Raw genomic sequence first — 54532 nt, forward strand, 5'->3', positions numbered from 1 at the left:
TGGTGCCGCCCACTTGTTTCAATTTCACCGCTGGCCCCCCCCCCCCCCCCCGCGGGGGCCCCGGGGGGGGGGGCGGGGGGGGGGGGGCGGCCGCCCCCCCCCCCCCCCCCCCCGCCGGGTCAGCTGACCCGGCCGTACCAGACGCTCTTGGTCCAGATCTTCTCCAGCCGTACGACGGAGCCGGTCTTTGGGGAGTGCCAGATCTTTCCCTTCCCGGCGTAGATGCCCACGTGGTAGATGCTCCGGCCGGAGTGGAAGAACACCAGGTCACCGGCCTTGCGGTGGGAGGCGGAAATATGGTGTGTCTTGTTGTACTGCCCCGCTGCCGTGCGGGGCAGGGTCTTGCCGGCCTTCTTGTAGGCGTAGAGGGTGAGCCCGGAGCAGTCGAAGCGGCGCGGTCCGGTGGCCCCCCACTTGTAGGGGGCGCCCTTCTTGGACGCCGCGACCTGGAGCGCCTTGGTCGCCGGTGTCGCGGCCGCGGCGTCGCTTGCGACGCCGGGTACCGCGATGCTGCCGCCGACGGCGGCGAGGGTGAGGGCCGAGGCGGTGCCGGCCCGGGTCAGCAGCGACGGGACACGATTGAGCGCAGTCATGCGCAACCCTTCGTCAGCCGCCTGTGAAGGATGACCTGTCGGATTCGGGCTGGCGAAGTAGCCCGGCCGCTCGCGCGGCTTCACCCCAAGGACCTCCGGATCTCTCCGGCGGCCCGCCTTGCTGGGTCCTCCACTCCTGCCGATCCACTTCTGTCGACCGGTCATCCGGGCGGCGGCAGGATTCGGCGTCCGCCCGGACCGCCCCGCCGCGGTGGCGGGGGCTTGTCGTCAGGAAGGGATCTTCACCCAGGGATGTCGGAAAATCACAATGGAACCGGGTCTTTGTGGCATTACTCACCACTCACCCGTTCGGCTGGACACCCTTGTGAGCGCGGGCCGTTGAGGGGATCGACGAGGCCCGGACCTGCGGCGGAGCAACTCCATGACGCCCTGGACGCCCTGCACTTGGCCCACGTTCTCCCGGATCCCGGGTGGAGCAGTCGCTACACCGACCAGGGGTACGCCATTCGGTCCGTTTGTGTCGCGGGTCCAGGGGCAGGGCCGGCGGCGCGGGCCGTGTGCGGGGGCCGACCGGACCGTAATCAACTCCGCACGCGCGTCCCGTACATCACTGCCCGTCAGTCGGGTACCGTCGGCCCCCGCACACTGTCGTCACTGCGGTCCCGGTGGCACCGCGACGCGGGCGGTGCGGCGTTCGCCGTCGAGGACGCGCAAGGCCCGGGCCAGCGTGGGGCCGTGCAGTTCGTGCTCCCCGCGCTGGTGCATGAGCGTCAGGGCGTCACGCAGAGCAGCGGCCTTGCTCGCCAGGGCCTGGGCGGCGCGCAGTCCCCGGTAGGTGTCCCCGGAGTGTCCGGGGTTGATGCGTCCGAGCAGGTCGACGACGTCGAGATAACGGTCGATCAGCTCGGCCTCGGCCCGGGTCAGCGCGGGCAGCGGCGGCAGTTCGGGCGGCAGCATCGGCGGGTCACCTCGCGTCGGTGGCGGTGTGTGACGCCTTGCGGCTCGGGATGATGCGGTCGACCAGTCCGTACTCCACCGCGGCCGGTGCGTCGAGGATCGTGTCCCGCTCGATGTCGGCGGCGATCCGCTCCGGACTCTGCCCCGTATGACGTACGAGCATCTCCTCCAGTCGCCTGCGTACGCGCATCAACTCCTCGGCCTGGATCACCAGATCACTGGCCTGTCCCTGCACGGGTTCGGGCAGGGACGGCTGGTGGATCAGCACCCGTGCGCCGGGCAGTGCGGCCCGCTTGCCGGGCGTTCCCGCGGCCAGCAGCACGGCGGCGGCGGAGGCCGCCTGGCCGAGGCAGACCGTCTCCACGTCGCAGCCGACGTACTGCATCGTGTCGTAGACGGCGGTCATCGCGCTGAACGAGCCGCCGGGGGAGTTGATGTACAGCGAGATGTCGCGGTCCGGGTCCAGGTACTCGAGGTGCATGAACTGCGCCATCACGTCGTTCGCCGCGATGTCGTCGATCGGCGTCCCCAGGAACACGATCCGCTCGTCCAGCAGCTTCGCGTAGGGATCGAGAGTGCGCTGCCCATAGCCGGTGCGCTCGGTGAACTCGGGCAGGACATGACGTGCGGACGGACGGTTCATGGCACGGGCCTCCTCGGCAGCGATCCTGTAAAAAATGTACAGGACGTACGTTCCATGGGCGGCGAAGAACGCTGAGAGCGAAGTCGGCACGCTGAGAGCGAAATCGGGGACGGTCCCCGGTCCAGCCGGTCCCCGGCCCGGGCGGTTCTCGGCCCCGGGGACTGTTCGGGACCTCGGTCTAAGCTGGACCACATGGCCTACGAGATTCCGGTGACGCAAGCCAGGGCTGAACTCGCCGATCTGATCAACCGCGTGGTGTACGGCGGCGAGCGTGTCGTCGTGACGCGGCACGGAAAGCCTCTCGTCGCCCTTGTCTCCGCCGCCGACCTGGAGCGTCTCGCCGCCCTGGACGCCGCGGAGGAGCAGGTGGTCAGCTCGGTCTCCAGCGTCCGCGAGGTCTCCTCGGCCCCGCGCGAGCGCCGTCGCTTCGGTATCGCCGCGGAGCACCGGGGGCCCAACGCCTCCTGACGCCCGGCCGCCCGGCCGAACGGCTGAGTGCCCCTGCCGTCGGCGGCGCGGATCACCGTCCGGTTAACGCGTGCGAAACGCGGTCCAACTAGCCTGCCCCTCCACGCCGCCAGGGATGTTGCCCGGTGGCTGCGGCAACCGGGCCCCGCACGGCCCGGGCGAGGACGGTGAGGTGGGACGTGCAACTGACCCCGCACGAGCAGGAGCGGCTGCTGATCCATGTGGCGGCCGACGTCGCCGAGAAGCGCCGGGCCCGTGGCCTCAGGCTGAACCATCCGGAGGCGGTCGCCTTCATCACCTCGCACATCCTCGAAGGCGCCCGTGACGGCCGTACGGTCGCCGAACTCATGGCCTCCGGACGCAAGCTGCTCACCCGGGACGACGTCATGGAGGGCATCCCGGAGATGATCCACGACGTCCAGGTCGAGGCCACCTTCCCGGACGGCACCAAGCTCGTCACCGTCCACGACCCGATCGTCTGACGGGGAGCGGCCGCCATGATCCCCGGAGAGATCCTGTTCGCGGACGAACCCGTCGTCTACAACGAGGGCCGCGAGGCCACCCGGCTGACCGTGCTCAACGCCGCCGACCGGCCCGTCCAGGTCGGCTCCCACTACCACTTCGCCGAGGCCAACCCGGGGCTGGACTTCGACCGCGCGGCCGCCCGCGGCAAGCGGCTGAACATCGCCGCCGGCACCGCCGTCCGCTTCGAGCCCGGCATTCCCGTCGACGTGGAACTCGTCCCGCTCACCGGTGCCCGGATCGTGCCCGGTCTGCGCGGGGAGACCGGAGGTGCTCTCGATGCCTGAGATCTCGCGCGCCGCGTACGCCGACCTGTTCGGGCCGACCACCGGCGACCGTATCCGGCTCGCCGACACCGATCTGCTCGTGGAGATCGAGGAGGACCGCTCCGGCGGGCCGGGGCGCGCCGGGGACGAGGCCGTGTTCGGCGGTGGCAAGGTCATCCGCGAGTCCATGGGACAGTCGCGGGCCACCCGCGCCGAGGGCACCCCCGACACCGTTGTCACCGGCGTCGTCGTCATCGACCACTGGGGCGTCGTCAAGGCTGACGTAGGCATCCGCGACGGCCGGATCACGGCCCTCGGCAAGGCCGGCAACCCCGACACGATGGACGGCGTCCACCCGGACCTGGTGATCGGACCGGAGACGGAGATCATCGCGGGCAACGGCCGGATCATGACCGCCGGGGCCATCGACGCCCATGTCCACTTCATCTGCCCCCAGATCGCCGACGAGGCCCTCGCCTCCGGTATCACCACCCTGGTGGGCGGCGGCACCGGACCGGCCGAGGGCTCGAAGGCCACCACCGTCACCCCCGGGCCCTGGCACCTGGCCAGGATGCTGGAGGCGATGGAGGCCTACCCGCTGAACTTCGGGCTGCTCGGCAAGGGCAACACCGTCTCGCACGACGCGATGCTCTCCCAGATCCGCGGCGGCGCCCTCGGCCTCAAGCTCCATGAGGACTGGGGCTCCACGCCCGCCGTCATCGACGCCGCGCTGACCGTCGCCGACCGCACCGGCATCCAGGTCGCGATCCACACGGACACCCTGAACGAAGCCGGGTTCGTGGGGGACACGCTCGCCGCCGTGGCGGGCCGGGGCATCCACGCGTACCACACCGAGGGCGCGGGCGGGGGACACGCGCCGGACATCATGACCGTGGTGTCCGAGCCGCACGTCCTGCCCAGCTCCACCAACCCGACCCGGCCGTTCACCGTCAACACCGCCGAGGAACACCTCGACATGCTGATGGTGTGCCACCATCTCAACCCGGCGGTGCCCGAGGACCTCGCGTTCGCGGAGTCCCGGATCCGGCCGTCCACGATCGGCGCGGAGGACATCCTGCACGATCTGGGCGCCATTTCCATCATCTCCTCCGACTCCCAGGCCATGGGGCGCGTCGGCGAGGTCGTCCTGCGCACCTGGCAGACCGCCCATGTGATGAAGCGGCGACGCGGAGCCCTGCCGGGCGACGGTCGCGCGGACAACCACCGCGTACGTCGCTATGTCGCCAAGTACACGATCAACCCGGCGCTCGCCCAGGGCCTCGCCCACACGATCGGCTCCGTCGAGCCCGGCAAGCTCGCCGACCTGGTGCTGTGGGAGCCCGCGTTCTTCGGCGTCAAACCGCATCTCGTCATCAAGGGCGGCCAGATCGCGTACGCGCAGATGGGCGACGCCAACGCCTCCATCCCGACCCCGCAGCCGATCCTGCCGCGCCCGATGTACGGGGCGATCGGCCGGGCCCCCGCCTCGAACTCGGTCAACTTCGTGGCGCCCCTCGCGATCGAGGACGGGCTGCCGGAGCGGCTCGCGCTCGGGAAGAGGTTCGTGGCCATCGAGTCCACGCGCGGTGTCACCAAGGCGGACATGCGCCAGAACGACGCCCGGCCCCGGGTGCGGGTCGACCCCGACAGCTTCGCCGTCCATATCGACGGGGAACTGGTCGAGGCCGCCCCGGCCGCGGAACTGCCCATGGCTCAGCGGTACTTCCTCTTCTGATGTCCAGGGCAGCGCTTCTCGTCCTGGCCGACGGCCGCTTCCCCGCCGGAGGGCATGCCCACTCCGGCGGGGCCGAGGAGGCGGTCCGCGCCGGGCGGATCACCGGGGCCGCGAGCCTGGAGGACTTCTGCCGGGGACGGCTGCACACCGCCGGGCTGGTGTCGGCGTCCCTCGCCGCGGCGGCCGCGCTCGGTGTGGACCCGGCCACCCTGGACGCCGCCGCCGACGCCCGTACGCCGTCGGCCGCGCTCCGGGCCGCCGCGCGCCGGCTGGGACGGCAGCTGATGCGGGCGGCGCGCGCCACCTGGCCCTCCGGCGAACTCGACGCCCTGGCAGGCGCGTTCCCCAGGGGCGCGCACCAGCCGGTGGTCCTGGGAGTCGCGGCCCGGGCCGCGGGTCTCGGCGCGCAGGATGCCGCGTACTGCGCCGTCCACGAGAGCGTGAGCGGGCCCGCGACCGCGGTCGTACGGCTGTTGAGCCTGGACCCCTTCGACGCGTCGGCCGTGCTCGCGCGGCTGGCGCCCGAGATGGATCTCGTGGCCGACCGCGCACGGGAAGCGGCCCGGCGCGTGCTCGACGACGGGTCCGAGGCGCTGCCCGCCGCCTCGGCGCCCCTGCTGGAGATCGGCGCGGAGGCGCATGCCGCGCGGCCAGTCCGGCTGTTCGCCTCGTAGCAGCGGCCCGTCCGCGGACCCCTACCCTCCAGCCCCACCTAAGCGACAGGAGCCGCCCCATGCACCTCGACCACACCCACGAAGGCCCCGCGGCCGTCGGCGCCGACGCCCGCCGGCCCGACGGTTCCCGGCGCGCCCTGCGGATCGGGCTCGGCGGTCCCGTCGGATCCGGCAAGACCGCCACCGTCGCCGCGCTCTGCCGGACCCTGCGGGACGAACTGTCCCTCGCCGTCGTGACCAACGACATCTACACCCGTGAGGACGCCGAGTTCCTGCTGCGGGAGGCCGTGCTGCCGCCCGAGCGGATCGCCGCCGTGGAGACCGGAGCCTGTCCGCACACCGCCATCCGGGACGACATCTCCGCCAACCTCGAAGCGGTGGAGGACCTGGAGGACGAGGTAGGGCCGCTCGATCTGATCCTCGTCGAGTCCGGGGGGGACAACCTCACCGCCACCTTCTCCAAGGGACTTGTCGACGCGCAGATCTTCGTCATCGACGTCGCGGGCGGCGACGACATCCCCCGCAAGGGCGGCCCCGGGGTCACCACCGCGGATCTGCTCGTCGTCAACAAGACCGATCTCGCGCCGTACGTCGGGTCCGATCTCTCCCGGATGGCGGCCGACGCGAAGGCACAGCGGGCCGAACTGCCCGTCGTCTTCCAGTCCCTGCGGACCGAGGCCGGCGTCGGCGAGGTGGCCGGCTGGGTGCGGGCGCGGCTCGCCGCGTGGACGGCGTGACGACGGGGGTACGGGCCACCGCGCGGATCGTGGCCCGGGACGACGGCCGGGGCGGCACGTCCCTGCCGGTGCTGGCGGGCGAGGGGCCGCTCGCGCTGCGCCGGACCCGGGCGCGCGGTACGGAGGCCCGGGTCATGCTCGTCGGCGCGATGAGCGGGCCGCTCGGCGGGGACCACTTCACCGTCGAGGCGACCGTGGGCAGCGGCGCGCTGCTCCGTACGGGATCGGCCGCCGCAACCCTCGCCCTGCCCGGGCAGGCGAAGGGCGAGGCCCGCTACGACGTCCGGCTCGATGTGGCGGCCGGCGGCGAACTGCACTGGCTGCCGGAGCAGCTGATCTCGGCCAAGGGCAGCGAGCTGTCCGTCTCCACGCGGATCGACCTCGCGCCCGGCGCCCGTCTGGTGTACCGCGAGGAGCAGGTCCTCGGCCGTTTCGGAGAGCAACCGGGACGGCTCACCAGCCGTCTCACAGTACGGCTGGCCGGTCGCCCCCTGCTCGACCAGGAGGTGGCCTGTGGACCGGGCGCCCCCGGCGGATGGGACGGCCCCGCCGTTCTGGCGGGACATCGCGCGATGGGCCAACTCCTCGTCGTGGGGCCGGAGTTCGATACACGCCCGGCTGAGGCGCGGATGCTGGGGGAGGGTGCCGCGCTGACCCCGCTCGCCGGGCCCGGTGTGCTCGTCACCGCGGTCGCGCCGGACGCGCTGCGGCTACGCCGAGTGCTCAACGAGGCATTGGAAAAGCTGACTTGACCGGTCCGCTCCGCTGGGCGGAGCGCCGTGTACCGGTTATCGGATTGGTAAAGATGCCAAGTCCCCTCTGTTCTCAGGGTTCTCACAGCAGCAAGGATCCCCGTACCTATAGCAACCTTGTACGGGGAGGTCACACTTGAGGGGAATCAGACCGACGAGACGAGCCGCCGCGCTCGGCTCCGCGGGGGCGCTTGTCACGGCGACGCTGATAGCCGGCGCCATGGCCGCGCCGTCGGCCGCCGCCGACTCGCGCCACGGTCAGGACCGGGAGGCCCGTGGCGCGGCGATCGCCGCCGCGCGCGCGGCCAAGGCCGGGATCGACTGGAAGGACTGCCCGGCGGACTGGGGGTTCGCGAAGCCCGTCCAGTGCGGCTGGGTCACCGTCCCGGTCGACTACGCCCACCCGGACGGCAAGCAGATCAAGCTCGCTGTCGACCGCGTCGGGAACACCGGCACCAAGCAGGAGCGCCAAGGCTCCCTGGTGTACAACCCCGGCGGCCCCGGCGGCTCCGGGATGCGCTTCCCGCTGCGGATCACCACCAAGAACCCGCTCTGGGTCAACGTCGCGAAGGCGTACGACTTCGTCGGCTTCGACCCGCGCGGTGTCGGCCACTCGGCGCCCATCTCCTGCGAGGACCCGCAGGAGTTCGTGAAGGCGCCCAAGGCGGACCCGGTTCCCGACTCCGAGGCGGACAAGAGCGCCCAGCGCAAGCTCGCCCGTGAGTACGCGCAGGGGTGCCTCGACCGTACCGGCCGCGCGATGCTCCAGCAGATGACCACCCCCAACACCGCGCGCGACCTGGACGTCATCCGGGCCGCCCTGGGGGAGAAGAAGCTCAACTACCTGGGCGTCTCGTACGGCACCTACCTCGGCGCCGTCTACGGCACTCTCTTCCCGAGCCACGTCCGTCGCATGATCGTCGACAGCGTGGTGAACCCGTCGCGGGAGAAGATCTGGTACCAGGCCAACCTGGACCAGGACGTCGCCTTCGAGGGCCGCTGGAAGGACTGGGAGAACTGGGTCGCCGCGAACGACGCCAGCTTCCACCTGGGCACCACCCGTGACGCGGTGCAGGCCAAGTGGCTCGAGCTGCGCGCCACGGCGAAGAAGAACCCGATCGGCGGAGTGGTCGGCCCGGCCGAGCTGATCTCCTTCTTCCAGAGCGCCCCGTACTACGACTCCTCGTGGGTGCCAGTCGCCACCGTCTTCAGCAAGTACGTGGCCGGTGACACCCAGGCCCTCGTGGACGCGGCCGCGCCGGACCTGTCGAACACGGCGGGCAACATCACCGCCGAGAACGGCAACGCCGTCTACACGGCCGTCGAGTGCACCGACGCCAAGTGGCCGACGAGCTGGCAGAAGTGGGACCGGGACAACACCCGGCTCAACAAGGGCTACCCGTTCATGACGTGGGCCAACGCCTGGATGAACCTGCCGTGCGCCACGTGGCCGGTCAAGCAGCAGTCCCCGCTGAACGTGAGGACGGGCAAGGGCCTGCCGACCGTCATGATCGTGCAGTCCACGCGTGACGCCGCCACGCCGTTCGACGGCGCGGTCGAGCTGCACAAGCGCTTCCAGGGCTCCCGCCTGATCATCGAGAAGGACGCGGGTTCCCACGGTGTGACCGGTCTGGTCAACCCGTGCATCAACAGCCGGGTGGACACCTACCTGCTCACCGGCAAGACGGACAAGGCGGACGTGACCTGCACGCCGCACGCGACGCCGAAGCCGTAGGCGCGGACACGTAGGGCGGAGCCCTGCGCACGTCTCGCGACACACGCGCGAAAGGGGCGGCCGGACATCCGGCCGCCCCTGTTCGTGTCCGGGCTGTCCGGGCTCACCCCAGCGGCATCCGCGGAAACCTCGGCGACCGCTCGCCCGTCCGCCCGGCCTCCTCGGCCTTGGCGTCCGCCGCGTACCGGTCGACGTACTCCTGCTCGGAGAGGGCCAGGATGGCGTACATGATCTCGTCGGTGACGGCGCGCAGCACCGCCTTCTCGCTCTCCAGGCCGATGTAGCGGGAGAAGTCCAGGGGCTCGCCGAAGCGGATGGTCACGGGGTGGACGCGGGGGATGGTCCGGCCGGGCGGCTGGGCCTCGAACGTGCCGATCATCGCGCAGGGGATCACGGGGCACCGGGCCTTGAGGGCCATCACGGCGACCCCGACCTTGCCCTTGTACAGACGCCCGTCGTGGGAGCGGGTGCCCTCCGGGTAGATGCCCAGCAGCTCGTCCTTGGCCAGCACACCGAGGCCCTCGCGGATCGCGGCCTGCCCGGCCTCCTTCCCCGAGCGGTCCACCGGGATCTGGCCCACGCTGCGGAAGAACGCGGCGGTCAGACGGCCCTTGATGCCGGGACCGGTGAAGTACTCGGCCTTCGCGAGGAAGGTGATGCGGCGTCTGAGGATCGCGGGCATCAGAAAGTGGTCGGAGAACGAGAGATGGTTGCCGGCGACGATGGCCGGCCCGTCCGCCGGCACATGGTCGAGGCCCTCGATCCGCGGCCGGAAGACCAGTCTGAGCAGGGGGCCGAGAAGGACGTATTTGAGCACGTAGTAGAACAAGGGCCTGCTCCTCACTCCGGCGGATCGGCTCGACCGCCGTGTTCCAGCAGCTCAACCGCATGTGACGGGGTGCCAGTGTAGGGTCGCGCGCGACCGGCGGGAACCGGGCGGACCCCACGCGTACGACACCCCGGACCGGGGGCCGGGCCGGGGTGGGGGAAAGACTCCGCGAAGCGCACGGCTGACGTGAGCGCTGCCCCGCGGTTACGGGTCACAGATAGTAGTCGTCCTCCTGCTGAGGGCGTGCGGACGGCGACTCGTCGTCCCTGCGCCGGCTCTGCTGCTCCTCCAGCCGGTGCTGGCGTTCCTGGCGCGCCTGCTCCTGGGCGCCCAGGGTCTCCTCGGTCATGTCCCTGAGGTGGCCCGAGTCGTCCTCGAACGGGTGGCGTTCCCGGTCGGTCATGGCGGCTCACTCCTCGACGAGGCGAGACAGGGGGCGCGACTCCGCCCCCGATCAGCGTGGCACGACTCGTACGGCCCTGCATATCGGCCATCGGCGGCGGGTCCCACGGCGGATCGGGTACAGCAGCGGGGAGCCGGACTTCGCAGGTCAGGGCTTACCTGAAAGCCCTTTCGCCCTTTTGTGTTCCGGTACCCGGGCTTCTACGCTCGGCTGTATGGCTGGAGTGCCTGAGCCGCACATCGGGTGGACGTTCCTCACCAACCACGCACGCGTCCTGGCCGCGATCGCCGATGACCGGACCACCCGGATCCGTGACATCGCGGCCCGCTGCCTGCTGACGGAACGCGCCGTCCAGAAGATCATCACGGATCTGGAAGAGGGCGGCTACCTCACCCACAGCCGCGAGGGGCGCTCCAACATCTACCGCATCCAGCCCGGCACCCTCCTGAGGCACCCGGCGGAGTCGAGCCTGAGCGTCGCCGACCTGCTCTCGCTGCTCGCCCGGCACGAGCGCCGGCACGGGTGAGGGCACTCGGCACCGGTCCGCGGCGGCCACCGGGGTGTGCAGCTCCCGCGCGCACCGGGTACTCGCCCGTCCCGGTCATGAGAGGAGCAGCCAGTGAGCACCACAACGGGTAAGAAGATCGTGGTCACGGGTGCCACCGGCAATGTGGGCACCAGTCTCGTACGCCTGCTCGCCGAGGACCCGGAGGTGGCCGGCGTGCGGGGCCTCGCGCGCCGGGTCCCCGACCTCGGCCCCGATCGGGTGCGATGGTCGGCGGTCGACCTCACGTCGGCGGGGGCCGACATCGTGCAGGAGTTCGAGGGCGCGGACGCGGTCGTCCACCTGGCGTGGGCGTTCCAGCCGACGCACGATCCGGTCGCCACCTGGGAGACCAACGTCCTCGGCAGCGTCCGGGTCTTCGAGGCCGTCGCCGCCGCCGAGGTGCCCACGCTGGTGCACGCCTCGTCCGTCGGCGCCTACTCCCCGGGCCCCAAGGAAGACGCCGTCGACGAGTCATGGCCGACGCACGGCTGGCCGGACGCCGCCTACACCCGGGAGAAGGCCTATCTGGAGCGGACCCTCGACGCCTTCGAGTACGAGCACCCCGAGATCCGGGTGGTCAGGATGCGGCCCGCCTTCCTGTTCAAACGGGAGTCGGCGAGCGAACAGCGGCGGATCTTCGCCGGGCGGTTCCTGCCCGGACCGCTGGTCCGCCCGGAACTGCTGCCGTTCCTGCCGGACGTCTCCGGGCTGCGAGTCCAGGCCCTGCACACCGACGACGCGGCCCGCGCGTATCAGCTCGCCCTCCACCGTGATGTGCGCGGCGCGTTCAACCTGGCCGCCGACCCGCCCCTCGACGCGGCCGCCCTGGGCGAGGTCATGGGGTCCCGCCCGGTACGGCTGCCCCGCACCGCCGCCCGGTCGGCGATCGCCGCCGCGTGGGGCCTGCGTCTGCTCCCCGCCTCCCCGCATCTCTTCGACGCCGTGCTGCGCCTGCCGCTCATGGACTGCACCCGTGCGCACACCGAACTGGACTGGCGGCCGCGGCTTACGGCGACGGAGGTCCTGGAGGAGTTCCTCAAGGGGCTGCGGGAGGGCGCCGGAGCCGCGACCGCGCCCCTGCACGGCCATAAGGTCGGCTGAGGTCGCCGTCGGGCGCCCGGAGGAGGCTCGGCATGGCGGTGCAGGTGGCGGTGTGCGGGCCCGCGCGGTGCGGGGAGCACGAGTGGGACCTCGCCCATGAACTGGGGCGGCTGCTCGCGGAGCGGCAGGCCGTGGTGATCTGCGGCGGGCACGGCGGGGTGATGGCCGCCGTCGCGGCGGGCGCCCGGTCCAGCGACGGGCTGGTCGTCGGGGTCCTGCCGGGGGCCGACCGAGCCGGGGCCGGGCCGGATCTGAGCGTCGCGATCGCCACCGGCATGGGGCAGGCACGCAACAGTGTGATCGTCCACAGCGGGGACGCCGTCATCGTGGTCGGCGGCTCCTGGGGCACGCTCTCGGAGCTGGCCCTGGCCATGCGCCGGGGCGGTGTGCCCGTGGTCCAACTCGGTGACGGCTGGCGTCCCGTCGAGGCCGGCGGACACGAGGTACCGGGCGTACGGCACGCCCGGACACCGGCCGAGGCGCTCGACCTCACGGGACTGTGGCCCTGACCGGCGCGTCGACGCCGCGGGACCCGGCGGCGGACAGCGGCACCCGGGATCCGTGGTGCTCGGAGTCCCGGGTGCCGTCGGTCGCCGGTCCTCAGGCGGTCAGGACGCGCTCCAGCGCCTGAAGGGCCGATTCCAGCTCCTCGGCCGTGATGGTCAGCGGCGGGGCCAGACGGATCGTCGAGCCATGGGTGTCCTTGGCCAGGATCCCCTCCCGCATCAGGCGCTCGCTGATCTCACGGCCGGTGCCGATCGCGGGGTCGACGTCGACGCCCGCCCACAGGCCGCGCGAGCGGAAGCCCACGACGCCCTTGCCGAGCAGCGCGGTCAGACCGTCCCGCAGCACCACGCCCAACTCAGCCGCCCGGCGCTGGAACTCGCCCGTCTCCAGGATCCCGACGACCGCCGAGCCGACCGCCGCGGCCAGCGGGTTGCCGCCGAACGTGGAGCCGTGCTCGCCCGGCTTGAGCACCCCGAGCACCTCACGGCGCGCGACCACCGCGGACACCGGCACGATGCCGCCGCCGAGCGCCTTGCCGAGCAGCACCGCGTCCGGCACGACCCCCTCGTGGTCCACGGCCAGGGTGCTGCCCGTGCGGCCGAGGCCCGACTGGATCTCGTCGGCGATGAACAGGCACCCGGCGCGGCGGGTCAGCTCGCGGACCCCGGCGAGATAGCCGTCGTCGGGGATGATCACGCCCGCCTCGCCCTGGATGGGCTCGATCAGCACAGCCGCCGTCGTCTCGTCGACGGCCGCCTCCAGCGCGGCCAGGTCGTTGTACGGGACGATCCGGAAGCCCGGGGTGAACGGGCCGAAGCCCGACCGTGCCGTCTCGTCCGTGGAGAAGCTGACGATCGTCGTCGTACGGCCGTGGAAGTTGCCGGAGGCCACGACGACGGTCGCCTGGTCGGCGGGCACGCCCTTGACCTCGTACGCCCACTTGCGGGCCACCTTGACGGCGCTCTCCACGGCCTCGGCGCCCGTGTTCATCGGCAGGACCATGTCCAGGCCGGTCAGCGCGGCCAGGGACTCGGCGAACTCGGCGAGCTGGTCGTTGTGGAACGCACGGGAGGTGAGGGTCAGACGGTCCAGCTGGCGGTGGGCCGCCTCGATCAGCACCGGATTGCGGTGCCCGAAGTTGAGGGCCGAGTACCCGGCGAGCATGTCGAGGTAGCGGCGGCCCTCGACGTCCTCCACCCAGGTGCCCTCGGCGCGCGCCACCACCACGGGCAGCGGGTGGTAGTTGTGCGCGAGAACCGGCTGCTCGGCGCTGATCAGTTCGTCGGAGGAACGCGTGCGGGCAGGTGCGGTCATGAACGGATCTCCTGAGTGCAGCACTTGATGCCACCGCCGGCCTTGTGGAACTCCGAGAGGTCGACGGGGACGGGGTCGTAACCGTGGTCGGCGAGCCGGGCGGCGAGCACCTCGGCCCGGGGAGCGATGAAGACGTGGCGCCCGTCGGAGACGGAATTGAGCCCGAACACCATGGCGTCCTCGCGGGTCGCGAGCACCGCGTCCGGGTACAGCCGGGCGAGCACCTCGCGGCTGCCGGGCGAGAACGCCTCGGGGTAGTAGACGATGTTGTGGTCGTCGAGGACGAACAGCGCCGTGTCCAGGTGGTAGAAGTACGGGTCCACCAGGGTCAGGCTGACGACCGGGTGACCGAAGAACTCCTGCACCTCGCGGTGCGCGTCCCGCGTCGTACGGAATCCGGTGCCGGCCAGGAGGTAGCGTCCCGTCCAGACCAGGTCGCCCTCGCCCTCGCAGACGGACTCGGAGCGGTGCACGTCGTAGCCGGCCGCCTTGAACCACGTCTCGTAGTGGTCGGACTCGGGGCGGCGCTCGGGGGCGTGGAAGTAGGAGCCGAAGACACGGCCGTCGACGACGACCGCCGAGTTCGCGGCGAACACCATGTCCGGGAGGCCGGGGACCGGGTCCACGGCGTCGACGGTGTGTCCGTGGTCGCGGTAGGCGCGGATCAGCCCCTGCCACTGCTCCCGGGCGAGGTCGACGTCGACCGTCGTGTCGGGATGCATCCACGGATTGATCGCGTACTGCACGGCGAAGTGTCTGGGTTCGCAGACGAGGAAGCGCCGCCGGCGCGGCACACGGGAGTCGGTCACAGAGGGGTTCCTCCGCTTCCTGGGGTGTCGAGTGAGGGTGACACAAAGGTAGAAAGCGACGGAGACGCGCGACAAGAAACGATGGCTGCGTCTTCGCGCAGCAACACTGCGTTCTGGGGCTGGTCAGCGCACGTCTGCTGCGCTGTCGGGCGCCGCCTGGTTGGCTCCCGCCTCCGGGCTCTCCGGTAGCAGGTGGGACAGCACCATCACGCTGATCGTCTTCCGGATGAAGGGCTCGGTGCGGATCCGCTCAAGCACCTCCTCGAAGTGCTCGACGTCCCGGGCCCGCACATGCAGCAGCGCGTCCGCCCCGCCGGTCACCGTCATCGCCGCGGTGATCTCCGGATGGTTGCGCACGACCTCCGCCAGGCGCCGGGGCGGCGCCGCGCCCTCGCAGTACACCTCCACATACGCCTCCGTGCGCCAGCCCAGCGCCGCCGGCTTCACCGTGGCCGTGAACCCGGTGATCACGCCCGTCTCGCGCAGCCGGTCCACCCGGCGCTTGACCGCCGTCGACGACAGGCCGACGGCCGCGCCGATCTCGGCGAAACTGGTCCTGGCATTCGCCATCAGAGCGGTGACGATCTTCCGGTCGAGCTCGTCGAACGGCGCTGGCCTGCTGTTCATGCGGGCACTGTATCCAGCGGGAACGTCCATGCTCCGCACATGTCCAGGCGTACGGAATCCTCCTACACTCCACGTTCATGCTGCGCGCCCTCGCCGTCGACGACGAACGCCCTTCGCTGGAGGAGCTGATCTATCTGCTGCACGCCGATCCGCGGATCGACAGCGTGGAGGGTGCGGGCGACGCGACCGAGGCGCTGCGCCGGATCAACCGCGCCCTGGAGTCCGGCCCCGGCGGCCCCGACGCGATCGACGTCGTCTTCCTCGACATCCATATGCCGGGGCTCGACGGACTGGAGATGGCCCGCCTGCTGACCGGTCTCGCCGAGCCGCCGCTCGTCGTGTTCGTCACCGCCCACGAGGGATTCGCCGTGCATGCGTTCGACCTCAAGGCCGTCGACTACGTGCTCAAGCCCGTGCGGCGCGAGCGGCTCGCGGAGGCCGTGCGCCGGGCCGAGCAGCAGCGCCGGACCGCACCGCTGATCCCGGTCCACGAACCCGACCCGGACCACGTCCCGGTCGAGCTGGGCGGAGTGACGCGGTTCGTGCCCGTCGAGCACATCACCCATGTGGAGGCACAGGGCGACTACGCCCGTCTGCACACCGCGCAGGGCAGCCACCTCGTCCGCATCCCGCTGTCCTCCCTGGAGGAGCGCTGGCGCGGGCGCGGCTTCCTCCGCATCCACCGCCGCCACCTCGTCGCCTTACGGCACATCGACGAACTCCGCCTCGACGCGGGCACGGTGAGCGTTCTGGTGGGATCGGTCGAACTCCAGGTCAGCCGACGGCACGCCCGCGAGCTGCGCGAGGTGCTGACGCGCCGGACCACGGGCCGGTGAGGAGCGGCGTGCCCCAGGACCCCACCGAGCGCCGGGTCGTCGTCACCGGGCCGCCCCGGCACACCCGCCGCGCCTTCGGCTACTCCCGCCCGCGGACCGAGATAGACGAGCAGACCACCCTCGGCCACACCTACGTCCGCTCCCTGATGCGCAGTCAACTGCGCGCCTCTCTCACGGTGTTCACCGTGCTCGTGCTGCTCGTGGGCCCGCTGCCCCTGGTCTTCGCCGCCACCCGCAACAAGGGGCTGGAGTGGGCCGTGCTCGGTTTCTGCCTCTACCCGCCGCTGGTCCTGCTCGCCCGCTGGTACGTGCGCCGCGCCGAACGCAACGAGAAGGACCTCGTGCGTCTCGTCGAGGACCGCTGAGGCGCGGCACGTGAACCAGAACTACGCCGTCCCCGCGGTCGCCCTGGTCGTCCTCGCGACCGTTCTCGTCGGCGCCTTCGGCCTGCGCGTCTCCCGCACCACCTCGGACTTCTACGTCGCCTCCCGCACCGTGGGCCCCCGCCTCAACGCCGCCGCGATCAGCGGCGAGTACCTCTCCGCCGCCTCCTTCCTGGGCATCGCCGGGCTGGTCCTCGTGCAGGGCCCCGACATGCTGTGGTACCCGGTCGGCTACACCGCCGGCTATCTCGTCCTGCTGCTGTTCGTGGCCGCCCCGCTGCGCCGCTCCGGCGCCTACACCCTGCCCGACTTCGCGGAGGCCCGGCTCGCCTCGCAGCAGGTGCGCCGGCTCGCCGGGGGTTTCGTCGTCGGGGTCGGCTGGCTGTATCTGCTGCCCCAACTCCAGGGCGCGGGGCTCACCCTGGCCGTGCTGACCGGCGCGCCCGAGCCGCTCGGCGGGGTCCTCGTCGCGGTGGTGGTGGTCGCGACCGTCGCCGCGGGCGGCATGCGCAGCATCACCTTCGTCCAGGCCTTCCAGTACTGGCTGAAGCTCACCGCACTGCTCGTCCCCGCGCTGTTCCTGGCGGTGGCCTGGCAGGGCGACGGCGCACCGCGCGCCGCGTTCGCCGAACCCCCGGCCTTCCGCGACCAGCGGGTCGTACGCATCGACGACACCCTCGACCTGCGGCTCTCGGGCCCGCTCTCCGTCACCGCCACCGGCACCCTCGACGGACGGCACTACACGGCACAGCGCGTGCGGCTCACCACCGGCGTCCACCGCATCGGGCACGGCACCCGGCTGACCTTCGACCGGGGCGACCGCGTCCCCGCCCCTGTCACCGACCGCGGCGGCGGCATCTCCGCCCCGCCCGACTCCGGCCGCGAGAAGCGCCCGCTGTACGCCACCTACGGACTGATCCTCGCCACCTTCCTCGGCACCATGGGCCTGCCGCACGTCGTGGTCCGCTTCTACACCAGCCCGCACGGAGTCGCCGCCCGCCGCACCACCGTCGCCGTACTCGCCCTGATCGGCGCCTTCTATCTGCTGCCGCCCGTCTACGGCGCGCTGGGCCGGCTCTACGCCCCCGAGCTCACCCTCACCGGGAACGCCGACGCGGCCGTACTGCTGCTGCCCGGCCGGATGACCGGCGGTCTCGGCGGGGACCTGCTGGGCGCCCTGGTCGCGGGCGGGGCCTTCGCCGCGTTCCTGTCCACCGCGTCGGGTCTGACCATGGCGGTGGCCGGGGTGCTCACCCAGGACGTGCTGCCGTCGCGGGGCGTGGGGCACTTCCGGCTCGGCACGCTGCTGGCCATGGCGGTGCCGCTCGTGGCGAGCGTCCTGGTGGGCGGGCTGCCCGTGGCCGACGCGGTGGGACTCGCCTTCGCCGTGTCCGCGTCGTCGTTCTGCCCGCTGCTCGTGCTGGGCATCTGGTGGCGGCGGCTGACCCCGCCGGGCGCGGCGGCCGGGATGCTGGCCGGCGGCGGCTCCGCGTTCGTCGCCGTGGCGCTGACCATGGTGGGCCACCCGGCCACCGGCACCGCGCACACCCTGCTCGCCTGGCCGGCCCTCTGGTCCGTACCGCTCGGATTCCTCACCATGGTGCTGGTGTCCCTGGCGACACCGGGCCGGGTACCGGACGGGACCGCCGCGATCCTGGCCCGGTTCCATCTGCCCGAGGAACTGCGCGCGGAGGCGGAGGCATGAGCGGTTTCCTCGCGGGCCTGTGCGTGGCCGTACTCCCGCTGCTCGCCGCCGGGTTCTGGCTCGGGCGGCGCACCGCACGCCCCGAGACCCTCGGCGGGCTCGGCACGCCCGTCGAGCACGCTACGTTCCAGACCCTGCACACCGCCTCCCTGGCCGCCCCGCCCCTGCGCGCCGGGCTCACCGAGGAGACCGCCCGCAGATCCGCGCGGCGGCTGCGCACCCTGCTCGGCACCGACGCCCTCTGCCTCACCGATCGGGAGTCCGTGCTGGCCTGGGACGGTGCGGGGGAGCACCACCGCGACGAGGTGCTCCAACGGCTCGCCGGCCCGCTGGAGAGCGGCTGGGGCGAGGCCTTCCGGCTGCGCTGCGACGCCCCCGACTGCCCGCTGCGCTGGGCCGTCGTCGCCCCGCTCACCGTCGACGACCGGGTGCACGGAACGCTGGTGGCCTGCGCGCCCCGTGAGTCCGCGGTCCTCGTCCGGGCCGCCGGCGAGGTCGCCCGCTGGGTCTCCGTGCAACTGGAGCTGGCGGACCTCGACCGGTCCCGCACCCGGCTCATCGAGGCCGAGATCAAGGCGTTGCGCGCCCAGATCTCCCCGCACTTCATCTTCAACTCGCTCGCGGTGATCGCCTCGTTCGTGCGTACCGACCCCGAGCGCGCCCGCGAACTCCTCCTGGAGTTCGCCGACTTCACCCGCTACTCGTTCCGCCGGCACGGCGACTTCACCACGCTCGCCGACGAACTGCACGCCATCGACCAGTACTTGGCACTGGTACGGGCCCGCTTCGGCGACCGCCTCTCGGTCACCCTGCAGATCGCCCCCGAGGTGCTGCCGGTCGCCCTGCCGTTCCTGTGCCTCCAGCCGCTCGTGGAGAACGCCGTCAAGCACGGACTGGAGGGCACCGCCGACAGGCGCCACATCAGCATCACCGCCCAGGACGCGGGCGCCGAGGCCGTGGTCGTCATCGAGGACGACGGCGCCGGGATGGACCCCGAGCTGCTGCGCCGCATCCTCGCCGGGGAGGCCGGACCCTCCGGCGGCATCGGCCTGTCCAACGTGGACGACCGGCTGCGCCAGGTCTACGGCGACGACCACGGGCTCGTCGTCGAGACCGCCCCGGGCGCGGGCATGAAGATCACTGCCCGGCTGCCGAAGTACCAGCCGGGAGTGCACTCGGCCGGGCGGCTGCCCCGGCCATGAGAGCTCACGCGTCGCGCGTCAGGACCATGCCGAGGGTGATCAGGCCGAGCACGACCCAGCCGAACCACAGCCAGCCACTGCTGCCGAGCGCCACCGTGTAGGCCGTCACCACGACGAGCCCACCGACGGTCAGCACTCCCATCGTCTTCGTGGAACCGGGCATCGCAACACCCTCCTCATGGTTCGTCCTTCCCCATGGTGCCCCCGTTCTCCCGCTGCACGGTGCATACGACCAGATGAGTTCGGGAGGACACCCAGGCGGCGTTTCCCGTCCAGGAGGCGGCCGTATAGATGTTCGGGTCGTAGCCGTGGTCCTTCGGCGGCACGTCCCGCGCGCATGCCTGGTCCGACTCCGTCTTCGCCTTGGCCAGGGTCATGTCCGGGGCCAGCCGGGTGAAGCCGAGCACCTGCTGGTCGTGCGGCCCGGCGCAGGAGACCAGCTGTGCCGCCGACCGGGACAGGACGTCCAGGCAGTCCCGTTTCTGCATGTTCGCCGTGTCCACGAACGTCATCCCCGGCTTGCGGCGGTCGCCGAGCGGCCCGTAGACCGGCCCGTGCGAGCCGAGCACCAGACACGCTGTGCGCCGTCCTGCCGCCGCGAAGCCCGCGGCGGTCGGGACCACGGCGTAACTGCGGACGTCCGCGAGCTTCCCGCGGATGTCCCGAGTGCGCTCCTCGCACAGGGCGGGGCCCCGCCGGCGCGCCTCGTCGGCGGACGCGTCGGTGACGAGGGCCATGACCTGTCCGTCCGGACTCTCGTCGTGGCAGCTCGGATCCAGCGTCAGCCGTGGAGGGGGCCCCTGGAACGGTTGCCCCGGCCAGGCGGCGACGACGCAGTCGCCCTCCTTGAGCGGGCGGCTGAGCGCGACGGACTTCCCGTACGGTGCCGCCGTGCCGCCGGACGCCGCGCGGTGCACGGCGTACCAGACCCCGCCCAGCGCGAGGGCGAGACCGAGGAGGCAGGCGACGAGGGCCCGCACGGCGTGCGCCCGCCGCGGATGCGGCTCGCGGCGGACGAGCGGCGGGCCGAACCCCGCTCCGAAGCCCGCTCCGACCCCAGCGCCGCTCGCCGCGGCGGGCCCGCCCTGGCTGTAGGACGTGGTGGGCGCGGTGGGCGCGGTGCCCGGCCCCGGCCGTGCCCAGCCGGTCGGCGCGCCCCCCGCGGTGGGCGCCAGGTCGACCCGGGTGCGCGGATGCGGTTGCGGGGTGACGACCGCCGTCAGCGCGGCCGCGGTGTCGTGCGCCGTGATCCGCTGCGCCGGGTCCTTGACCAGCATCGCGGTCAGCAGCGGCGCCAGCGCCCCGGCCTGCTGCGGCGGCCGGGGGTCCTCCAGGACCACCGCGGTGACCGCCGCGAGCTGAGTGTCGCGCTCGAAGGGCCCGCATCCCTCCACCGAGAAGTACAGCGTGCAGCCCAGTGAGAACAGGTCGGCGGCGGCGGTCGGGGGCCCGCCCGTGGCACGCTCCGGCGCCAGATAGCCCGGCGTCCCGATCAGTGCGGACGCCATCGTGTGCCGGGTCTCGCCCGCGTCCGGCTGCACCGCGATGCCGTAGTCGGTGAGCAGGACACGGGCGTACGGCGTCCCGGAGCGGTCCGGCGCCAGCAGGATGTTCGCCGGTTTCACGTCCCGGTGCATGACGCCCCGCTCGTGCCCGGCGGTGAGCGCGTCCAGCACGGCGAGCCCGATGCGCGCGCACTCGGCGGGGGCGAGGGGGCCGTTCCGGTGGACCCGCTCCCGCAGGTCGAGCGCGCCCGGCACGTACTCCATGACGATCCACGGCAGACCCTCGTGCTCCAGTACGTCGTGCACGGTCACCACATGCGGGTGGCCGCGCAGCCCGGCCGCGTGCCGGGCCTCCGCGCGGGCACGGGCCACCCGGGCGGTCCGTTCCCCGGTCGCCTCGACCTGATCGAGGAACGCCACCTCCTTGAGGGCGACGTCGCAGGCCAGCCGTTGGTCGTGGGCGCGCCACACCTGGCCCATGGCGCCGCTGCCGAGCCGGTTGAGCAGACGGTAGCGGCCGGCGATGACCCGGCCCACTCCGGACTGCGGTGATCCTGCTGCCATCCCATCACTTCCGAATTCGGGTCGTGCCGGTGGTGGGTGAGGCGCCTGCCCCGCCTGTCGCGGCGGAGGTCGGGCTGAGGTGGGGGGTCGTGGGCGGGCCGCCTGCCGTGGCGGAGGCCGGGCCGCTGTGAGGTGCCGTGGGGGAGACGCTTCGGGCGGTCGGTGACGAGCCGCCTCCGGCTGTGGGGGACGAGTGGGGCGGCGGGGACGAGCGGACGGTCGTGGGCGAGCCGCCGCCGGCTGTCGGGGACGAGCGGACCGAGGGAGACGAGCGGGCGGTCGACGCCGAGCTCCCTCTGGCCGTCGGGGACGAGCGGGTCGACGGGGACGAATAGCCCGAGGGAGACGAGCGGGCGGTCGAGGGCGAGCTCCCTCCGGCTGTCGGGGACGAGCGGGCCGTCGGGGACGAGCGGGCGGTCGAGGGCGAGCTCCCTCCGGCTGTCGGGGACGAGCGGGCCGTCGGGGACGAGCGGGCGGTCGAGGACGAGCCCCCTCCGGCCGTCGAGGACGAGTGGCCCGACGGGGACGAGCGGGACAGGGAGGGTGACGACGAGCCGCTCGACGATGCCGTCGTCGGCGGTGAGGAGACCCGTCCGCTGTCACTCGCCGTGGCCGAGGAGGCGCCCGACTCGCTCGGCGTCGGGCCGCCGGACGACGGGGTAGGTGACCCGCCGGTCTGATCCCGGCCGGTGCCGTCGTCGGTCGGCCCCGCCGTTCCCTTCCCGGACGAGTCGGAGGCGCCCGGCGCCTGGGGGCCGTCCGTCTCGCCCGTGTCCACCGACAGCGTCACGTACCGGCCGAACGCCAGCTCCGTGCCGGGCCCGGGATCCGAGCCCGTGACCGCCGCGTCGTCGGACGGCGCGCCCTGGCTGGCGTAGGCGACCGCGAGCCCCTCGGCCGCGAGCCGCCGTACGGCCTCCGCGTACCGCAGTCCCGTCACATCGGGCACCTTGTGCCGTACCCGGGTGTCGAAGGAGGAGTCGTGCCCGCCGGCCGTGCCCACGGGCCGGTCGAGCCCCCGGTCCGGGTCGTCGACGTCGACGAGCGCGAGCCGCGTCAGCCGCTTCGGGGCGGGATGGACCGTCACCACGGAGGCCGGGTTGTACCCGGCCCACTTCTCGTCGGCGCCCTCGAACTTGACGGAGATACGGGTGGTGTCGCCCCGGAAGGGGCGCAGCGGATTGCCGCAGGAGCACTTCACCGTCGGCTGCCCCCGCTCGTCCACCAATACCGCGATTCCGGCCTGGAGCAGGGAGTCGAAAGGTGTGGCCCTGCCGTTTTTGAAGTCGTGGTTCTGTACGAGGGTGTCGTGACGCAGAAGGACGGGTGTGAGCCGGTCCAGATATTCCGGGATCCCCCTCTGGTCAATACCTTCGACCTGCGCCCAGACCTTGGCCTTCGGGGCGTTGTGCGGATCGGTGAGGAATTGCTTCAGCCGGGCGACGTCACAGACCGTCGGGGTGCGTGAACCGCCGTAGAGCCCCGGTGTGTCGCCCGCCTGCAGGCCGCCGGGCGCCCGGCCCGCCCGGACCGTGGTGTCGCGGCCGAGACCGCTGCGCTCGTCGAAGAAGGGGGCCAGCGACGGAACCCCCGCGGCGACGGCCTTCACCGCGTACACCTGTACGTTTCTGCCGCATCCGCTGAGGATCAGTACGGCGGCCAGAAGAAATCCGATCCTCCGGATCGCTGATTTTCCGGTCTTTCGAAGGAATGCACGACGTGTCATCACCGCTCCCCCCGGCGGTCCCCCTGTGCCCTGCCGAGCGGAGGCAGGGCGCCGGGCACCAGGTTACCGAATGCGGGAGCATTTCAGGTGACTTGAAAGGACTTGGAAGAAAAGAGAATTCAGCGCTGTCGCGGAACTCAGCGGCCGCGTGTGTTGAGTGAGGCCAGATAGGCGTTGTACGCCTCGAGTTCCCTGTCGCCGTCGCGGTCCGCGGCGCGGTCCTTTCGCTTGGCCTGCCGTTGTTCCGAGCGGTACCACTGGAACAGCAGCGCGAGAAGCACCAGTACGGAGGGGACCTCGCTGAACGCCCAGGCGATGCCGCCCGCCGAGGTCTGGTCCGCGAGGGCGTCGATGCCGAGCGAGGCGGGCGGGTGCCGGTAGGTGCCGACCATGGGCGTGGACGCCATCATCAGCGCGATGCCGAAGAACGCATGGAACGGCATGCCCGCGAACAGTTCCAGCATCCGCATCAGATAGCCGGGGCGGTTCGGGCCGGGGTCGACGCCCATGATCGGCCAGAAGAACGCCACGCCCACGGCGAGGAAGTGCACCATCATCGCGATGTGCCCGGCCTTGGACTGCATCAGGAAGTCGAAGATCGGCGTGAAGTACAGCGCGTACAGGCTCGCGATGAACAGCGGGATGGTGAACGCCGGGTGGGTGATGACCCGCACATAGCGGCTGTGCAGCAGCATCAGCAGCAGTTCGCGCGGTCCCTTGCGGTCGCGGCCCGCCGTGGGCAGCGCGCGCAGCGCCAGTGTGATGGGGGCGCCGAGCAGCAGCAGGATCGGCGACAGCATGCTGATCACCATGTGCTGCACCATGTGCACGCTAAACATGACCATGCCGTAGTCGTTCAGCTTGGTGCACATGACCAGCATCACCGTCAGCACACCGATGACGTACGACACGGTCCGGCCCACCGGCCACTTGTCCCCGCGCCGTACGAGCCGGGCCACGCCCCATCCGTACAGCCCCAGTCCGACCAGGCAGGCGACGAGAAAGAACGGGTCGGCGGACCATACCAGGCCCCTCGCCAGCGTGAACGGCGGCAGGTCCATGGTCATGCCGTGCCCGCTGTGATCCATCCGCCGGCTCCTGATTCGTGGGGGTTGTGCGCTGTCTGTCCGCACCAGAGTAGAACCGCCCCCGGTCGCCACTGCGACCGGGGGCGGACTCTTCGACTCCGTACGCGGTCAGTCCCGCACCGCACGCGACCGGCCCCGTGCTACAGCACGCACTCGGCCTCGGCGTACCTGTCCTCCGGCACCGTCTTCAGCGTCTCCACGGCCTCCGCCAGCGGCACCATCACGATGTCCGTGCCGCGCAGCGCGGTCATCTTGCCGAACTCGCCGCGGTGCGCCGCCTCCACGGCGTGCCAGCCGAACCGGGTGGCGAGCACGCGGTCGTAGGCCGTCGGCGTGCCACCGCGCTGGACATGCCCGAGGATCACCGGGCGGGCCTCCTTGCCGAGCCGCTGCTCCAGCTCGATGGAGAGCTGGCGGGCGATGCCGGCGAAGCGCTCGTGGCCGTAGATGTCCTTGCCGCCCTCGTCGAACTCCATGGTGCCCGGCTTCGGCTTGGCGCCCTCGGCGGCCACAACGATCGCGAACCGCTTGCCGGCGTCGAACCGCTCGCCGACCCGCGCCGTCAACTCGTCGATGTCGAAGGGGCGCTCCGGCACGACGATCGCGTGGGCACCGGCGGCCATGCCGGAGTGCAGCGCGATCCAGCCGGTGTGGCGGCCCATGACCTCCACGATGAGGACGCGCTGATGGGACTCGGCGGTGGTCTTCAGCCGGTCAAGCGCCTCGGTCGCCACGCCCACGGCGGTGTCGAAGCCGAAGGTGACGTCCGTGACGGCGATGTCGTTGTCGATGGTCTTGGGTACGCCGACGATCGGCAGCCCGTTGTCGGACAGCAGCCGGGCCGCCTTGAGCGTGCCCTCACCGCCGATCGGGATGATCGCGTCGATCCCCAGTTCCTCGACGTGGCCCTTGGCCCGCTCGACCCCGTCCCGCAGATGCTCCGGGCGGACCCGGGAGGAGCCGAGGATGGTGCCGCCGCGCGCCAGGATGCCGCCCACCGCGTCGAGGTCGAGCTTGAGGTAGTCGCACTCCAGAAGGCCCTTCCAACCGTCCCGGAAGCCGATGACCTCGTCGCCGTGGTCGGCGACGGCGCGGTGCACGACGGACCGGATGACGGCGTTCAGGCCGGGGCAGTCGCCGCCGGACGTGAGGACACCAATGCGCATAGCCCGAAACAACCTTCTCCACGTGAGCCGGGACCGGACCACGCTGTCCGGCTCGATCCCCGCCAGCCTACCGGCGGTGGGGGGCCGGGCAGCACCGTGCGTCCGCCTGCTGGACGCACCCGCTCACCTGTGCGGACGAGGTGTCAGACGGGCCCGTTGCGCCCGGCGGACCGGTGGGTGTACGGACCGCCGGGCGGGCTCCGCGGAACCGTTTCGGGACCGCATTTGCCGGTGTCAGGCAGGCTGCTCCGCGGCCGTGATCCGCTCGTTGCGCAGCGCCTCGTACCAGCGGTCGTCGACCGGCGGCAGCGCGTTGACGTCGAGCGCCAGCTTGAGCAGCAGGTCCGCGATCAGCGGGTTGCGCGCGAGCACGGGACCGTGCATGTACGTACCGAAGACGGTCCCGTTGTACGCGCCCTCCGTGCCGTCGCCCGTGCCGTTGCCCTTGCCCAGCCGCACCTGCGCGAGCGGGCGGGCGTTCGGGCCGACGTGCGTCACGCCCTGGTGGTTCTCGAAGCCGGTGAGCGGGGGCAGGCCCAGCCGCGGGTCGATGTCCCCGAGCACGTCGCCGACGCACCGGTCGCCCTCGCCGCGCACCGAGACCACGTCCAGCAGGCCGAGGCCCGGCTCGCGCTGCCCGAGGTCGTTGATGAACTCGTGGCCGAGGATCTGGTAGCCGGCGCAGACCGAGAACACGATCGCGCCGTTCTCCACGGCCCGGTACAGACCGCCGTCACGGCGCAGCCGCTCGGCCGCGAGCCGCTGCGGACGGTCCTCACCGCCGCCGATCAGATAGATGTCGCCGGACGTCGGGATGGGCTGGTCGCTGCGCACGTCGAGCCGGGCCACGTCCAGGCCGCGCTGGCGGGCCCGGCGCTCCACCACGAGCGCGTTGCCCTGGTCGCCGTAGGTGCTCAGCAGGTCCGGGTAGATCCACACCAGACGCAGGCTGTTGTCACTCATCGATGATCGTCCTTCGTGGTCAGTTGCCGACGCGGCGGCGCAGGTCCTGGAACGCGGTGTAGTTCGCGATGACCTCGATGCGGCCCGGCGGAGCGAGCTGGACGGCCTGGTCGAGGTCGTCGCAGACCTGGAAGGACTGGTTCGCGACCTCCAGGCGCACGGCGAGGTCCAGCTTCCGGTCGCCGATGACGAAGATCGGGTGGCCGGTCAGCCGCGTGTAGTCGACGTCCCACAGCCACGAGGTGTCGGTGCCGTCCGCGCCGCGCGCGTTCACCGACAGGATCACCGGGGCCGGCGGCGGGTCGATCAGGGAGAACGTCTCCAGCCAGCCGGCCGGGTTCTTCGCGAGCAGCAGACGCAGGTCGCGGCCCTGGAACTGGACGACGTCGTAGCGTCCGGCCACCGCCTGCACCTGGTACATCCGCTCCAGCGCGACCTGCGGCGGCACACCGAAGACGGCGGCGACGGCGGCCGAGCTGGCGGCGTTGGCCTTGTTGGCGCGGCCCGGCAGCTGAAGGTGGATCGGCCAGGCGGAGCCGTGCGGGTCGAGGACGTGGTCACCCGAGAGCACCCAGGACGGGGTCGGCCGGCGGAAGCCGCACTCGCCGCAGAACCAGTCGTCGCCGGGGCGCTGCATCACACCGCCGCAGGACGGGCAGGACCAGGCGTCGTCCTTCCACATCTGGCCGGCCGCGACCCAGATCACATTCGGGGACGACGAGGCGGCCCACACGACCAGCGGGTCGTCGGCGTTGGCGACGACCACGGCCTTGGAGCCGGCCAGGCCCTCACGCCAGTTCTCGGCGAGCATCCGGGTCTCGGCGGCGCGGTCGAGCTGGTCGCGCGAGAGGTTGAGCAGCGCGATGCACTTCGGGTCGGTGTCGCGGGCGACGCCGGCGAGGTACTTCTCGTCGACCTCGATGACACCGAACTTGGCGTCCGAGCCGCCGGCCAGCGCCGAGGTGATGCCGGCGGGCATGTTGGCGCCGAGCGCGTTGGAGACGACCGGGCCCGCGGCGCGCAGTGCCTCCGCGATCAGCCGGGTGGTCGTCGTCTTGCCGTTGGTCGCCGAGACCAGGACGACGTCCAGGTTCTGGGCGAGCCGAGCGAGCAGATCGGGGTCGAGTTTGAGCGCCACTCGGCCGCCGATCACCGATCCGCTGCCGCGCCCCGCGGCGCGCGATGCCGCAGCGACCGCCTTGCCCGCGGTCACGGCCAGCTTGGCCCGCGGCGTCAGCGGGTCCGAGTTGCCTGCCATCAGTTCTCGATCCTCCTTGCATACGGCGCCGCGCCCAGTCCCGGCAACGTGTGGACCTCAGCCTATCGAGATCCGTTCACGCGCCCGAACCGCGGCACCACCCCGGCGCCCACGCGACCCTGACGACCGTACCCTTGCCGCCATGCGACACCGTTTCATCCCGGGCGCCCGAGGGCACGTCCGGCCCCTTACCCTGCTCGGCGACCCGGTGCTGCGCGCCCCGGGCGCGGAGGTCACCGACTTCGGCCCCGAACTGGCCCGGCTCGTCGAGGACATGTTCGCCACGATGTACGCCGCGCGGGGCGTGGGGCTGGCGGCGCACCAGATCGGCGAGCCGCTGCGGGTGTTCGTGTACGACTGCCCGGACGACGACGAAGTGCGCCATTTGGGACATGTGGTGAACCCACGACTCGTCGAGGCGGACGGTGTGGTTCTGCGCGGGCCGGAGGGATGTCTGTCCGTGCCGGGCCTGGAGGCGGGCACGGAGCGCTACGACCGTGCCGTCGTCGAGGGCCGCACGGTGGACGGGGAGCCGGTGCGTGTGGAGGGTACGGGATGGTTCGCGCGGTGCCTGCAGCACGAGTGCGACCACCTCGACGGCGGTCTCTACGTGGACCGGCTCGACGGCTGGCGGCAGCGCAAGGTGATGTGGCAATGGCGGCGCAGGGCGCCCCGGTAGGGACGCGCCCGCGCCGTCCTCCGACGTCGTGAGGGGCCGTGGCGCGGCGGGGTCCTCAGAACCCGGGCCTCAGAACCCGGGCCCTCCGACGCGGTCCCCGGCGGCCGCGAGCCGCCCCCACAGCAGGTCCGCCAGGCTCCGTACCAACTCGGCCCGGGTGCAGGGCCGCTCACCGAGCCACCAGTCGCCCGCCGCGTGCATCATGCCGACGATGCCGTGTCCCCACACCCGGGCGAGCTGGTGGCTGCCGGGGCCGAGGTCCAGGCGCTCCTCGATGAAGACGGCCAGCTCCTCGCCCATGCGGCGCAGCACCGGGATGGAGTGCCGGCCGGTGTCGAAGCCCTGGTCGTTCTGTGAGCCGCCCTCCGCGGGATGCATCAGGAAGCGGTAGACCTGCGGCCGTGCCTCGATGGCCGCGAGATAGGTGTCGAGGGTGGCCTCCACCCGCTCCCGCCGTTCGGCCGGGGCGTCCAGTGCCGCCCGCAGCGATTCGAGGAGCGCGTCCGTGTGGCGCTTGGCGAGCGCGGCGTACAGTCCGCCCTTGTCGCCGAAGTGTCGGTAGAGGATCGGTTTGGTGATGCCGGCCTCGGCGGCGATGGCGTTCATCGAGGCCCCGGGGCCGTCGCGCAGCACCACCCGGTCGGCGGCCTCCAGCAATTCTCGCCGTCGGCGGTCGGCGGACCGTTGCTGCTCGGTCCGCTGCGTGGTGTCCATGGTCTCTCCCCACCCGTGCTGTATCGGTGACGCCTGCGCAAACTAACACTGAAAGGCGAGTCAGTATCGAACGAGCTGCCGACCGCCCGTCGTGGAGGGCGCCTCGGCCTGGGAGTTGACTTCTCCTACTGGTGAGTAACAGACTGAAGTTACCGCAAGTAACAGGTTAGCGCAGTACTGGAGGGGACATGGCCGAGTTCACCATGGAGCTCAACGACGAACAGAAGGAGGTCCGGGACTGGCTGCACGGCTTCGCCGCCGATGTGATCCGCCCCGCGGCCGCCCAATGGGACGAGCGCGAGGAGACTCCCTGGCCGGTCATCCAGGAGGCGGCCAAGGTCGGCATCTACTCCCTCGACTTCTACGCCCAGCAGTACTTCGACGCCACGGGCCTCGGCATCCCCATGGCGATGGAGGAGCTGTTCTGGGGTGACGCGGGCATCGCGCTGTCGATCGTCGGCACCGGACTCGCGGCCGTGGGCGTCCTCGCCAACGGCACCGAGGAGCAGATCGGCACCTGGATCCCCCAGATGTACGGCGATGTCAACGATGTCAAGGTGGCCGCGTTCTGCTCCTCCGAGCCCGACGCCGGCTCCGACGTCGCCTCCATGCGCACCCGTGCGGTGTACGACGAGGCCAAGGACGAGTGGGTGATCAACGGCACCAAGACCTGGGCCACCAACGGCGGCATCGCCAACGTCCATGTCGTGGTCGCGGTCGTCGACCCGGAGCTGGGCTCCAAGGGACACGCCTCCTTCATCGTCCCGCCGAACACCCCGGGCCTCGCCCAGGGCCAGAAGTTCAAGAAGCACGGCATACGCGCCTCGCACACCGCCGAGGTCGTCCTCGACAACGTCCGCGTCCCCGGCTCCTGTCTGCTCGGCGGCAAGGAGAAGCTGGACGAGCGCCTCGCCCGCGCCCGGGAGAAGGCGAAGGCGGGCGACGGCGAGCGCGTGAAGAACGCGGCCATGGCGACCTTCGAGGCCTCCCGCCCGGCGGTCGGCGCGATGGCGGTGGGCACCGCCCGGGCCGCGTACGAGGTGGCGCTCGACTACGCGCGCACGCGCGAGCAGTTCGGGCGGCCGATCATCGACAACCAGGGCGTCGCCTTCCAGCTCGCGGACATGCGGACGCAGATCGACGCCGCCCGGCTGCTGGTGTGGCGGGCCTCGTGGATGGCGGTCAACGGCAAGCCGTTCACGGCGGCCGAGGGCTCCATGTCGAAGCTGTTCGCCAGCGAGACGGCGAAGAAGGTCACCGCACAGGCGATCCAGATCCTCGGGGGCAACGGCTACACCCGGGAGTACCCGGTGGAGCGGATGCACCGTGACGCGGCCATCTACACCATCTTCGAGGGCACCAGCGAGATCCAGCGGCTGGTGATCGCGCGCACCCTGTCGGGCATGCCGATCCGCTAGCGGTGCCTGCCGTTGTCCCGGGTGCGTGACGAGGCGTGCGCCGGCGTCCGGCTCAGCGGTGTCTGAGCGGTGTGAGCTGCTCGATGTCGTACCGCCTGCGCAGCGCCTCGATCGCCTCCTGGTCCGGCGGACCCCCGTCCGCGAGGATCTCCAGCAGCTCCTCGAAGTAGCGTTCGTGATCCGGCGGAGGAGAGGCCTGGAAGAACACCTTCGCCGGGGTCTCCGTCGGGTTCGCGAACGCGTGGGGGCAGCCCGGCGGTACGACGATGACCGTGCCCGGGGTCGCCCGCACCACCCGGCGGCCCGAGCTCGACTCCCATCTCTGCCAGTGGTCGGGGGTCCGTACCCGGGGCTCGAAGGCCAGCACGTCCAGCTCGCCCTCCAGGACGTAGAACAGCTCCTCGCTGCGGGAGTGGACATGCGCGCCCACGTCGAAGCCGGGCGGCACGATCACCTCGAACGTGGACGCCATGCGCGAGTGCGAGCCGGTCACCTTGAACGTCACATGCTGCGCGGGCGTCCGTACGACGCGGCCGTGGCCGGGCGGTACGAACAGTCCCTCGGCCGCGGCCACCCTGTCGGTCGTCGTCACGTTCCGTTCTTCCCGTTCTTGGACACGTGCCAGCGGCCCAGGGCCATCTCCGCCGTGATGCCCGGCCCGAAGCCTGCCAGCAGGCCCCGCGCCGTGTGATCGGCACCGCCCGCATCGAAGAGCCGGCGCAACGCGTCCAGGACGACCGCGCTCGCGATGTTGCCGTACTCGGTCAGCGTGGCCCGGCTGAACCGGAACGCCTCCGGCGGCACCCGCAGGAACTTGCTCAGGTCGTCCAGGATTCGCGGACCGCCTGCGTGGATGATGTAGAAATCCAGGTCGGAGGCGTTCCAGCCATGCTGGCGTGCCAGTCCCTGGAGGGCCGGGGCGAGGGGTTCCATCGTGGTCGGCACCCGCTTGTCCAGCAGGAAGTGGAATCCGGTGGCCCGGACGTCGTACGCGATCCACTCCTCGGTCTTGGGGATCAGGTACGACCCGTTGCGCTCCAGCTTGACGCCGGTTCCGCCCTTGCCGCGGACGACGGCGGCCGCGATGCCGTCGCCGAACAGGCCGTTGGACAGCAGCGAGCCGACGCCCAGATCGGTGGGCTGGTAGCACAGCGAGCAGAACTCGCAGGCCACGATGAGCACGTTGCCGTCCGGGTAGGCCCGGCAGAAGTCGTGCGCCCGGTTGATGGCGGCGCCGCCCGCGGCGCAGCCCAGCTGGGCGATGGGTATCTGCCGCGTGTCGGAGTCGAAGTCCATCGCGTTGATCAGCCACGCGGTCAGCGAGGGCATCATGAACCCCGTGCACGACACGTAGATGATCACGTCGATGTCCGTGGTGAGCAGCTCGGCGTCGTCCAGCGCCCGCTGGACGACCGCGGGCACCCGGGCCTTCGCCTCGGCCTCGTAGAGATTGTTGCGCTCCTCGAAGCCGGGGTGCTTCAGGGTCTCCTCGATGGGCTGCACGATGTGCCGGGTACGGACCCCGGTGTTCTCGATCAGTCGCAGCGCCAGCGGGAGTTGGGGGTGGTCCGTGTGGCGGGAGCGTGCCAGTTCGAGTGTCTCCTCCATCGTGATCACATACTCAGGAACGGAAACCGCGGGTCTGCACAGAGTGGCCATGGAGCGCGCCTTCTTTCGCCTTGGCGGGGGACTCGTCGTCCCCCGGCGGAAGGGGTTCACCCGTTTGAGGTGTTCACCCACGATCGCCCGGCGGGCCTGCGATATCTCGTCGGGTTACTCCGCTTCAGTGATGCACGCACAGTGACATTCCGGGCATGCTCGGTGAGCCGAACGAGTCGGAGGAGGAGCGTCGATGGCGCGCACGGCCAGGGAACTGCTGGAGGAGTCCGCCCGGAAGCTGGCCCCGGATCCGCACGCCAACCGGTTGCTTCCGCTGATCGCCCGGGGCGCGGCCAAGCCGACCACCCTCGCGGCGCTCGCCCTCGAACAGCGGGAGGTGATCGCCGCGGACCGCAGGGCGTTTCTGCATCTGTCCGAGCGCTCGCGGGACGCGCCCGCGAGCGCGGCCTTCTTCACCGCACTTGCGGAGGGTGAGGCGGTGGCTCAGGATCGTCTGGGTGCCTTCGCCGCGGTCTGCCGGGCCGACGAGACCGCGAACATCTACGAACCGCCGGCGGACTGCCAGGGCTATCCGGCCTACGTGGCCTGGCTGGCCCTGAACGGGCAGCCGGCCGACGTCGTCCTGGCCCTGAGCGCCAACTTCGCGGCCTGGGGCGGCTACTGCGCGTCGATCGCGCAGGCGCTGCGCCGCCACTACGGCTTCGACGACGCGGCCTGCGGCTTCTTCGACTTCTTCGCGGACCCGTCACCGGACCTGCACCGCAGGGCCGAGGAGGCCGTGCAGGAGGGCCTGGACACCGGTCGTCTGGACGAGGAGTGCGCCCATCGCTACGGCCGGCTGCTCCAGGGGTACGAGACCCGGTTCTGGCACGCCCTGTGGGAACTGGACGCGCGCACCTGACCGCTGCCCGGCGCCCCCGGCGGCATGGGCCGGGCCGGAGGCGTCCCTAGGGCAACGAGCCGCTGCTGTGCGCGATGCACGCCACATCGATGCGGTCCGCCAGCTTGGCCAGCTCGATGGTCAGCGCGGCCACGGTGTCCTCGTCGAGCCCGTCCTCACCGGCCTCCACCAGGCGCACCCACCGGCCGCCCACCGTGCGCAGCAGCTTGCTCACGTCCGCGGCCGCCACCTGCAATGTGCCGTGGTCGTCGACGATCAGAGGCAGGGTCACTTCGCGGTTCACAGCAGGGATCGTAACCGCGGAAGGCTCACGCCCCGTGCCACACGGTGGTGATGTTGCAGAACTCGCGGATTCCGTGCCCCGACAGCTCCCTGCCGTAGCCGGACCGCTTGACCCCGCCGAACGGGAACGCCGGATGAGACGCCGTCATCCCGTTGATGTACACGCCCCCGGCCTCAAGGTCCTGGACGAAACGGTCCACCTCGGTGCCGTTGTGCGTCCACACGTTCGAACTCAGTCCGAACGGCGAGTCGTTCGCGATCGCCACCACCTCGTCGATGCCGGCCGCCCGGTAGAGCGTGGCGACCGGGCCGAACGCCTCCTCGTGGTGGATGCGCATCTGCGGGGTGACATCGGCGAGGACGGTCGGCGGGTAGTACCAGCCTGGACCGTCCGGGCGCGCACCGCCGCACAGCACCGCCGCACCCCGGGCGGCCGCGTCCTCGACCAGCTCCTCCACGTCGGCGCGGCCCTGCTGACTGGCGAGCGGCCCGACCTCGGTCTCCTCCTCCATCGGGTCGCCGACCCGCAGCGCCTTCATCCTGGCGGTGAACCGCTCGGCGAACGCGTCGAACACATCGGTGTGCACGATGAACCGCTTGGCGGCGATGCACGACTGCCCGTTGTTCTGCACCCGGGCCGTCACCGCCACGTCCGCGGCCCGCTCCACGTCCGCGGACGGCATCACGATGAACGGATCGCTGCCGCCCAGCTCCATGACCGTCTTCTTGATCTCGTCCCCGGCGACCGACGCCACGGACCGGCCGGCCGGTTCGCTGCCCGTGAGGGTCGCGGCCTTGATCCTCGGGTCGCGCAGAATGCCCTCCACCGCGCCGGAGCCGACGAGCAGGGTCTGGAAACAGCCCTCGGCGAAGCCCGCCCGGCGGAACAGGTCCTCCAGATAGAGCGCCGTCCGGGGAACGTTCGAGGCGTGCTTGAGCAGCCCCACGTTGCCCGCCATGAGCGCGGGCGCGGCGAAGCGGACCACCTGCCACAGCGGGAAGTTCCACGGCATCACGGCCAGGACCGGGCCGAGTGGCCGGTAGCGCACGATCACCCAGGCGGCGCCCGAGTCCTTCACGTCGTACTCGGCGGGCTCCTCGTCGGCGAGCAGCTCCTCGGCGTGCTCCGCGTACCAGCGCATCGCCTTGGCGCACTTCGCGGCCTCCGCGCGAGCCTGCCTGACCGGCTTGCCCATCTCGGTGGTCATCACCCGGGCGATCTCCTGCTCGTCCTCCTCCAGCAGGCCGGCCGCCCTGTTCATCCGCAGGGCCCGTTCGGCGAACGTGGTCGTGCGATGGGTGCGGAACGCGGCCGCGGCGGTGGCGAGCCTGCGCTCGATCTCCTCCTCGGCCAGGGCGTCGTACGTCTCGAGCGTCTCGCCGGTCGCCGGATTGACGGTGGCGATGGGCATGCTGACCTCCTGAGAACAGGCTCTGCTACGACCTTCCCGCGCGGCGGCCACCACCGCAACGCGGCTGCTGTGTCAGCCCGAGTGCTCCGCGAGCCGGTCGAGAAACGCGGCCTGTGCCGTCACGATCAGCTCACGGGCCCGGTCGAGGCCGAACCACTCCACCCGGTCCAGCTCGGGGAACTCCTGAAGGCGCCCCGAGCGCGGCGGCCACTCCATCGTGAAGGTGCCCGGGACGATCGACGCCGGGTCGAGGTCGGCCTCCAGGGCCCATGCCGTGACCACCTTGCCGCCGCGCTGCCGCACCTCGCCCAGCGGCACGGCCTCGCCGTCCGGCGGCGGCAGCCCCAGCTCCTCCCGGAACTCGCGGCGGGCGGCCTCCCAGGAGGGCTCCCCGGACTCGTACTCGCCCTTGGGCACGGTCCACGCCCCCTCCTCGCGGCGGGCGAAGAACGGGCCGCCCATATGGCCGAGCAGGACCTCCGGGCCGTGGTCGGTGCGCCGGAACAGCAGCAGACCGGCGCTGCGCCGCGGCCGCCCGCTCATGGCACCACCCCGGGGTGCGCGGCCAGTAGGGTCTCCAACGTGTCGGCCTCCTCGGGCCGCTTGTCCTCGCGGTAGCGCACCACCCGGGCGAAGCGCAGGGTGACGCCGGCCGGGTAGCGGGTGGACCGTTGGAGCCCGTCGTACGCGATCTCGACGACGAGTTCGGGCCGTACGGTCACCACCCAGCCGTCGTCCTCCACCGCCAGTTCCCCGAGCCGCTCGGTCTGCCACGCGAGCATCGCGTCCGTCATGCCCTTGAACGTCTTGCCGAGCATCACGAAGGAGCCGTCCGGGGCGCGGGCCCCCAGATGCAGATTGGACAGCCTGCCGGTGCGGCGGCCGTGGCCCCGCTCGGCGGCCAGCACCACGAGGTCGAGGGTGTGCACGGGCTTGACCTTGAGCCAGGAGGCGCCGCGCCGCCCCGCGCTGTAGGGGGCGTCGAGGGCCTTGACCACCACGCCTTCATGGCCGCGCGCCAGGGTCTCGGCGAGGAAGGCCTCCGCGGTGGCCGTGTCCGCGAGCCCCTCCACCACCGTGCGCCGCACCCGCATCGGCTTCGGTACGAGCCGGGCCAGCTCCGCATGGCGTTCGGCGAAGGGCAGGTCCAGCAGGTCCCGGCCCTCCACCGACAGCGCGTCGAAGAAGACGGGGGAGACGGGAACGGCCGCGGCGGCGGTCGCCACGTCCAGCCGGGAGCCGACCCGTCCGGCGGTCTCCTGGAAGGACCGCGGCCGTCCGTTCTCGTCCAGCGCGATGACCTCGCCGTCCAGGATGAACCGCTCGCCCGGCAGCCCCAGGGCCGCCGTCGTGATCTCCGGCAGCCGGGCGGTGATGTCGTCGAGGGTGCGGGTGTGGATCCGTACGTCGTCGCCGTCGCGGTGGACCTGGACGCGGATGCCGTCGAGCTTCTCCTCCACGGCGCACGCGCTGAGCTTCCCGATGGCCTCGGCGACGGACGGCGCGGTGTGCGCGAGCATCGGCAGCACCGGTCGGCCGACCGTGAGCCGGAAGGCGCCGAGGGCCTTCGTGCCCTCGGCGAGCAGGGCCCGCGCCACGACCTGGAGCGACCCGGCGAGCATGACGGCCCGCCGGACCTCCACGGGAGGGGCCCCCGTCGCCTCGGCCAGCCCCTCCACGGCGAGGGCGTCCAGCGCCCCCTGCCGCACCTCACCGGTCAGCAGCCTGGTCAGATACCGCTGCTCGTCCGCGGTGGCCGCCGCCAGCAACTCGCCGACCAGCCGCTTGCGCTCCGCCTGGGAGCCGGTGCCGGTGACCTCGCCGATCCGGCTCAGCCGGGCGTCCACGTCCCGCACGGTGAGCGTGGGCTCGGCGGCGGGCTCGATCCGCTGCCCGAGGAGCTTCCAGCCGATGCCGAGCCGCCCCTGCGGCAGCCGCCCGGCCAGATACGGGATGACGATCGGCACGTCGTCCGCGTCGGCGTCCCGGAACAGCTCGCCGAGCAGCGTGATCTTCCGGGAGCGCGCCGACGCGGCGGCGACCTCCCGGGACACACGGGCCAGCCGGGCGAGAAGCATGCAGTCATGGTGCACCGCGGGCGGCGGCTCTACACCCGGGCGACCGCGTCCAGATCCGCCATGAGCAGCTCCCCGTTGATCGCGGCCCCGGCCCGGTAGCCGCGGCTGGCCGCGTTCACGATCTGCTCCGCGAAACCGGTCGCGTTGCCCGCCGCCCACAGACCGGGCACGGTCGTCAGCCCCCGCTCGTCGACCACCGGATAGCTGCCGAACGGGGTCTCGCTCAGCTCGGCACCCAGCCGCTCGAACAGACCGGTGCGCGGGACGGCCCGGGGCGCGACGAACAGCACGGAGCGGTCGTGGACCGTACCGTCCGCGAGCCGGACCCCGGTGAGCCGGTCCTCCTCGGCCACCAGCCCCGCGACCTCGCCGGACACCACACCGACCCCGGCCGCCGCGAGCCTGCGCAGATCGAGGTCGGTCAGCTCCTCCTCGGCCACCGTGTGCAGGAACAGGGTCACGTCCTTCGACCACTGGGAGACCATCAGCGCCTGATGCGCGCTCAGCGGGCTCGTCGCGAGCACCCCGAACGGCTGGTCGCGCACCTCCCAGCCGTGGCAGTACGGGCAGTGCAGCACGTCCCGCCCGAATCGCTCGGCGACCCCGGGCACCGGGGGCAGCTCGTCCCGCAGACCGGTGGCGAGCACCAGCATGCGGGCGTGCACGGAGCTCCCTCCCGCGAGCGTCACGTCGAACTCGCCGCCGGGGTCCCGGACGACGTCCACCGCCTGATCCCGGACCAGCTCCACGCCGTAGCGCGCGATCTCCTCGCGGCCCACCGCGAGGAGATCGGCGGGCGGCATGCCGTCCCGGGACAGATAGCCCTGCAGATGAGCGGCGGGCGCGTTGCGCGGTTCGCCCGCGTCGACGACGAGCGTGCGCCGCCGGGCCCGGCCCAGGACCAGCGCCGCCGACAGTCCGGCCGGCCCGCCTCCGACGACGACCACCTCGTACGTCCGGCTGTTGTTCTCGGTCATCGCGACCGTCATGGTGACCACCTCCGCCGGAACCGTCGCCCGGCCGCCACGGCATTGACAAACTTATTTGCCGGAACTGCAATGAGGTCCATGAGTACGGACGAGGTTCTCGCGGGTGTGGGCCCGAGGCTGCGGCGGCTGCGCAAGGAGCGGGAGGTGACGCTCGCGGGGCTCTCGGAGGCGACCGGTATCTCCGTCAGCACGCTCTCGCGCCTGGAGTCGGGCCTGCGCAAGCCCAGCCTCGAACTGCTGCTGCCGATCGCGCAGGCCCACGAGGTGCCGCTCGACGAACTGGTCGGCGCCCCGCCGGTGCGGGACCCCCGGGTGCGCGGCGAGCCGATCGTCCGCTACGGCCGCACCCACTTGCCGCTCACCCGCCAGCCCGGGGGACTTCAGGCCTTCAAGGTGGTCGAGCCGCAGCGCAAGCTCGATCCGGACCCGCGGACGCACGAGGGCTACGAGTGGCTGTACGTGCTCTCCGGCCGGCTCCGGCTCGTACTGGGCGAGCACGATGTGGTGCTGGTGGCCGGCGAGGCCGCCGAGTTCGACACCCGGGTGCCGCACTGGTTCGGCTCGACCGGGGAGGGGCCGGTCGAGTTCCTCAGTCTGTTCGGGCCCCAGGGCGAGCGGATGCACGTACGGGCGCGGCCCCGCCGCCCGTGACGCGGGCGACTGTTCCCTGATCGGCAAGCGACCGCTTAGTATGCGATCGACCCGGTCAGCGAACACGACCAGCACAGCCCTCTGGAGGCCGCGCATGCAGGCATGGCAAGTGCACGAGAACGGTGAGCCGAGCGAGGTGATGCGACTCGCGCAGGTGGAGCCGCCCACGCCCGGCGACGGCCAGGTCCTGCTGAAGGTGCGGGCCGCGAACGTCAACTTCCCGGACGCCCTGCTGTGCCGCGGCCAGTACCAGATCACGCCGCCGCTGCCGTTCACACCGGGCGTCGAGATCTGCGCGGAGACCGAGGACGGACGGCGGGTGATCGCCAACCCGGTGCTGCCTCACGGAGGCTTCGCCGAGTACGCCGTCGCCGATGCCGCTGCCCTGCTGCCCGCCCCCGAGGCCCTCGACGACGCCGAGGCCGCGGCCCTGCACATCGGCTACCAGACGGGCTGGTTCGGTCTGCACCGCCGGGCCGGTCTGCAGGCCGGCGAGACACTGCTCGTCCACGCTGCCGCCGGAGGGGTCGGCAGCGCGGCCGTGCAGCTGGGCAAGGCCGCCGGCGCCACCGTCATCGGCGTCGTCGGCGGCGCCGACAAGGCTGCCGTCGCCCGCGAACTGGGCTGCGACGTCGTGATCGACCGCCGCGCCGAGGACGTCATCGCCGCCGTGAAGGAGGCCACCGGCGGCCGGGGCGCCGATGTGATCTACGACCCGGTGGGCGGTCAGGCCTACGCGCAGTCCGCGAAGGTCGTCGCCTTCGAGGGACGCATCGTCGTCGTGGGCTTCGCCAGCGGCCAGATCCCGAGCCCCGCGCTCAACCACGCCCTCGTCAAGAACTACTCCATCGTCGGGCTGCACTGGGGCCTGTACAACACCAAGAACCCCAAGCTGATCCAGCACTGCCACGAGCAGCTCACCGAGCTGGCCGCGCAGGGCGCGATCAAGCCGCTGGTGAGTGAGCGGGTGCCGCTGGGCGAGGCCGCGGACGCCGTGCAGCGCGTCGCCGACGGCCTCACCACCGGCCGGATCGCCGTCGTACCGGAGAACGGAGCCGCCGTATGACCGACGCAGCCGAACTGCGCGAGCGCACCCGCTCGTTGCTGGCCGCCCACCCGCCCGGCGGCACCGACCGACTCGACTTCCTGCGGGCCCAGTTCGACGCCGGACTCGCCTGGGTGCACTACCCGGAGGGCCTCGGCGGCCTCGGCGCCTCGCGCTCGCTCCAGCCGGTCGTCGACGCCGAACTCCAGGCCGCGGGCGCGCCCGACAACGACCCGCGGCGCAACGGCATCGGGCTCGGCATGGCCGCGCCGACGATCCTGCGCTACGGCACCGAGGAACAGCAGCGCCGCTACCTGAGGCCGCTGTGGACGGGCGAGGAGGTGTGGTGCCAGCTCTTCAGCGAGCCCGGCGCGGGCTCCGACCTCGCGGCGCTCGGCACCCGTGCCGTCCGCGGCGAGTCGGGGGACTGGATCGTCAACGGGCAGAAGGTGTGGACCTCCGGCGCCCATCTCGCCCGCTGGGCCATCCTCATCGCCCGCACGGACCCGGACCTGCCCAAGCACCAGGGCATCACCTACTTCATCTGCGACATGACCGACCCCGGCGTCGAGGTCCGGCCGCTGCGGCAGATCACCGGTGAGGCCGAGTTCAACGAGGTGTTCCTCACCGACGTCCGCATCCCCGACGACCGCCGCCTCGGCGAGATCGGCGACGGCTGGCGCGTCGCACAGACCACGCTGATGAACGAGCGGGTCTCCATCGGCGGCATGCGGATCCCGCGTGAGGGCGGCATGATCAACCCGGTCGTGCGGACCTGGCGCGAGCGGCCCGAACTGCGCACCCACGACCTTCATCAGCGGCTGCTGACGCTGTGGGTCGAGGCCGAGGTCGTCCGGCTCACCGGCGAACGGCTGCGCCAGCAGCTCGCCGCGGGCCAGCCCGGCCCCGAGGGCTCCGGCATGAAGCTCGCCTTCGCCCGCCTCAACCAGGAGATCAGCGGTCTGGAGGTGGAACTCCGCGGCGAGGAGGGCCTGTTCTACGACGACTGGACCCTTCGCCGGCCCGAACTCGTCGACTTCACCGGCCGCGACGCCGGCTACCGCTATCTGCGCGCCAAGGGCAACAGCATCGAGGGCGGGACCAGCGAGGTCCTGCTGAACATCGTCGCCGAGCGTGTCCTGGGCCTGCCCGCCGAGCCGCGCACCGACAAGGACGTCGCGTGGAAGGACCTGTCCCGATGAACTCGCAGCCGACGCAGCCCGATCTGCTGTACTCGGAGGAGGAAGAGGCGCTGCGCGCCGCCGTCCGGGACCTCCTGACCGACCACTGCGACCCCGCGGGCGTCCTCGCCCGCGCCGAGTCGGACACCCCCCACGACCGCGCCCTGTGGAAGGCGCTCACGGAGGGCATGGGCCTCGCGGGGCTGCTGGTGCCGGAGTCCCTGGGCGGACAGGGCGCCTCGCACCGCGAGACGGCGGTCGTCCTGGAGGAGTTGGGGCGCGCGGTCGCCCCGGTGCCGTATCTGACGAGTGCCGTCGTGGCGACCGAGGCCCTGCTCGCCTGCGAGGGCGACGAGGCCGCCGGGCTGCTCGCGGAGCTCGCGTCCGGCCGCAAAGTGGGCGCGCTCGCGGTCGGGCTCTCCGCCGGTCCCACGGGCGCCCCCGGCGCCGTACGGCAGGACGGCGGGCTGCTGCACGGGGAGGTGACCGCCGTCGCGGACGCGGCCGTCGCCGATGTGCTGCTCGTCCCCGCCGAGGACGGTGCCCTCTACGCGGTGGACGCGGCCGACGTGACCGTCACCCCGCATGTGTCCTTCGACCTCACCCGGCCCCTCGCGGCCGTCACCTTCGACGGGGCGCCGGGACGCCGGCTCACGGAGGACGCCGGGACGGCCGTGCGACGCGCCCTGCGGGCCGGTGCCGGACTGCTCGCCTCCGAGCAACTCGGCCTCGCCGACTGGTGCCTGACCGAGACCGTGCGCTATCTGAAGGAGCGCAAGCAGTTCAACCGGCCCGTCGGCGGGTTCCAGGCGCTCAAGCACCGGCTCGCACAGGTGTGGCTGGAGGTCGTGGGTGTGCGGGCCGCCGCCCGCAACGCCGCCGACGCGCTCGCGGCGGACAGCGCGGACACGGACGTCGCGGTCGCCGTCGCCGCGGCCTACGCGGCCCCGGTCGCCGTGCACGCCGCCGAGGAGGCCGTCCAGTTGCACGGCGGGATCGGAATGACCTGGGAACACCCGGTCCATCTGTATCTCAAGCGGGCGAAGGCGGATGCGACCGCCTACGGGAGTGCCGGGCGCCACCGTGCGGCACTGGCCGAACTGGTCGACCTGCGGCCCGCGTTGTAGCCGGCCGCGCAACGGGCCCGCCGCCCCGTGGCAGCGGGCCCGTCGGGCGCCCGCCGCCGGGCGAAGTCGAACCCCCGATTCCCAAAAGCCGTGGGAGAACCACACGTTCGGGGGACACGTCAGCCGCCCGGACCACCCCTTCGCTACGCCACACTTGCGGCCGAAAGCCGCGTCATGGGCGTGGCGAAGGAGGGTGACGATGGCCGTTTCCATCTCTGTGGTGCTGTTGCTCCTGATCATTGCGGTGATCTACATCCGCAACGGTGCGCTGAAGATCTCCCATGCGCTGATCTGCATACTGCTGGGCTTCTTCCTGGCGAGTTCCAGCATGGCGCCGACGCTTCACCAGGGCCTCTCGGAGACGGCGCAGATCGTCAGCGGCCTGCACCCCTGACCGTCGGAGAGCGACCGTCAGGGGCGACAGTCCTGAGCCGGACGTCAGGAGGCGGAGAAGACCCCGATCCCGTTGGCCACCGCGCGCTCGACGCCTCCGCTGGGGTGGTTGCGCACGGTCACCGCGCTCTCGCCCTCCAGCCGGGTGACCAGCGTCGTGGAGCCGCCGCCGTCGAGGTTGAAGCCGTCGGTGGCGCCCAGCCGCCGTAGCGTGGCGGCGAGTTCGGCGAGGGTGAGACCGTGGCGGTAGGCGGCCGCGCCGTCCAGCGCGAGAAGCAGCAGGCGCCGGCCGCCGTCCTCGATGCCCACCGCCGTGCGCACGGCGGACGTCCTGTCGTCGAGGCCGGCCGACGGCACACCGCCCCGCAGGAGCGGGAAGCCGCCGATGGCGAAGCGGTACGGGATCCCGGACGAGGCCGCCACCAGCCGCTGTCGCACCTGGATCGCCTCGCCCCTGTACAGCGTGCGCAGATGCCGGGCGCCCGCCTCACGGCCGACCAGCACGGTGGTGCCGGCGGCGACGGGACCGCCACCGGGCCGGGCGGCGGTCGCGACGACCCGGCCCTTTCTGACCGTCACCTCGTAGGTGTCGGTGCTGCACGGTGCGGCCCGGTCGGTGTCGGTGCCGCAGACCGCCCGCATCCGTGAGGCCGTGCCCCAGTCCGAGGTGTACGCCCCGATGGACCCCACCGGCAGCGCGTACTGGTTCAGCCCGAGCAGGGTCAGCCGCCCGTAGGGTGTGCGCACCGAGCCGCTCAGGGACAGCCGGTCCAGCCGGGCCCTGCGGTCGGTGCCCACTCCGAGCACGTCCTGGGTGTCGGCACCCGGCGGGAGGGCGGGCCCGAAGCGCTGCCCGTTCGGTACGGCGGCCTTGAGCTCGTGCCCGCCCGCGATCGCCGGGCCGTCGCTGGAGCCGGTCGCCTCCACCCCCGGGTGCTGGGTCTCGGTGATGTCGAAGAAGTCGCCGTTGATCCCCGCGACCGCCCCGTGCGGGCCGGCGAGCCGCGAGACGGTGGCCCGGGCGGCGACGGCGCCCGGATAGAGCAGATCGACCCGGACATGGGGATCCCGCAGGTCGACGGTGACCAGATGCGCGTGGGCCGTCCCGTAGGCCGCGGGGATGTCGAACTGGCTGTACCGGATGCCGGGAGCGACCGTCCGGGTGCTCTGCGCACCAGTGGCCGGCGCCGCCCCCACGAAGGCCGCACCGGCCAGTGCGCTCCATGCCACGAGAGTTGTCAGAACCGTTCTGAGCCGTCTGTCGCGAGGCCTCATCGTTCCCCCTGATGTCTCGTCAACGTGCGCAGGACTCAGGGAAGTGCAGCAGACGGTGGTGTCCCGTGGGGTGTATCAGACGTCTACGACGCGAGAACGGATGAGAAAACGCACTCCTTCGGGTGCTTCCAAGGAGAAGCCGCTGCCCCGGCCGGCCACGACGTCGACGATCAGCCGGGTGTGGCTCCACACTTCGTACTGCTTCCTCGACATCCAGAATCCGACCGGCTCGTCGAACCCGTCGACCTCCAGCTCCGCGAGCAGGACGTCCGAGTCGCCGGTGCGGAACTCGCCCTTGGGGTAGCACATCGGCGCGCTGCCGTCACAGCACCCGCCGGACTGGTGGAACATCAGCGGGCCGTGGGTCTCCCGCAGCCGGCGCACCAGTTCGGCGGCCGCGGGGGTCAGCTCCACGCGCGGGATCATGTCCATGGTCACCCGCACAGTCCAGCACAGGACACGTTGCAACGACGTTGCGCACATGGTGACACCCGTTGCGCACGAGGTGGCGCGCCCGGGGAAGCGCGCCTACCAGGGCCGTGACGCGCCCCTGCCGCGACGCCTACCGGGACACCAGATCGCCTCGAACGGTCGCCACCACCATGGGGCGGGTTGCGGTGATGGTCACGCCCGCCACTGGGGCGGGCGCCGTCGGAAGGAGCCAGAAGGCATGTGCGGAATCGCCGGATGGGCCGACTTCGAGCGCGAGATTTCCGCCGAGCGGCCGGTCGTACGAGCCATGACGGACACCCTGGCCTGCCGAGGGCCCGACGGGGACGGCGTCTGGGTGAGTGCCCATGCGGGCTTCGGACACACCCGCAACGCGGTCATCGACATCCCCGGCGGGGGCCAACCCATGGTCGTGGAGGAGGACGGACGACTGCTCGCCGCCGTCACCTACAACGGGGAGATCTACAACTTCCGTGAGCTGCGCACCGAACTGGAGGCACGCGGCCACCGGTTCCGCACCCGCTGCGACACCGAGGTGGTGATCCGCGGGTATCTGGAGTGGGGCGAGAGGTGCGGGGAGCACTTCAACGGCATGTTCGCCTTCGGCGTCTGGGACGCCCGGAGCGAGGAACTCGTGCTGATCCGCGACCAGATGGGCATCAAGCCGCTGCTGTACAAGCTGACGCCCACCGGCATCGTCTTCGGTTCCGAGGCCAAGGCGCTGCTCTCCCACCCCGACGTCGCCACCGTGGTGGACGGCGACGGGCTGCGCGAGCTGCTCGCCCAGACCAAGTCCCCGGGCACCTCGATCTACGCCGACATCCGCGAGGTGCTCCCCGGCAGCGTGCTCCGCTTCAGCCGCAGGGGAGTCAGCGAGCACCGCTACTGGGAGCTGACCGCCCGTCCCCACACCGACGACCTGCCCACCACCGTCGCGCAGATCCGCGAGCGGCTGGAGGCCGTCGTCGCCCGGCAGCTCGTCGCCGACGTACCGCGCGGCATCCTGCTCTCCGGCGGACTCGACTCCAGTGTGCTGACCGCGCTCGCCGCCCGCTGGGTCGCCGCGCACGACGAGCCGCGGCTGCGGACCTTCTCCCTCACCCTGACCGGCGCGGACGGCTTCCGCGCCGACGAGATGCGCGGCACCTCGGACGCCCCGTACGCGGCCGAGATGGCCCGGCACGTCGGCGCCCTGCACGAGGAGATCGCGCTGCCCGCCGCCGAACTCGCCGCCCCCGAGGTCCGGCTCGCCACCATCGTCACCCAGGACATGCCGACGATGTTCGGCGACATGGACGCCTCCGCCTATCTGCTGTCCAAGGCAGTGCGCGAGAAGGCCACCATGGTCCTGTCCGGTGAGACCGCGGACGAGGTCTTCGGCGGCTTCTCGTGGGTGCACAACGAGCAGGTGGTCTCGGCCGAGACCTTCCCGTGGATGGCCATCATGCACGTCTTCGAGCCCACCCACCCCGGTCTCGGCCTCGGGCTGCTCGATCCGGGCCTGCTCCAGAAGCTCGACCTGCGCGGCTATGTGGCCCAGCGCTATCGCGAGGCCCTCGCGGACGTCCCCGTGCTGCCCGGCGAGGACGCCCATGAGCGGCGGATGCGGGAGGTCATCCATCTGCATCTGACGCGCTGGCTGGGCGTGCTCCTGGACCGCAGCGACCGGCTCGGCATGGGCCCGGCCCTGGAGATGCGGGTTCCGTACTGCGACCACGAGTTCGTCGACTACGTCTTCAACACCCCCTGGGCGATGAAGAACCACGACGGCCGTGAGAAGAGCCTGCTGCGCTCGATCGCCAAGGACCTGGTCCCGGCGTCCGTTCTCGACCGGCAGAAGAGCCCCTACCCGGTCACCCAGGACCTCGGCTACCTCACCGAACTCTGCCGTCAGCTGCGCGATGTGCTCGCCGACCCGAACGCCCCCGTGCGGCCGTTCGTCAACCTCCCGGCCGCGCGCGCCGTCGCCGCCGACCCCCAGCAGGTCGCGGGCCGCCCCGGGGTATGGGCGTGGATCTGCCGGCTGGACATCGAGATGCTTCTGAGCCTCAACATGTGGCTGGGGCACTACCGAGTGCAGGTGAACCTCTGATGTTCGGATACGGACACCCCCTCGTGCCCCGGCTGCCCGAACCGCCCGAGAGCGCCGAGGACTTCCTGCACGCCGTCGTCCGCGACGACATCGAGTTCGTCCTCGCCATGTTCGTCAACATCGACGGCAAGCCCTGCTGCAAACTCGTCCCCGCCGCGGCCGTCCCCGAACTGCTCGAGGAGGGCCTCGGCTTCGCGGGCCACGCCGTCGGCGCCATCGGCCAGTCCCCGGCGGACCCCGACCTGGTCGCCGTCCCGGACGTGTCCACGTACACCGTGCTGCCCTGGCGCACCGGCCTGGCCGCAGTCATGTGCGACCCGCACGTCGGCGGCGCCCCCTGGCCGTACGCCCCGCGGGTGATCCTGCGGCGGGGACTCGCCGCGCTCGCTGACCGGGGCATGCAGTTCAAGGTCGGCGCCGAGCCGGAGTACTTCCTCGTCCGGCGCACCCCCGGCGGGGGCATCGCGGTCGCCGACGACGAGGACACCGCGGAACTGCCGTGCTACGACGCCCGCGGACTCGGCCGCTCCCTCGACCATGTCGCGGCCGTCAGCCGGGCCCTGACCGCGCTCGGCTGGGGCAACTACTCCAACGACCACGAGGACGCGAACGGGCAGTTCGAGCACGACTTCGCGTACGCGGACGCGCTCGTCACCGCCGACCGTGTGATCCTCTTTCGCTATCTGGTGCAGATGCTGGCCCGCGAGGCGGGGCTGCTCGCGACCTTCATGCCGAAGCCCTTCGGCCATCTCACCGGCAGCGGACTGCATCTGCACATGAGCCTGTGGGACCGCGCCTCGGGCACCGAGCTCTTCCGCGGCTCCAACGACGCCCGGGGCCTCGGGATGTCCGACCTCGGGTACTCGTTCATCGGCGGGGTGCTCGCGCACGCGCCCGGGGTCGTCGGCTTCGGCTGCCCCACGGTCAACTCCTACAAGCGGCTGGCGGCGCGCGACGCGACCGCCTCCGGTTCCAGCTGGGCGCCGACCTGGGCGACGTACGGCGGGAACAACCGCACCCAGATGCTCCGGGTGCCGGCGCCGGGCCGGGTGGAGGCACGGTGCGTCGACTCCGCCGCCAACCCCTATCTGGCCATGACCGCGCTGCTCGCGGCCGGTCTGGACGGTATCGACCACGGGATGGACCCGGGGGCGCCCAACGAGGCGAACCTGGAGCGCGACGGGGGCCGGGGCGGCGCTCCCGCGCACTCCGCGCTCCCCGCGACCCTGGCCGACGCGGCCGCCGCCGTCAGCGCCGACCCTGTTCTCAGGGAGGCCTTCGGTAAGGTGTCGGGCGGCGAATTCGTCGACTACTACGCCCAGTTGAAGCAGAGCGAGTTCGACACGTACCACCGGCGGGTCGGGGACTGGGAGATCGAGCGGTACCTCACCGCGTTCTGACGGCACACCGGTCGTCCGTACGCCTTCCCGGTCATCCGAACCGTCCTGTGCGCCCCGGTCCCGCGCCTCCCGCGCGGGGCCGGGGCCGCGACGCGTGCAGCCGGCCGCCTGTCCGCGCCGGCCCCTGAACGGCCCCGACCACCGCAAGGAGTCACGCATGTCCGAAGGGTTCCAGCTGGACGCCGAGGGGAAGATCACCGCGGCGACCTCCTTCCTCATGATCCACCACGCGTTACGACGCGACGCCGTCCGCTTTCTCCACGCCCTGGCCGCCCTGAACCCGCACGACGCCGAGCAGGCGCAGCGCCTGGCCGGACACTGGAAGCTCTACCACTGGGCGCTCGCCGACCACAGCGAGAACGAGGACGACAGCCTCTTCCCGCTGGTCACCTCGCGCGCCGGCGAACTCGCGCCGGTCATGGTCGAGTTGGAGAAGGACCACGCGGACCTCGACCGCGAACTCGAGGAGATCACCCGGCAGATGGAGCGGCTGCCGGAGGCCGGTGCGATCGAGGCGGCCCGGGCCGCGACCGAGCGTCTGCGCGCGCATCTCGACCGGCATCTCGCGCTGGAGGAGAAGCACATCGTGCCGGTCCTGGTGGACCGGGTCCGGCCGGAGGAGATCGCCGGCGGCCAGGGCGGCGGCGGGGGCCGTGGCCAGGGCGGCGGCCCCGGCGGCGGACCTCAGGGCCCGGGCGGTGGACCCCAGGGCCCGGGCGGCGCGCAGGACGGTGACGGCGGCGCGTACCGGCCGCCGACCTGGCTGATCTCGGCCTGGACGGACGAGGCCCTGGACCCGGCCGTGACCGACGCGGTGCTCGCCGCGCTCCCCCCGAAGTTCCAGGAGCAGATGGGCGCCGCCCTCGGTGGCTGGCGCACCGACTACCACCGGCTCGTCGCCGAGGTCTGGCGCGACGTGCCCGCCGATCTGGCACCTGAGGCACCCTGACCCCGGTCACGAGAACGCGGGCCGGGCCGTCACAACAGGACGGGCCGGCCCGCGTCGTGGACGACGGCGGCGCCCGGGGCTCAGTACGCCAGGGAGCGGTGGACCGCGTCCACCACCCGTTCCAGCTCCGGAAGGTAGGCCCCCTCCAGACGCGACGGCGGGTACGGGGTGTCGTACCCCGTAACCCGGAGCGTCGGTGCCTGGAGGGCGTAGAAGCAGCGCTCGCCGATCGACGCGGCGAGCTCCGCGCCCGGGCCGAGGAAGCCCGGCGCCTCGTGCACCACGACCAGCCGGCCCGTCCGCACCACCGACGCGGCGACCGTGTCCGTGTCCAGCGGGGAGAGCGAGCGCAGATCGATCACCTCCGCGCTGTGCCCCTCCTGGGCGGCGGCCGTCGCCGCGTCCAGACAGACGCGCACGGTGGGTCCGTAGCCGACGAGGGTGACGTCACGGCCCGGCCGAGCCACCCGTGCCGTGTGCAGCGGCAGCAGGGCACCGGCCGCCGGGTCGAACTCCTCCCGGTCCCAGTAGCGGCGCTTGGGCTCCAGGAAGATCACCGGGTCGTCGCAGGCGACGGACTGCTGGATCATCCAGTACGCGTCGGCCGGACTCGCCGGTGAGACCACCCTCAGACCCGCGGTGTGCGCGAAGTACGCCTCGGGGGACTCGCTGTGGTGCTCCACCGCGCCGATGCCCCCGCCGTAGGGGATCCGCACGACCACCGGCATCGCCACCCGTCCGCGCGTCCGGGTGCGGATCTTGGCGAGCTGGGAGACGATCTGGTCGAACGCGGGATAGGAGAACCCGTCGAACTGGATCTCGCAGACCGGCCGGTAGCCCCGGAAGGCCAGACCCACCGCGGTACCGACGATGCCCGACTCGGCGAGCGGGGTGTCGACGACGCGGTCCTCCCCGAAGTCCTTGTGCAGTCCGTCGGTGATCCGGAAGACACCGCCGAGCCGTCCCACGTCCTCACCCATCACGAGGACCTTCCGGTCGCCCTCGAGTGCCTTGCGCAGGCCCAGGTTGAGCGCCTGGGCCAGGGTCGTCGCTGTCATGCCGGGGTCCTCCGCTCGGTCAGGATGCGTCCTCGAACTGGGCCTGGAAGGCGGTGAACTCCTCGCGCTGGGCGTCGAGGAGCGTGTGCGGGCCGGCGTAGACATGGTCGAAGATCGCCGTCGCGGGCGGGTCCGGCATCGCCCGGCAGCCGCCGCGCACCCGTACCGCCAGGGCCCCGGCCTCCTCGTCGACCTCCTTGAAGAAACCGGCGTCGGCCCGTCCGGTGGTCTCCAGATACGCCCGCATCCGGACCAGGGGGTCCTGGGCCGCCCAGTCCTCCAGCTCCTCGCCCGAGCGATAGCGCGTCGCGTCGTCGGACGTGGTGTGCGGGGCCATCCGGTAGGTGACCGCCTCGACCAGCACCGGTCCCGCCCCGGAGCGGGCGTGCTCCAGCGCGCCCCGGCCCACCGCCAGGCAGGCCAGGACATCGTTGCCGTCGACCCGGATCCCGGGGAAGCCGAAGCCCAGGGCCCGCCGGTACAGGGGCACCCGGGTCTGCCGCTCCAGGGGTTCGGAGATCGCCCACTGGTTGTTCTGGCAGTAGAAGACCACGGGGGCGCCGTAGACCGAGGCGAAGGTGAAGGCCTCGTTCACGTCGCCCTGGCTGGTCGCGCCGTCGCCGAAGCACACCAGGACCGCACCGTCCGCCCCGTCCCGCTGCATGCCCATCGCATAGCCGACGCCGTGCGGGGCGTGTCCGCCCACCACCACCTGGTAGTTGGCCATGCCCGCCTGGTGCGGGTCCCAGCAGCCGTGGGCGGTGCCCCGCCAGAAGCCGAGCATCCCCACCGGGTCCACGCCCCGGCACCAGGCGACGCCGTGCTCCCGGTAACTGGAGAAGACGAAGTCCCGCAGGTCCAGGGCCCGGCCCGCGCCGATCTGGGCCGCCTCCTGCCCGAGCAGGGAGGCCCACAGGCCGAGTTCGCCCTGTCGCTGCAGGGTGGTCGCCTCCGCGTCGAACCGCCGCACGAGCACCATGTCCCGGTACAGCGACCGCTCCTCCTCGGGGGACAGATCGAGGGGCCACCGGGGGTCCTCGACCCTGCGGCCCTCGGGGTCCAGGAGCCGTACCGGAGGCGGCTCGTCCGCCGGTCCGGGCAAGCCCGTTGTGATCATGTTCCGTCCTTTCGGCTGGGAGCGGACCCGGTCGGGGCGCTCACCCGGTGGACGCGGCGGGCCGCGCTGACCATGGCGGCGAGCGAGGCACGCACCAGGTCGGCGTCGATCCCCACCCCCCACGCCGTGCGCCCGTCCGCCACGCACTCCACATACGCGGCGGCACGCGCGTCACCGCCGGGCGCCAGCGCGTGCTCGGCGTAGTCCAGGACCCGCAGCGGCAGCCCGGCCCCGGCCAGAGCACGGGCGAAGGCGTCGACGGGACCGGTGCCCGTGCCCGTCAACTCCCGTACGGCACCGGCGAGACGAACCCGGACGGTGAGTGTCACCCGGCCGTCCGGTTCGGTGAGCAGATGGTGGGCGAGCAGTTCCAGCCCCGAGGCGCCCGGATCGCGCCCCGGCAGATACTCGGCGGTGAAGGCCGCCCAGATCTCGGCCGGGGTGACCTCGCCACCCGCCGTGTCGGTGTGCGACTGGATCACCCGGGAGAACTCGATCTGCATCCGCCGCGGCAGCCTGAGGCGGTGCTCGGCGCGCAGCACATGCGCCACCCCGCCCTTGCCGGACTGGCTGTTGACCCGGATGACCGCCTCGTAGCTGCGGCCCACGTCCCGCGGGTCGATCGGCAGATAGGGCACGGCCCACGGCAGCCGCTCCACCGGTGTGCCGGTCGTCGCGGCCGTGCGTTCCATTGCCGCGAACCCCTTGGCGATGGCGTCCTGGTGCGAGCCGGAGAACGACGTGTAGACGAGGTCGCCCGCGTACGGATGGCGCGGCGGCACCGGCAGCTGGGTGCATTCCTCGGCGACCCGGCGGATCTCGTCGATCCGGGAGAAGTCGATCCGCGGGTCGATCCCATGGCTGAAGAGGTTCAGCCCCAGGGTCACCAGGTCCACGTTCCCGGTGCGTTCGCCCTGTCCGAACAGACAGCCCTCCACCCGGTCCGCGCCGGCCAGCACCGCCAGCTCCGCCGCGGCGACGGCGGTGCCCCGGTCGTTGTGCGGGTGCACCGACAGGCACACCCACGCGCGCCGGGAGAGATGACGGCTCATCCACTCGACCTGGTCGGCGTAGAGGTTCGGGGTGGCGCGCTCGACGGTCGCGGGCAGATTGAGGATGACCTCCCGGCCGGGACCCGGCTGCCAGACGTCCATCACCGCCTCGCAGATCTCCAGCGCGAAGTCTGGTTCGGTGTCGGTGAACAGCTCCGGCGAGTACTCGAAGCCCAGCTCGGTCTCGGCGCCGAGGATCTTGTCCGCGTACGCCATCACGTGCCGGGTGCCCTCCACGGCGATCCCGGTGCAGCCGGCCCGGTCGGTGCCGAAGACGACCTGCCGGAACAGCGGGGAGGTCGCGTTGTACAGGTGCACGGTCGCCCGGTGCGCCCCGGCCACCGACTCCAGCGTGCGGGCGATCAGCTCCTCGCGGGCCTGGGTGAGGACGGAGACGGTCACGTCCTCGGGGATGGCCGCGTCCTTCACCAGGGAGCGCACGAAGTCGAAGTCGGCGCGGCTCGCGGCCGGGAAGCCGACCTCGATCTCCTTGTAGCCCATCGCCACCAGCAGGTCGAACATCCGGCGCTTGCGGGTCAGGCCCATCGGGTCGATCAGTGCCTGGTTGCCGTCGCGCAGGTCCGTGGAGAGCCAGCGCGGCGCGGTACGGGCCGTGCGCGACGGCCAGCTGCGGTCCGGAAGCTCTACCGTCGTGGGCGGCCGGTAGCGGTGGGCCGGCAGGGGACCGGGCCGCTGTCGGTCGGTCATGTCAGTGCTCCTTCGAGGTCACACGGCCACCCAGGCCACCGCGATCGCGTTCAGGGCCAGCCCCAGGAGCGCCAGCGCCGTCCGCAGGTGGTGCCAGCCGCGCCACAGCGGCCGGGGGTCCTGCCAGCCCGCCGGGATGGTGCCGGCGTCGACGAGGGCGACCTGGCGGTTGATGGGGACGTTGCACGCCCGGGAGATCACGGAGACCCCGAGCAGCAGCACCCCGGACAGCGCGAACAGCACCTGGATCCAGGCCCGGTCCACCAGCACGGCCAGCACCCAGTCGCCGAGGATCGAGGTGATCACGATGATCGGCATCATCGGGTCGTAGTTGCGGCCGAGCAGTTTGTGCACTTCCACATAGCGGTCGACGGGCAGGTCCATGGCCATCGGGATGACGCTGACGGCCACGGCGAAGAAGACCCCGGAGACGATGCCGCTGCCCAGCAGCACCAGCACGCTCAGTCCATGGGTGAAGAAGGTGCTCAACGTCTATCGCCTCCTACGCGTCTTTCGTCTCCTGGGTGCGGCAAGCGCCAGCCACCCTGGCAACGCCCGCTGGTGGGCCTCTAGGACCCGCCTGAACGCCCGGCCCGGCCCACTGTCCGGCCGCCTTCGCGTCCGGGGGCCGTACCTGCGCTTCCTTCAGACGCGCTCGATGTCCCGTAGAGCCGCCTTGGAGACCATCGCCGCACGGTCGCCGTCCGCGGGCGGCCCGGACCGCGGCAGGCCCGGGCCGGGTCCGCGCCGGACGGGGCCGACGTTCCCGAGGGAGAGGAAAGAGCGTGTTGCGAGCCAGTTGCCGCCAGGAGCCACGCTTCGGCCGCATCATCGGGGTCGGGGGCTACCGACCGCAGCGGGTCGTGGACAACGGTGAGATCTGCCGGTCCATCGACTCCAGCGAGGAGTGGATCGAGACCAGGTCGGGGATACGGCGCCGCCACTTCGCCACGCGCGAGGAGACCCACGCCGTGATGGGTGCCGCGGCGGCCGAGAAGGCCATCGCCGCGGCGGGACTCGATCCGCTGGACATCGGCTGTGTCATCGTGGCCACCACGACCAACCTGGTCTCGCTGCCCTCCGTCGCGGTGGACGTCGCCCACCGGGTGGGTGCGCGCCGGGCGGGCGCGTTCGACCTGAACGCGGCCTGCGCCGGCTTCTGTTACGCGGTCGGCACCGCCTCGGCGATGATCCGCGGCGGGGAGGCCGACCATGTCCTCGTGGTCGGGGTCGAGCGGCTGACGGACCTGGTGGACCCGACGGACCGGCAGATCGCCTTTCTGCTCGCCGACGGGGCCGGCGCCGCGGTCGTCGGACCGTCCGAGGAACCCGGGATCGGGCCGGTGGTCTGGGGAGCGGACGGCGATCAGCTGGAGGCCGTGGTCATGACCCGTTCCTGGGGCGACTACCGGCATGACGTCGCGGGCCCGCCGCCGGTGATGAGGATGGACGGACGGCGCGTCTTCCGCTGGGCGGTCGACGAGATGGCGAACACCGCCCGCGAGGCGATGAGCGCGGCCGGGGTGACGGCCGACGACCTCGCCGCCTTCATCCCGCACCAGGCCAACATGCGCATCACCGAGGTCCTCGCCAAGGAACTGGCGCTGCCCGCCCATGTCGTGGTGGCGGACGACATCGTCACCACCGGCAACACCAGTTCGGCGTCCATTCCGCTTGCCATGGAGCACATGCTGACCAGCGGCCAGGCCGCGAGCGGGGACCTCGCGCTGCTCATCGGCTTCGGCGCGGGCCTCACCTACGCGGCCCAAGTGGTGCGGCTGCCATGAGCGGACGCCCGCAACACACGGATGCCGTGGCCGGTGCCACCACCGACGCGGGGATCCCCGTGGATGCCGTGTACACCCCCGAGCGTCATCCGGTGCGTACCCCCGAGCCGCCGGGCGAGCCGCCGTTCACCCGCGGGGTACGCCCGCTGATGTACCGCGAGCGGCCGTGGGCCGTGCGCCAGCTGGCCGGGTTCGGCACACCGGAGGACACCAACCGGCGGCTGCGGCTGCTCCTGGAGCACGGGGCCACGGCCGTCAACACCGTCTTCGACTTCCCCACCAACCGCGGCTACGACAGCGACGCGCCCCTGGCCCGGGCAGACGCCGGCCAGGGCGGGGTCGCCGTCGACAGCGTGGAGGACATGCTCACGCTCTACGCCGGGATCCCGCTGGACCGGGTGAGCGTGTCGATCGTGGTCTCCCACCCGGTCGCCGCTGGTGTGGCCCTGGCCATGTACCTGGTGGCCGCCGAACGCCGCGGCTACCGGCCGGAGGCTCTTGCCGGCACCCTGCAGAACGACTTCATGATGGAGACGGTGGTCCTGACCGCGCCGAGCGTGCTGGAGCCCGCCTTCGCC

Annotated in this window: 57 protein-coding genes and 1 riboswitch (1 of these 58 cut by a window edge); of the genes, 28 read left to right on the forward strand and 29 right to left on the reverse strand. The window is 72.0% G+C overall.

The window, feature by feature from the left end; genetic code table 11:
- Positions 1 to 119: 119 nt before the first annotated feature.
- From ACFYX0_RS27635 to ACFYX0_RS27645, 3 genes are all read right to left on the reverse strand, one after another.
- On the reverse strand, positions 120 to 593 hold the full coding sequence (locus ACFYX0_RS27635) for a C40 family peptidase (protein ID WP_311691390.1): 474 nt from the start codon (positions 591 to 593) through the stop codon (positions 120 to 122).
- A gap of 3 nt (positions 594 to 596) precedes the next feature.
- A riboswitch (cyclic di-AMP (ydaO/yuaA leader) is annotated at positions 597 to 791 on the reverse strand.
- Positions 792 to 1205: 414 nt separating this feature from the next.
- Positions 1206 to 1511 (reverse strand): hypothetical protein, encoded by a 306-nt coding sequence (locus ACFYX0_RS27640; protein ID WP_311691391.1) that lies wholly within the window; start codon positions 1509 to 1511, stop codon positions 1206 to 1208.
- 7 nt (positions 1512 to 1518) lie between these two features.
- Positions 1519 to 2154, reverse strand: coding sequence for an ATP-dependent Clp protease proteolytic subunit (locus ACFYX0_RS27645; RefSeq protein ID WP_388974031.1), 636 nt, complete (start codon positions 2152 to 2154; stop codon positions 1519 to 1521).
- A gap of 192 nt (positions 2155 to 2346) precedes the next feature.
- Here ACFYX0_RS27645 and ACFYX0_RS27650 point away from each other — a divergent pair, with 192 nt between their 5' ends.
- The 8 genes from ACFYX0_RS27650 (at position 2347) to ACFYX0_RS27685 (ending at position 9043) form a co-directional block, all read left to right on the forward strand.
- Positions 2347 to 2622, forward strand: a complete 276-nt coding sequence (locus tag ACFYX0_RS27650) for a type II toxin-antitoxin system Phd/YefM family antitoxin (protein ID WP_311691393.1) — start codon at positions 2347 to 2349, stop codon at positions 2620 to 2622.
- Between the two features lie 179 nt (positions 2623 to 2801).
- Positions 2802 to 3104, forward strand: coding sequence for an urease subunit gamma (locus tag ACFYX0_RS27655; RefSeq protein ID WP_365654336.1), 303 nt, complete (start codon positions 2802 to 2804; stop codon positions 3102 to 3104).
- A gap of 15 nt (positions 3105 to 3119) precedes the next feature.
- A complete protein-coding gene (locus tag ACFYX0_RS27660; protein ID WP_388974033.1) occupies positions 3120 to 3431 on the forward strand; it encodes an urease subunit beta in 312 nt (103 codons plus the stop codon).
- A complete protein-coding gene (locus ACFYX0_RS27665; protein WP_388974035.1) occupies positions 3424 to 5145 on the forward strand; it encodes an urease subunit alpha in 1722 nt (573 codons plus the stop codon). Before ACFYX0_RS27660 ends, ACFYX0_RS27665 begins: the two co-directional genes overlap by 8 nt.
- Positions 5145 to 5819 carry an urease accessory UreF family protein gene (locus tag ACFYX0_RS27670; RefSeq protein WP_355908132.1) on the forward strand — a complete coding sequence of 225 codons (675 nt, stop codon included), beginning with the start codon at positions 5145 to 5147 and terminating at the stop codon, positions 5817 to 5819. The genes ACFYX0_RS27665 and ACFYX0_RS27670 overlap by 1 nt, the downstream gene beginning before the upstream one ends.
- A 59-nt stretch (positions 5820 to 5878) precedes the next feature.
- Complete coding sequence (ureG, locus tag ACFYX0_RS27675) at positions 5879 to 6556, forward strand: urease accessory protein UreG (protein ID WP_355908129.1); 678 nt, start codon at positions 5879 to 5881, stop codon at positions 6554 to 6556.
- The gene (locus ACFYX0_RS27680; RefSeq protein ID WP_388974037.1) at positions 6544 to 7308 is read left to right on the forward strand and encodes an urease accessory protein UreD; all 765 of its coding nucleotides are present in this window, start codon (positions 6544 to 6546) and stop codon (positions 7306 to 7308) included. Before ureG ends, ACFYX0_RS27680 begins: the two co-directional genes overlap by 13 nt.
- Before the next feature lie 136 nt (positions 7309 to 7444).
- Positions 7445 to 9043: an alpha/beta hydrolase gene (locus ACFYX0_RS27685; RefSeq protein WP_388974039.1), complete on the forward strand. Its 1599-nt coding sequence runs from the start codon at positions 7445 to 7447 to the stop codon at positions 9041 to 9043.
- 103 nt (positions 9044 to 9146) lie between these two features.
- Here ACFYX0_RS27685 and ACFYX0_RS27690 read toward each other — a convergent pair whose 3' ends face one another.
- On the reverse strand, positions 9147 to 9872 hold the full coding sequence (locus ACFYX0_RS27690; protein WP_355908120.1) for a lysophospholipid acyltransferase family protein: 726 nt from the start codon (positions 9870 to 9872) through the stop codon (positions 9147 to 9149).
- Positions 9873 to 10083: 211 nt separating this feature from the next.
- Positions 10084 to 10275 carry a hypothetical protein gene (locus ACFYX0_RS27695; RefSeq protein WP_311691411.1) on the reverse strand — a complete coding sequence of 64 codons (192 nt, stop codon included), beginning with the start codon at positions 10273 to 10275 and terminating at the stop codon, positions 10084 to 10086.
- A gap of 214 nt (positions 10276 to 10489) precedes the next feature.
- Here ACFYX0_RS27695 and ACFYX0_RS27700 point away from each other — a divergent pair, with 214 nt between their 5' ends.
- From ACFYX0_RS27700 to ACFYX0_RS27710, 3 genes are all read left to right on the forward strand, one after another.
- Positions 10490 to 10801, forward strand: a complete 312-nt coding sequence (locus tag ACFYX0_RS27700) for a helix-turn-helix transcriptional regulator (protein WP_388974041.1) — start codon at positions 10490 to 10492, stop codon at positions 10799 to 10801.
- A gap of 93 nt (positions 10802 to 10894) precedes the next feature.
- Positions 10895 to 11923 carry an NAD-dependent epimerase/dehydratase family protein gene (locus ACFYX0_RS27705; protein ID WP_355908116.1) on the forward strand — a complete coding sequence of 343 codons (1029 nt, stop codon included), beginning with the start codon at positions 10895 to 10897 and terminating at the stop codon, positions 11921 to 11923.
- Between the two features lie 32 nt (positions 11924 to 11955).
- Positions 11956 to 12432, forward strand: coding sequence for a TIGR00725 family protein (locus ACFYX0_RS27710; protein WP_388974043.1), 477 nt, complete (start codon positions 11956 to 11958; stop codon positions 12430 to 12432).
- Between the two features lie 91 nt (positions 12433 to 12523).
- Here the strand turns inward: ACFYX0_RS27710 and rocD are convergent, their stop codons facing one another.
- The 3 genes from rocD to ACFYX0_RS27725 all read right to left on the reverse strand — a co-directional run bounded on the left by rocD (position 12524) and on the right by ACFYX0_RS27725 (position 15180).
- Entirely contained in the window at positions 12524 to 13744 is a 1221-nt protein-coding gene (gene rocD, locus ACFYX0_RS27715; protein ID WP_388974044.1) for an ornithine--oxo-acid transaminase, read from the reverse strand.
- Complete coding sequence (gene ddaH / locus ACFYX0_RS27720; RefSeq protein ID WP_311691421.1) at positions 13741 to 14553, reverse strand: dimethylargininase; 813 nt, start codon at positions 14551 to 14553, stop codon at positions 13741 to 13743. Before ddaH ends, rocD begins: the two co-directional genes overlap by 4 nt.
- Before the next feature lie 123 nt (positions 14554 to 14676).
- The gene (locus ACFYX0_RS27725; protein WP_355908104.1) at positions 14677 to 15180 is read right to left on the reverse strand and encodes an Lrp/AsnC family transcriptional regulator; all 504 of its coding nucleotides are present in this window, start codon (positions 15178 to 15180) and stop codon (positions 14677 to 14679) included.
- Between the two features lie 77 nt (positions 15181 to 15257).
- Here ACFYX0_RS27725 and ACFYX0_RS27730 point away from each other — a divergent pair, with 77 nt between their 5' ends.
- The 4 genes from ACFYX0_RS27730 to ACFYX0_RS27745 are packed head-to-tail and all read left to right on the forward strand — an operon-like array spanning position 15258 to position 19306.
- Positions 15258 to 16016: a LytR/AlgR family response regulator transcription factor gene (locus ACFYX0_RS27730; protein ID WP_388974046.1), complete on the forward strand. Its 759-nt coding sequence runs from the start codon at positions 15258 to 15260 to the stop codon at positions 16014 to 16016.
- Between the two features lie 8 nt (positions 16017 to 16024).
- Positions 16025 to 16381 carry a hypothetical protein gene (locus ACFYX0_RS27735; protein WP_365162632.1) on the forward strand — a complete coding sequence of 119 codons (357 nt, stop codon included), beginning with the start codon at positions 16025 to 16027 and terminating at the stop codon, positions 16379 to 16381.
- Positions 16382 to 16391: 10 nt separating this feature from the next.
- Positions 16392 to 18104: a cation acetate symporter gene (locus tag ACFYX0_RS27740; RefSeq protein ID WP_388974048.1), complete on the forward strand. Its 1713-nt coding sequence runs from the start codon at positions 16392 to 16394 to the stop codon at positions 18102 to 18104.
- Positions 18101 to 19306 (forward strand): sensor histidine kinase, encoded by a 1206-nt coding sequence (locus ACFYX0_RS27745; RefSeq protein WP_388974049.1) that lies wholly within the window; start codon positions 18101 to 18103, stop codon positions 19304 to 19306. Before ACFYX0_RS27740 ends, ACFYX0_RS27745 begins: the two co-directional genes overlap by 4 nt.
- A gap of 4 nt (positions 19307 to 19310) precedes the next feature.
- Here ACFYX0_RS27745 and ACFYX0_RS27750 read toward each other — a convergent pair whose 3' ends face one another.
- The 7 genes from ACFYX0_RS27750 to ACFYX0_RS27780 all read right to left on the reverse strand — a co-directional run bounded on the left by ACFYX0_RS27750 (position 19311) and on the right by ACFYX0_RS27780 (position 27576).
- Positions 19311 to 19469, reverse strand: a complete 159-nt coding sequence (locus ACFYX0_RS27750; protein WP_355908090.1) for a hypothetical protein — start codon at positions 19467 to 19469, stop codon at positions 19311 to 19313.
- 13 nt (positions 19470 to 19482) lie between these two features.
- Positions 19483 to 21375: a protein kinase gene (locus ACFYX0_RS27755; RefSeq protein WP_388974051.1), complete on the reverse strand. Its 1893-nt coding sequence runs from the start codon at positions 21373 to 21375 to the stop codon at positions 19483 to 19485.
- Positions 21376 to 21379: 4 nt separating this feature from the next.
- The gene (locus tag ACFYX0_RS27760; RefSeq protein WP_388974052.1) at positions 21380 to 22984 is read right to left on the reverse strand and encodes a DUF6777 domain-containing protein; all 1605 of its coding nucleotides are present in this window, start codon (positions 22982 to 22984) and stop codon (positions 21380 to 21382) included.
- A 254-nt stretch (positions 22985 to 23238) separates the two neighbouring features.
- Positions 23239 to 24189, reverse strand: coding sequence for a cytochrome c oxidase assembly protein (locus tag ACFYX0_RS27765; protein ID WP_388974054.1), 951 nt, complete (start codon positions 24187 to 24189; stop codon positions 23239 to 23241).
- A gap of 140 nt (positions 24190 to 24329) precedes the next feature.
- The gene (locus tag ACFYX0_RS27770; protein WP_311691442.1) at positions 24330 to 25355 is read right to left on the reverse strand and encodes a 6-phosphofructokinase; all 1026 of its coding nucleotides are present in this window, start codon (positions 25353 to 25355) and stop codon (positions 24330 to 24332) included.
- Positions 25356 to 25589: 234 nt separating this feature from the next.
- Entirely contained in the window at positions 25590 to 26318 is a 729-nt protein-coding gene (locus ACFYX0_RS27775; protein ID WP_388974056.1) for a type 1 glutamine amidotransferase, read from the reverse strand.
- Between the two features lie 19 nt (positions 26319 to 26337).
- Entirely contained in the window at positions 26338 to 27576 is a 1239-nt protein-coding gene (locus ACFYX0_RS27780; protein ID WP_355908077.1) for a MurT ligase domain-containing protein, read from the reverse strand.
- A 142-nt stretch (positions 27577 to 27718) separates the two neighbouring features.
- Here ACFYX0_RS27780 and def point away from each other — a divergent pair, with 142 nt between their 5' ends.
- Entirely contained in the window at positions 27719 to 28255 is a 537-nt protein-coding gene (gene def / locus ACFYX0_RS27785; protein WP_311691448.1) for a peptide deformylase, read from the forward strand.
- A gap of 69 nt (positions 28256 to 28324) precedes the next feature.
- Here the strand turns inward: def and ACFYX0_RS27790 are convergent, their stop codons facing one another.
- Positions 28325 to 28969, reverse strand: coding sequence for a TetR family transcriptional regulator (locus ACFYX0_RS27790; protein ID WP_311691450.1), 645 nt, complete (start codon positions 28967 to 28969; stop codon positions 28325 to 28327).
- A 188-nt stretch (positions 28970 to 29157) separates the two neighbouring features.
- Here ACFYX0_RS27790 and ACFYX0_RS27795 point away from each other — a divergent pair, with 188 nt between their 5' ends.
- Positions 29158 to 30387 carry an acyl-CoA dehydrogenase family protein gene (locus tag ACFYX0_RS27795; RefSeq protein ID WP_355908073.1) on the forward strand — a complete coding sequence of 410 codons (1230 nt, stop codon included), beginning with the start codon at positions 29158 to 29160 and terminating at the stop codon, positions 30385 to 30387.
- A gap of 52 nt (positions 30388 to 30439) precedes the next feature.
- Here ACFYX0_RS27795 and ACFYX0_RS27800 read toward each other — a convergent pair whose 3' ends face one another.
- Together ACFYX0_RS27800 and ACFYX0_RS27805 are read right to left on the reverse strand one after the other, a co-directional pair.
- Positions 30440 to 30961, reverse strand: a complete 522-nt coding sequence (locus tag ACFYX0_RS27800) for a cupin domain-containing protein (protein ID WP_388974142.1) — start codon at positions 30959 to 30961, stop codon at positions 30440 to 30442.
- A 14-nt stretch (positions 30962 to 30975) separates the two neighbouring features.
- The gene (locus tag ACFYX0_RS27805) at positions 30976 to 32106 is read right to left on the reverse strand and encodes a type III polyketide synthase (protein ID WP_388974144.1); all 1131 of its coding nucleotides are present in this window, start codon (positions 32104 to 32106) and stop codon (positions 30976 to 30978) included.
- Positions 32107 to 32239: 133 nt separating this feature from the next.
- On the opposite strand from ACFYX0_RS27805, the gene ACFYX0_RS27810 reads away from it, so the two are divergent.
- The gene (locus ACFYX0_RS27810) at positions 32240 to 32908 is read left to right on the forward strand and encodes a transcriptional regulator (protein ID WP_388974058.1); all 669 of its coding nucleotides are present in this window, start codon (positions 32240 to 32242) and stop codon (positions 32906 to 32908) included.
- 46 nt (positions 32909 to 32954) lie between these two features.
- Here the strand turns inward: ACFYX0_RS27810 and ACFYX0_RS27815 are convergent, their stop codons facing one another.
- The 5 genes from ACFYX0_RS27815 to ACFYX0_RS27835 form a co-directional block, all read right to left on the reverse strand.
- Positions 32955 to 33191, reverse strand: coding sequence for a DUF6213 family protein (locus ACFYX0_RS27815; RefSeq protein WP_311691456.1), 237 nt, complete (start codon positions 33189 to 33191; stop codon positions 32955 to 32957).
- A 25-nt stretch (positions 33192 to 33216) separates the two neighbouring features.
- Positions 33217 to 34602 (reverse strand): NADP-dependent succinic semialdehyde dehydrogenase, encoded by a 1386-nt coding sequence (locus tag ACFYX0_RS27820; protein WP_388974060.1) that lies wholly within the window; start codon positions 34600 to 34602, stop codon positions 33217 to 33219.
- A 72-nt stretch (positions 34603 to 34674) separates the two neighbouring features.
- Positions 34675 to 35145: an NUDIX domain-containing protein gene (locus ACFYX0_RS27825; protein WP_388974062.1), complete on the reverse strand. Its 471-nt coding sequence runs from the start codon at positions 35143 to 35145 to the stop codon at positions 34675 to 34677.
- Complete coding sequence (locus ACFYX0_RS27830) at positions 35142 to 36680, reverse strand: ATP-dependent DNA ligase (RefSeq protein WP_388974064.1); 1539 nt, start codon at positions 36678 to 36680, stop codon at positions 35142 to 35144. The genes ACFYX0_RS27825 and ACFYX0_RS27830 overlap by 4 nt, the downstream gene beginning before the upstream one ends.
- Before the next feature lie 29 nt (positions 36681 to 36709).
- Positions 36710 to 37669, reverse strand: coding sequence for an NAD(P)/FAD-dependent oxidoreductase (locus ACFYX0_RS27835; protein WP_388974066.1), 960 nt, complete (start codon positions 37667 to 37669; stop codon positions 36710 to 36712).
- 78 nt (positions 37670 to 37747) lie between these two features.
- On the opposite strand from ACFYX0_RS27835, the gene ACFYX0_RS27840 reads away from it, so the two are divergent.
- The 5 genes from ACFYX0_RS27840 (at position 37748) to ACFYX0_RS27860 (ending at position 42067) form a co-directional block, all read left to right on the forward strand.
- Positions 37748 to 38320: an XRE family transcriptional regulator gene (locus ACFYX0_RS27840; protein ID WP_311691466.1), complete on the forward strand. Its 573-nt coding sequence runs from the start codon at positions 37748 to 37750 to the stop codon at positions 38318 to 38320.
- A 94-nt stretch (positions 38321 to 38414) separates the two neighbouring features.
- Positions 38415 to 39386, forward strand: coding sequence for an NADPH:quinone oxidoreductase family protein (locus ACFYX0_RS27845; protein ID WP_388974068.1), 972 nt, complete (start codon positions 38415 to 38417; stop codon positions 39384 to 39386).
- The gene (locus ACFYX0_RS27850) at positions 39383 to 40567 is read left to right on the forward strand and encodes an acyl-CoA dehydrogenase family protein (RefSeq protein WP_388974070.1); all 1185 of its coding nucleotides are present in this window, start codon (positions 39383 to 39385) and stop codon (positions 40565 to 40567) included. The genes ACFYX0_RS27845 and ACFYX0_RS27850 overlap by 4 nt, the downstream gene beginning before the upstream one ends.
- The gene (locus tag ACFYX0_RS27855; RefSeq protein WP_388974072.1) at positions 40564 to 41673 is read left to right on the forward strand and encodes an acyl-CoA dehydrogenase family protein; all 1110 of its coding nucleotides are present in this window, start codon (positions 40564 to 40566) and stop codon (positions 41671 to 41673) included. The genes ACFYX0_RS27850 and ACFYX0_RS27855 overlap by 4 nt, the downstream gene beginning before the upstream one ends.
- A gap of 199 nt (positions 41674 to 41872) precedes the next feature.
- The gene (locus ACFYX0_RS27860; protein ID WP_355908050.1) at positions 41873 to 42067 is read left to right on the forward strand and encodes a hypothetical protein; all 195 of its coding nucleotides are present in this window, start codon (positions 41873 to 41875) and stop codon (positions 42065 to 42067) included.
- 44 nt (positions 42068 to 42111) lie between these two features.
- Here the strand turns inward: ACFYX0_RS27860 and ACFYX0_RS27865 are convergent, their stop codons facing one another.
- Together ACFYX0_RS27865 and ACFYX0_RS27870 are read right to left on the reverse strand one after the other, a co-directional pair.
- On the reverse strand, positions 42112 to 43341 hold the full coding sequence (locus ACFYX0_RS27865; RefSeq protein ID WP_388974074.1) for a phosphodiester glycosidase family protein: 1230 nt from the start codon (positions 43339 to 43341) through the stop codon (positions 42112 to 42114).
- Between the two features lie 75 nt (positions 43342 to 43416).
- A complete protein-coding gene (locus ACFYX0_RS27870; RefSeq protein WP_355908292.1) occupies positions 43417 to 43773 on the reverse strand; it encodes a DUF779 domain-containing protein in 357 nt (118 codons plus the stop codon).
- Positions 43774 to 44011: 238 nt separating this feature from the next.
- Between ACFYX0_RS27870 and asnB the strand changes: the two genes are divergently transcribed.
- From asnB to ACFYX0_RS27885, 3 genes are all read left to right on the forward strand, one after another.
- The gene (asnB, locus tag ACFYX0_RS27875; RefSeq protein ID WP_388974076.1) at positions 44012 to 45883 is read left to right on the forward strand and encodes an asparagine synthase (glutamine-hydrolyzing); all 1872 of its coding nucleotides are present in this window, start codon (positions 44012 to 44014) and stop codon (positions 45881 to 45883) included.
- Positions 45883 to 47283 carry a type III glutamate--ammonia ligase gene (glnT, locus tag ACFYX0_RS27880; protein ID WP_355908042.1) on the forward strand — a complete coding sequence of 467 codons (1401 nt, stop codon included), beginning with the start codon at positions 45883 to 45885 and terminating at the stop codon, positions 47281 to 47283. Before asnB ends, glnT begins: the two co-directional genes overlap by 1 nt.
- A gap of 157 nt (positions 47284 to 47440) precedes the next feature.
- Positions 47441 to 48232, forward strand: coding sequence for a hemerythrin domain-containing protein (locus ACFYX0_RS27885; RefSeq protein WP_388974077.1), 792 nt, complete (start codon positions 47441 to 47443; stop codon positions 48230 to 48232).
- Between the two features lie 80 nt (positions 48233 to 48312).
- On the opposite strand, the gene ACFYX0_RS27890 is transcribed toward ACFYX0_RS27885, so the two are convergent.
- From ACFYX0_RS27890 to ACFYX0_RS27905, 4 genes are read right to left on the reverse strand one after another with little or no spacing between them, the layout of a single operon-like run.
- Positions 48313 to 49290, reverse strand: coding sequence for an alpha-ketoacid dehydrogenase subunit beta (locus ACFYX0_RS27890; protein ID WP_388974079.1), 978 nt, complete (start codon positions 49288 to 49290; stop codon positions 48313 to 48315).
- Between the two features lie 19 nt (positions 49291 to 49309).
- Positions 49310 to 50407 carry a pyruvate dehydrogenase (acetyl-transferring) E1 component subunit alpha gene (gene pdhA / locus ACFYX0_RS27895; RefSeq protein WP_388974081.1) on the reverse strand — a complete coding sequence of 366 codons (1098 nt, stop codon included), beginning with the start codon at positions 50405 to 50407 and terminating at the stop codon, positions 49310 to 49312.
- Entirely contained in the window at positions 50404 to 52167 is a 1764-nt protein-coding gene (gene leuA / locus ACFYX0_RS27900; RefSeq protein ID WP_388974083.1) for a 2-isopropylmalate synthase, read from the reverse strand. Before leuA ends, pdhA begins: the two co-directional genes overlap by 4 nt.
- A gap of 18 nt (positions 52168 to 52185) precedes the next feature.
- A complete protein-coding gene (locus ACFYX0_RS27905) occupies positions 52186 to 52656 on the reverse strand; it encodes a DUF1772 domain-containing protein (protein WP_311691490.1) in 471 nt (156 codons plus the stop codon).
- A gap of 296 nt (positions 52657 to 52952) precedes the next feature.
- On the opposite strand from ACFYX0_RS27905, the gene ACFYX0_RS27910 reads away from it, so the two are divergent.
- Complete coding sequence (locus ACFYX0_RS27910) at positions 52953 to 53954, forward strand: beta-ketoacyl-ACP synthase III (protein ID WP_388974085.1); 1002 nt, start codon at positions 52953 to 52955, stop codon at positions 53952 to 53954.
- A protein-coding gene (locus ACFYX0_RS27915; RefSeq protein ID WP_388974087.1) for a methylmalonyl-CoA mutase crosses the window boundary here: on the forward strand, positions 53951 to 54532 show its 5' portion. Its footprint extends 1023 nt past the window's final position; 582 of the gene's 1605 nt are visible here — the first part of the coding sequence; its start codon is at positions 53951 to 53953; its stop codon lies off the right edge, out of view. The genes ACFYX0_RS27910 and ACFYX0_RS27915 overlap by 4 nt, the downstream gene beginning before the upstream one ends.

Source organism: Streptomyces sp. NPDC002573, from assembly GCF_042889625.1.
Taxonomy (GTDB): Bacteria; Actinomycetota; Actinomycetes; order Streptomycetales; family Streptomycetaceae; genus Streptomyces; species Streptomyces gibsoniae.

Excerpts from the sequence above, each read along its gene's own strand:
- ureG (WP_355908129.1), top strand. The coding sequence starts at position 5,879 with ATGCACCTCGACCACACCCACGAAGGCCCCGCGGCCGTCGGCGCCGAC.
- ACFYX0_RS27645 (WP_388974031.1), bottom strand. The coding sequence starts at position 2,154 with ATGAACCGTCCGTCCGCACGTCATGTCCTGCCCGAGTTCACCGAGCGC.
- asnB (WP_388974076.1), top strand. The coding sequence starts at position 44,012 with ATGTGCGGAATCGCCGGATGGGCCGACTTCGAGCGCGAGATTTCCGCC.
- ACFYX0_RS27860 (WP_355908050.1), top strand. The coding sequence starts at position 41,873 with ATGGCCGTTTCCATCTCTGTGGTGCTGTTGCTCCTGATCATTGCGGTG.
- ACFYX0_RS27665 (WP_388974035.1), top strand. The coding sequence starts at position 3,424 with ATGCCTGAGATCTCGCGCGCCGCGTACGCCGACCTGTTCGGGCCGACC.
- ACFYX0_RS27870 (WP_355908292.1), bottom strand. The coding sequence starts at position 43,773 with ATGGACATGATCCCGCGCGTGGAGCTGACCCCCGCGGCCGCCGAACTG.
- ACFYX0_RS27885 (WP_388974077.1), top strand. The coding sequence starts at position 47,441 with ATGTCCGAAGGGTTCCAGCTGGACGCCGAGGGGAAGATCACCGCGGCG.
- pdhA (WP_388974081.1), bottom strand. The coding sequence starts at position 50,407 with ATGATCACAACGGGCTTGCCCGGACCGGCGGACGAGCCGCCTCCGGTA.
- ACFYX0_RS27830 (WP_388974064.1), bottom strand. The coding sequence starts at position 36,680 with ATGCTTCTCGCCCGGCTGGCCCGTGTGTCCCGGGAGGTCGCCGCCGCG.
- ACFYX0_RS27780 (WP_355908077.1), bottom strand. The coding sequence starts at position 27,576 with ATGGCAGGCAACTCGGACCCGCTGACGCCGCGGGCCAAGCTGGCCGTG.
- ACFYX0_RS27790 (WP_311691450.1), bottom strand. The coding sequence starts at position 28,969 with ATGGACACCACGCAGCGGACCGAGCAGCAACGGTCCGCCGACCGCCGA.
- ACFYX0_RS27865 (WP_388974074.1), bottom strand. The coding sequence starts at position 43,341 with ATGAGGCCTCGCGACAGACGGCTCAGAACGGTTCTGACAACTCTCGTG.
- ACFYX0_RS27825 (WP_388974062.1), bottom strand. The coding sequence starts at position 35,145 with ATGAGCGGGCGGCCGCGGCGCAGCGCCGGTCTGCTGCTGTTCCGGCGC.
- glnT (WP_355908042.1), top strand. The coding sequence starts at position 45,883 with ATGTTCGGATACGGACACCCCCTCGTGCCCCGGCTGCCCGAACCGCCC.
- ACFYX0_RS27820 (WP_388974060.1), bottom strand. The coding sequence starts at position 34,602 with ATGCCCATCGCCACCGTCAATCCGGCGACCGGCGAGACGCTCGAGACG.
- ACFYX0_RS27745 (WP_388974049.1), top strand. The coding sequence starts at position 18,101 with ATGAGCGGTTTCCTCGCGGGCCTGTGCGTGGCCGTACTCCCGCTGCTC.
- ACFYX0_RS27840 (WP_311691466.1), top strand. The coding sequence starts at position 37,748 with ATGAGTACGGACGAGGTTCTCGCGGGTGTGGGCCCGAGGCTGCGGCGG.
- ACFYX0_RS27640 (WP_311691391.1), bottom strand. The coding sequence starts at position 1,511 with ATGCTGCCGCCCGAACTGCCGCCGCTGCCCGCGCTGACCCGGGCCGAG.
- ACFYX0_RS27765 (WP_388974054.1), bottom strand. The coding sequence starts at position 24,189 with ATGGATCACAGCGGGCACGGCATGACCATGGACCTGCCGCCGTTCACG.
- def (WP_311691448.1), top strand. The coding sequence starts at position 27,719 with ATGCGACACCGTTTCATCCCGGGCGCCCGAGGGCACGTCCGGCCCCTT.
- ACFYX0_RS27795 (WP_355908073.1), top strand. The coding sequence starts at position 29,158 with ATGGCCGAGTTCACCATGGAGCTCAACGACGAACAGAAGGAGGTCCGG.
- ACFYX0_RS27845 (WP_388974068.1), top strand. The coding sequence starts at position 38,415 with ATGCAGGCATGGCAAGTGCACGAGAACGGTGAGCCGAGCGAGGTGATG.
- ACFYX0_RS27670 (WP_355908132.1), top strand. The coding sequence starts at position 5,145 with ATGTCCAGGGCAGCGCTTCTCGTCCTGGCCGACGGCCGCTTCCCCGCC.
- ACFYX0_RS27810 (WP_388974058.1), top strand. The coding sequence starts at position 32,240 with ATGGCGCGCACGGCCAGGGAACTGCTGGAGGAGTCCGCCCGGAAGCTG.
- ACFYX0_RS27730 (WP_388974046.1), top strand. The coding sequence starts at position 15,258 with ATGCTGCGCGCCCTCGCCGTCGACGACGAACGCCCTTCGCTGGAGGAG.
- leuA (WP_388974083.1), bottom strand. The coding sequence starts at position 52,167 with ATGACCGACCGACAGCGGCCCGGTCCCCTGCCGGCCCACCGCTACCGG.
- ACFYX0_RS27775 (WP_388974056.1), bottom strand. The coding sequence starts at position 26,318 with ATGAGTGACAACAGCCTGCGTCTGGTGTGGATCTACCCGGACCTGCTG.
- ACFYX0_RS27700 (WP_388974041.1), top strand. The coding sequence starts at position 10,490 with ATGGCTGGAGTGCCTGAGCCGCACATCGGGTGGACGTTCCTCACCAAC.
- ACFYX0_RS27710 (WP_388974043.1), top strand. The coding sequence starts at position 11,956 with ATGGCGGTGCAGGTGGCGGTGTGCGGGCCCGCGCGGTGCGGGGAGCAC.
- ACFYX0_RS27755 (WP_388974051.1), bottom strand. The coding sequence starts at position 21,375 with ATGGCAGCAGGATCACCGCAGTCCGGAGTGGGCCGGGTCATCGCCGGC.
- ACFYX0_RS27770 (WP_311691442.1), bottom strand. The coding sequence starts at position 25,355 with ATGCGCATTGGTGTCCTCACGTCCGGCGGCGACTGCCCCGGCCTGAAC.
- ACFYX0_RS27850 (WP_388974070.1), top strand. The coding sequence starts at position 39,383 with ATGACCGACGCAGCCGAACTGCGCGAGCGCACCCGCTCGTTGCTGGCC.
- ACFYX0_RS27750 (WP_355908090.1), bottom strand. The coding sequence starts at position 19,469 with ATGCCCGGTTCCACGAAGACGATGGGAGTGCTGACCGTCGGTGGGCTC.
- ACFYX0_RS27650 (WP_311691393.1), top strand. The coding sequence starts at position 2,347 with ATGGCCTACGAGATTCCGGTGACGCAAGCCAGGGCTGAACTCGCCGAT.
- ACFYX0_RS27835 (WP_388974066.1), bottom strand. The coding sequence starts at position 37,669 with ATGACGGTCGCGATGACCGAGAACAACAGCCGGACGTACGAGGTGGTC.
- ACFYX0_RS27635 (WP_311691390.1), bottom strand. The coding sequence starts at position 593 with ATGACTGCGCTCAATCGTGTCCCGTCGCTGCTGACCCGGGCCGGCACC.
- ACFYX0_RS27660 (WP_388974033.1), top strand. The coding sequence starts at position 3,120 with ATGATCCCCGGAGAGATCCTGTTCGCGGACGAACCCGTCGTCTACAAC.
- rocD (WP_388974044.1), bottom strand. The coding sequence starts at position 13,744 with ATGACCGCACCTGCCCGCACGCGTTCCTCCGACGAACTGATCAGCGCC.
- ACFYX0_RS27725 (WP_355908104.1), bottom strand. The coding sequence starts at position 15,180 with ATGAACAGCAGGCCAGCGCCGTTCGACGAGCTCGACCGGAAGATCGTC.
- ACFYX0_RS27855 (WP_388974072.1), top strand. The coding sequence starts at position 40,564 with ATGAACTCGCAGCCGACGCAGCCCGATCTGCTGTACTCGGAGGAGGAA.
- ACFYX0_RS27890 (WP_388974079.1), bottom strand. The coding sequence starts at position 49,290 with ATGACAGCGACGACCCTGGCCCAGGCGCTCAACCTGGGCCTGCGCAAG.
- ACFYX0_RS27695 (WP_311691411.1), bottom strand. The coding sequence starts at position 10,275 with ATGACCGACCGGGAACGCCACCCGTTCGAGGACGACTCGGGCCACCTC.